We start from the raw sequence: 57,671 nt of genomic DNA on the forward strand, positions 1-57,671 counted from the left end.
CCGCAGATCAGCAGCAGGTTATTTTTCAGCGAAAGCTGGTTCGCCATTTTCTGGTTGAATGTCAAGCCATCCGGTGTTAAGAAAATGATCTCATCGTACTTCGTAACTTTCTGCAATGCTTCAATGGCATTCACCAGGGGTTCGATCATCATTACCATGCCGGCACCGCCGCCAAATGCATAATCATCTACCTGGGCCCGGGCATAGGTGGTATGATCCCGTAAATTAATTACGTTCACTTCCAGCAGGCCTTTATCCCTTGCCCTTTTTAAAATGGAATGGGCAAAGGGGCTGTCCAGTAAATCAGGAACAACGGAGATGATGTCGATCTTCATGCTGCAAAGTAAATCTAATATCGAACAAGGACAAGTGAATACTGAACAAGGAACAAGGAATTTTGAAGTAAGCACTCGATCCTCATTCAAAATTCCTTGTTCGATATTCATTCCTTTGTTCAATATTCAAGGGCCCATAAACTGGTCGAGGTCCCGTTTATCTTTTTTTGTCGGCCTTCCCTGTTTGCTCATCCGTTTACCGGTATGGAATGCTGCTGCCTGGAACTGTATCCGTTCTATTTCTTCCGCCGGTGTAACGTCTTCATAATGCCTGATGGCCTCGCTGTATTGAACCCGTTTGTATAACAGTGCGGTCACTTTTATCACCCACCGTTTATTTTCCGTCTTCACTTCATATTCATCACCCGCATTCACCGTACGGGATGCTTTGGCATTATCCCCGTTATGTTTTATCTTTCCCCTGTCGCAGGCATCTGCCGCCTGGCTCCGTGTCTTGAACAGCCGGATTGCCCACAGGTATTTATCCAGGCGTAACTTTTCCTTTTCCATTATCCAAAAATAAATCCTTTTGTCACAATGCAGGTTAAAGCCATGGTATTTCATTAATTTTATTCACTAAAACACAACGTATGAAATTCAGGAGTTTCAAAATTGTCATCCTGTTTGTTTGCCTCGCCCAGTTCAGCCTTGCTCAAAACAGGGGCCGCATAAACTGGACAGAAGATGGGAATGCCTATACCAAAGTAAAGGATGGCGGCATTGTAAAAGTAGACCCCAAGACCGAAGCAGAAGTGGTGCTGGTAAGAAAGGAACAACTCACTGTTCCCGGGGCAAAGGGGCCCCTTGTTCCTCAATCGTATACATTCAATAACAACAATACCAAACTGCTCATCTTTACCAACACGGCTAAGGTATGGCGTTACAACACCCGGGGCGATTACTGGGTACTGGATATCATTGCCAATAAATTAAAGCAACTGGGTAAAACGCTTCCCGCCCGGTCATTGATGTTTGCAAAATTTTCTCCCGATGGAAGAAGGGTTGCCTATGTGAGTGAACACAATATCTACGTGGAAGAGATCAGCACCGGTAATATTAACAAGCTTACCAAGGACGGCAGCAGGAAGCTGATAAACGGCACGTTCGACTGGGTGTATGAAGAAGAATTTGGCTGCCGCGACGGTTTCCGCTGGAGCCCAGATGGAAGCCGGATCGCTTTCTGGCAGGTGGATGCTACCAGGATACGTGACTATTATATGCTCAATACCACCGACAGTGTTTACTCGCAGGTGATACCGGTTGAATATCCCAAAGTGGGAGAAGCGCCGTCGCCGGTGAGGATCGGTGTGGTGAGTCTCGACAACGGTTATATCCGCTGGATGAATATTGAAGGCGATCCGCAGCAGAATTACCTGCCCCGTATGGAATGGGCCGGGTTGAATGAACTCATCGTTCAGCAACTCGACCGCAAGCAACAGGAAAGTAAATTAAAATACTGCAATGTTACCGATGGCAGCAGCCGCACCTTCTGGGCTGAGAATAATGATTCATGGGTTGACCTGAATGCAGATGACCCTGCCGGATGGAACTGGGTGAACAAGGGCCTGGATTTTTTATGGATAAGCGATAAGGATGGCTGGCGTCATATTTACAAGATAAGCAGGGACGGTAAGACTGAAACACTGCTCACGAAAGGCAATTATGACATTGGGGATATCAAGTGCATTGATGAGGCCAACAACCATATTTATTTCACCGCATCACCAAAGAATGCAACACAATTGTACCTCTACCGGGTGAATATCGAAAAGGGAAACATCATTCAGAAAGTGAAGAAGATCGTTTCCAAACCCAGGGCAGATCCGGAAATGATAAGCGACAGCACCCTGAAGGGCTCACACGATTATAACATCTCCCCCAATGGAAAATATGCCACGCATTCCTTCTCCAACCACCAAACACCCCGGGTGATGGAATGGATCACCCTGCCGGATAACAAACCGGTCAACCCGGCTAAAACCATTGCAGCGCTGAAGAAAACCGACAACAACGTCAATATAGAATACCTGCAGGTTACCACCGATGACAACATCACGCTGGATGCATGGATCAACAAGCCGAAGGATTTTGATCCATCCAGGAAATACCCCGTGGTATTTTATGTGTATGGTGAACCGGCATCTTCCACCGTGCTGGACCGCTACGGCAACCAGAACAATTTTTTATATAACGGCGACATACGCAAGGATGGTTATGTACAGGTGGCCATCGACAACCGCGGTACCCCCATGCTGAAAGGGGCTCCCTGGCGCAAATCGATCTACCGCAAGGTTGGCGACATAAACGTGCGTGACATGGCGATGGGTTTTAAGAAGCTGATGGAACAGAATGCCTATTTTGACAAGGACCGCATTGCCGTATGGGGATGGAGCGGGGGTGGTTCATCTACACTCAACCTGCTGTTCCGCTACCCGGAGATCTTCCAGACGGGCATTTCCATTGCTGCAGTTGCCAACCAGTTGTTCTATGATAATATTTACCAGGAACGCTACATGGGACTGCCCCAGGAGAATATGGAAGATTTCATAAACGGTTCACCTGTTACGTATGCAAAGAATTTAAAAGGAAATCTCCTGTACATACACGGAACGGGTGATGACAATGTGCATTTCAGCAATGCCGAATTGCTGGTGAACGAACTGATCAAACAGGGTAAACAGTTCCAGTACATGCCTTATCCAAACAGAACGCATAGCATTTCAGAAGGCGCCGGCACCTTTGAACACTTATCTACTTTATATACCACTTATTTGAAAGCGCATTGTCCGCCGGGAGCAAGATAAATCTGTGATTCAATGAAAAAATAAGAAAAGATTTAACACAAGGACTTTAGAAAACGCCAAGAAGCAAATCATTGCCTATATGTTTTCTATGTTTCCTATGTTCTATGTGGTTCAAAATATTTTAAAGTTTCTCCCCGTGCTGGCTCAGATCCAGCCCTTTCATTTCTTCTTCATCGCTCACCCGTAAGGGAGTGATGAGATCCGTGATCCTGAGCAGTACAAATGTTCCGGCAAAGACAAAAGCCGAAACAGCGAGCATGGTCACCAAATGAACAATGAACAGGTGCGATTCTCCAAACAACAATCCATTGCCGGTTGTATTGGCGCTGTTGACGGCCTGGTTCGCAAAAACAGCTGTTAATAAAAAGCCCACCATACCACCCACGCCATGACAGGGAAAGACATCCAGCGTATCATCAATGGAGGTTCTTGTACGCCATTCCACCATCATGTTGCTTACAATGCTGCTTACAATACCCACCGTTAATGAATGGGCAATACTGATGTAACCGGCTGCCGGGGTGATGGCCACCAGGCCGACCACGGCGCCGATACAGGTTCCCATGGCCGAGGGTTTGCGTCCACGCAGTGCATCAAAGATTATCCAGGTAAATGCAGCAGCAGCCGAAGCGGTGGTGGTGGTGGCAAGCGCTGTTACCGCCAGTGAGTTTGCTCCAAATGCCGAACCGGCATTGAAACCAAACCAACCAAACCAAAGTAACCCGGTGCCTAATAAAACATACGTGATCCTTGCCGGTGTATGCGCTTCTTCGTTTCTTTTCTTCAGGTAAATGGCGCTGGCCAGTGCTGCCCACCCGGCGCTCATATGTACCACCGTGCCGCCGGCAAAATCGAGTACGCCATATTTATATAAGATCCCTTCCGGGTGCCAGGTGGCATGTGCCAGCGGGCAATAAATGAAAATGCAGAACAGGCAGATGAATAAAATGTAGGAAGTGAATTTTATCCTTTCTGCAAAAGCACCGGTGATCAATGCCGGGGTGATGATGGCGAACTTCAGCTGGTAAAAGGCAAACAGCATGAGCGGGATAGTAGGGGCCAGGATCCATGGCTTACCGTTCAGCAATCCCTTCATCATAAAAAAAGTACCGGGATTGCCAATGATACCGCCGATGGAATCGCCGAAGGCCAGGCTGAAACCGATCATCACCCAAAGTACGGTGATGACGGCCATGCTGATAAAACTCTGCAGCATGGTGCTAATGACATTCTTCTTGCTTACCATGCCCCCGTAAAAGAAGGCAAGCCCGGGTGTCATCAATAATACAAGCGCAGCAGCCGTAAGCATCCAGGCCGTATCAGCATTGTTGATGTTTGCCACTTCGGTAACGGCCGTTTTTGTTACAGCAGGAAAGAGAACAGACAGGGCCACAATTACCAGCAGCAGCAGGAAAGGAATGAGTGCTTTTTTTCGGTTCATGTTTATACAAATAAGAATTAAAGAGTTACTTGTATAGCAGGCAATTGTTACAAGTAAAAATAAGAAACGAATGCTGAAGCGGCTGGTTGCTTTATCAACATACTATCAATACAGCAAACTCCTGGAAAATGAACGGACCAAACCTTCCGTAACGCCTTACTCTACGTTTTAAGGATCTCAGTGAACCTGTACCATCCCGGTAACTATCGGGAGGTGATAGAAACAAAGAGAACCACATGGACTTCGGTGTAAAGTCCGGTGTTTTCTATCTTTTAAATGCTTCAGGTGCTATGCCGTTTAACAGCTGGTTCAAAACTTAATTTTCAGTTTTCAGCGGATTATCCGCAAATTTGCTGCAACAAAACCTTTATATGAGAAAACTACTGTTAATGCTTAGCCTTGTGCTGACCTCCTCCTTGCTGTTTGCACAAAAGTCATTCACCATCCGGGTGGTTGATTCAAAAACAGGAAACCCCATACCAAATGCCTCGGTAAAGATCAAATCTTCCAACAAGGGAGGGTTCACCGCTGCCGATGGCACCATCAGCCTCCAGGCTTCTGCCGATGATGTGATAGAGATCACCAACATCGGGTATAATTTCCAGTCGGTAAAATTAGGCAACCAGTCATCTGTAACTGTCAGCCTTGAAACAGCGCTGGTTGATATGGGCGATGTGGTGGTGGTAGGTACCCGTGGTGCTCCAAGGGCTAAACTTGAAACAGCCGTTCCGGTGGATGTGATCCGCATTAACCAGGTAGGACTTCCTACGGCAAAAATGGACCTGACCTCTGCACTGAACATGGCAGCTCCTTCTTTCAATTACAACAAACAAAGCGGCGCCGATGGTGCCGACCATATTGACCTGGGTACCCTGCGTGGACTTGGTCCTGATCAAACACTTGTCCTGATCAACGGCAAGCGCCGCCACCAGACCGCATTTGTAGCCCTGTTTGGAACAAGGGGCCGTGGCAATTCCGGCGCCGACCTGAATGCATTCCCGCAGTCGGCGGTTGACCGCATTGAAATATTACGTGACGGCGCTTCGGCACAATACGGTTCCGATGCGATGGCAGGCGTAATGAACATCATTCTGAAAAGGGATATCAACCACTGGTCGATCAATGCAGGATGGGCCGGTTATTACGATACAAAGTTCAACGCCCGGAAATTCAACGACGGCAACCAATATTATTCAGGAAATACGATCGACGGGGGAACAGTTACGGTTTCTGCAAACAACGGATTTAAACTGGGAAAGAACGGTGGATTTGTAAATATCTCCCTCGATTTTTTGACCCAGGGAAAGACCTATCGCCAGGCAGATACCGTAAACTGGCAGACCGATAAGAATGCATTGCCTTATATAAATCCCTACCGCCGTGCATTTGGCGATGGGTCGGTAACAACGTACGGCGCAATGTACAACATGGAAATTCCCGCCGGTGCAGGTAAGAAAACAACTTTTTATTCTTTTGGAGGATATAATGTAAAATCATCCGACGCCTTTGCCTATACCCGTAACTGGAGTGCCAGGCCGCAGCGTTTCCCCGTGGATGCAAATGGTGACCTGATCTACAACAGCGATATCATGCGTACTGCAAATGACGGGGAGATCTATTATAACCCGCATATCCAGACAAAGATCAAGGACGCTTCCATTGCCGTTGGCTTAAAAGGGATCTGTCATAAATGGAACTGGGACCTGAGCAATACCCTGGGCAATAATGATTTTCATTATTATGGAGATAAAACATTCAATGCTTCCATGTTCATGACACCGGGTACCCCGTTGCCTACTCATTTTGATGATGGGGGATTCCGGTTTTTGCAGAATACACTGAACTTCGACGTAAGCAGGTCTTTTAGCACCGTGGCCGAAGGGCTTAACCTGGGTTTGGGTGCTGAGTACCTGTACGAACATTACTCCATTTTTGCCGGCGAAGAAGGTTCGTATAAAAATTATCACCCGGCAGATATCTTTTACCCCAATGTAGGGGAGTTCCGTACGCCTGCTTCCGGTTCACAGGGTTTTCCCGGCTTCACGCCTTCGGATGCCATCAAGGCACAGCGTTCCAATATCAGTTTGTACGTGGATGCAGAACTGAATGCCACCAGGGCCTGGCTGCTGGACGGGGCTGTTCGTTTTGAGAACTATTCCGACTTCGGGTCGGTGGCTACCTTCAAATTGGCAACACGTTATAAAGTGGCCCGTAATTTCAACCTGCGGGGTTCGGTAAGCACGGGCTTCCGGGCGCCGTCATTGCAGCAGATCAATTTCAGCAATACGCTTACTTCTTTCAGCGGCGGCGTGCTGGTGAATGCACTCATTGCCCGCAACGGAAGTTCTATTACAAAAGCAGCCGGTATTCCCGACCTGAAGGAAGAAACCTCGGTGAACGGAAGCATCGGATTTTCCTGGAAACCCATCAGCGGGTTAACATTTACCATGGACGGGTACATTGTTAAAGTAAAAGACCGTATCGTATTATCCGGGCTGTTCAGCGCTTCTGATCCTACCTTGCCGCCCTCCTTTACTTCGCAGATACCGGCCGACGTAGCAACGGTCCAGTTCTTTGCCAATGCGGTCAATACAACCAACTACGGGCTGGATATTGTTGCTGACTATTCAAAAAAATGGGGCAGGAACGGGATCAGGGTCTTGCTGGCGGGTAATTTCCAGCGCATGAAAGTGGATGACATCAATGTACCCGCTGCGCTGAACGGAACAGTGCTGAACCAGAAGACCTTCTTCAGCGACCGGGAAGAATCCTTCCTGCTGGCATCGGCGCCCAATACCAAATTGAATTTGAACCTGGAATACAACTTCAGGAAATTTGCCGTGGGTACCAACCTTACCTGCTTTGGTAAAATAAAACTGCTGGGCTTTGGTGACGCAACAGCCGATAACCCGAACCAGACCGGTATCAACCCGCAGGTGCCCACCGATGCAGATCCGAATGTATACGTGCCCGAAGAGTTCAACTTCAAGTCAAAGCTGGTGGCCGACCTGTATGCATCGTATAAACTCTGTAAACGCATCACGTTGTTTGTGGGGGCAGACAATGTATTTAATGTGCATCCCAACCTGGGCGTGAACCCACAGGCGAAAGGCTGGTTTGGTGATAACGAATCCGGCGGACCATGGGACAGTGTGCAGATGGGTTTCAACGGAAGAAAATTATTCGGAAAGGTTTCTTTCAATTTTTAGAACCTCGTTAAAATAAAATAATTTTAAAGGCATTCACACGAATGCCTTTATTCATTTCAAAGCAGGGTTATGAAAAAATATACAACACTCCTTCTCTCTTTTTTTATCCTGGCTTTCATCAAATGCTTATCAGCCCAGAACAAGATCGTTGTCTTCCAGTCTGATTTCGGGTTGAAGGACGGCGCCGTATCTGCCATGAAGGGGGTGGCTATGGGCGTTTCACCGGATCTGAAATTATATGACATTACGCATGAGATCCCGGCATACAATGTATGGGAAGCAGCATACCGGCTTGAGCAAACCGTTCCTTACTGGCCCGCAGGTACGGTGTTCGTTTCGGTGGTCGATCCCGGGGTGGGAACAGACCGCAGGTCCGTTGTACTGAAAACAAACTCGGGGCATTTCATTGTCACACCCGATAATGGCACCCTGACCTTAATTGCTGAAACCCTCGGTATTGCTGAGATAAGAGAGATCGATGAAGCGGTGAACCGCCGGAAGAATTCAGAGAGGTCCTATACATTTCACGGGCGGGATGTGTATGCATACACAGCTGCACGATTAGCAGCGGGAAGCATCCGCTTTGAGCAGGTGGGCCCGGCATTGCAGAAAGAGGTGGTGAAGATCCCCTTTCAAAAAGCGGAGCTGACCGGCAACAGGATCAAAGGCACCATTGCCATCCTGGATGTGCAGTATGGGAATATCTGGACAAATATCCCGGCGGAGCTTTTCAATAAATTGAATGTGAAGGTTGGCGATAAGCTGCGGGTACTGATCTACCGGAACAATATAAAGAGATACGAAGGGATCATGCCTTACAGCGAGACCTTTGGCGGCGTGGCTAAAGGAAAGCCATTGATCTACCTGAACAGTTTATTGCAGGTTTCCTTTGCGCTGAACATGGGAAATTTTTCTGAAGTGCATAAAGTGTATAGCGGGAGTGAGTGGAGGGTGGAGATACGAAAATAATGAACAAGAAACAAGGTATGATGAACAATGAATCTTTTTCTCATTAGTAAATCTTCAAATCACCAAATCATCAAATCGTCCTCCCCGGATACTCCTCCAGCGCCTTCTCCAAACAATCCATTGCTGCATTGATAGCCGTTACATTGATCACATAGGCCAGCCGTACTTCCTGCTTGCCCAATCCGGGTGTGCTGTAAAAGCCGGTGGCAGGTGCCAGCATCACGGTCTGGTTGTTGTAGTTAAAGGATTCCAGCAGCCATTGGCAGAATTTATCCGAATCATCAATGGGCAATTTGGCCATGGCATAAAAAGCGCCGCCGGGGTTAGGACAAAAGACACCGGGTATCTTATTTAATCTCGTTACAATGGTATCACGGCGCAGTTTGTATTCTGCCTTGGCGGTATCAAAATAATTATCAGGAAGGTCAACCGCCGCTTCGCCCAGTATCTGTGCAAATGACGGGGGGCTTAACCTTGCCTGTGCAAATTTCATCGTGGTATCCAGCAGCGCTTTGTTCCTGGTGACAAAGGCCCCAATGCGTCCGCCGCAGGCGCTGTAGCGTTTGCTGATGGTGTCCATCAGCACCACATGATCATCAACACCCGTTAAATGCATGGCGCTGGTATGTTTTCCTTCATAGCAGAATTCACGATAGGCTTCATCGGCAAATAAATACAGGTTGTGTTTGATGATGAGCTGCTTCAGCACTTCCATCTCTGCAGCACTGTATAAATAACCGGTGGGGTTATTGGGATTACAGATAACAATGGCCTTCGTCTTCGGCGTGATCACTTTTTCAAAATCAGCAATGGGTGGTAATGCAAAACCTGTTTCAATGGAAGACGTAATAGGTTTTACAACCACATCGGCTTCCACGGCAAAGCCATTGTAGTTGGCATAAAAAGGTTCGGGAATGATCACTTCATCCCCGGCATCCATACAGGCCATAAAGCCAAAGATGATGGCTTCACTGCCACCGGTGGTAATGATGATCTGTTCATGTGTAACGTCGATGCCCACTTTCTTATAATATTGCACTAATTTTTTGCGGTAGCTTTCATTGCCGGCGCTGTGACTGTATTCCAGCACCTTAAAATCAGAATGGCGTACGGCATCCAGCACCATTTTTGGTGTTTCAATATCCGGCTGGCCAATGTTGAGGTGGTATACTTTTGTGCCCTTGCGCTTTGCGGCTTCGGCATACGGAACCAATTTTCGGATGGGGGAAGCAGGCATCTGCATTCCGCGGTTACTTACTGTTAGCATGGTGCAAATATAAGATGAAAGCCGATACAGGAAGCAGGATGCCGGATGCCGGAAACCGGATACCAGATACCGGATACCAGATACCGGATACTGGTAACTGGTCATTGAGCTCTTCAAACCACAAACCACAAACTTCAAACCTCAAATTCTTACTTTTGCACATGCCCAGTTTCATAACCCCCAGCCGCATTATCGTTACCTGCAGTAACCGTCTTTCTTCTTACCTGCAAATGGAAGTAGCGGAGCTTGGATACAAACCCGAACGGGTCTTTAAGACCGGGGTGGAATTAAAGGGCACACTGGTTGACTGTATCCGGCTGAACCTGAACCTGCGTTGTGCCAGCCAGGTATTGTTTTCCTTAAAAGAATTCCGGGCCGATAATGCAGATGACCTGTATAAGGCATTGCTCGATTTTCCATGGGAAGATATCCTGGAACGGGATGGATATTTTTCCATCAGTAGCAATGTAAGCAATGATACCATCAACAATTCCTTATTCGCCAATGTAAAAGTGAAGGATGCGATCGTAGACAGGTTCCGGAATAAGACCGGCGAACGCCCTAACTCAGGACCCGAGCTGGATAAAACGGTCATTCATTTGTACTGGAAGGAATCGCTGGCAGAGATTTTCATAGATACATCCGGGGAAACATTATCCAAGCACGGTTACCGAAAGATCCCCGGCAAGGCGCCCATGCTGGAATCATTGGCAGCAGCAACCTTGCTGGCAACCAAATGGGACAGGCATTCCGTTTTTGTAAATCCCATGTGTGGTTCCGGTACGGTGGCCATTGAAGCAGCTCTGCTTGCCACCAACCGTAAACCGGGTCTGCTTCGTTTTAATTATGCATTCATGCACCTGGCAGGGTATAATGAAAGGATCTATGATGCTGCATTTAAAGAACTGGAGCAGCAGGTTACAGAAGTGCCGGGATTAAAGATCATTGCCACGGATATCAGCGAAGACGCGGTGAATATTTCGAAGATCAATGCGGGCATAGCAGGTGTGGAGGAATATATTGAATTTGCTGTTTGTGATTTTGAAGAGACAAATGTACCTGAAGAAGGGAAAGGTGTTGTTTATTTCAACCCTGAATATGGCGACCGCCTGGGTGTGGAAGCTGAACTGGAGATCACATATAAACGCATTGGTGATTTTTTAAAGAAGAAATGCAAGGGTTACTTCGGTTATATTTTTACCGGCAATTTAGAACTGGCAAAAAAGATCGGCCTCAAGCCAAACCGGCGTATTGAATTCTATACAAGTAAAATTGATTGCCGGTTGTTCGAATACGAATTGTACAGCGGTACAAAGCGATCAGATAAATAATGCGCTTATTTATTTAACTTTATTTATCAATTCCCATTTCAAAATCATATCTCATGAAGAAGATAACTATAATGGTTGCCATAACCTTATTGTGCAACAATGATTCCAATGCACAATCATTGGCCGTGAATACCGATGGAAGTACGGCCCATGGAAGCGCCCTGCTGGATGTAAAAAGTACTACCAGGGGCCTGCTCATTCCACGGATGACGAAGACAGAGAAAATTGCGATCGGTTCACCCGCCACAGGGTTGTTGATCTTTCAAACAGCGCCTGATAGTGTTGGTTTCCATTATTACAGTGGCAGCAACTGGGCGTGGTTGGCCAACAGTGTTACCCCGGAGGAATGGCTGATCACCGGCAACAGCAATGCCACGGCCTCCAGCTATCTGGGTACCAATAACGGCACCGATCTCCGTTTTGCGGCAAACAGTTTTGAATTTGGACGCATCAGTTCCAACTCGGGTTTTTGGGGTTACGGCGAGATCAATCCGCAATACAATATGGATATCGCACTGGGTACCGCTGCTGTAAATCCCTGTACACGCAATGGTATACGCCTTAAGCCGCCCGGTTTCAGCAATGGCTGCGATAATGGTTTTTTTATGGGACTTGATAATAATCTTTCCATTGCGGATGCTTCCATCTGGAATTATGGAAACAATTTATCGGGTGCACAAAATCTTAAACTGGGACTTAACAATACCGAAATAGTCCGGTTTACCACTGCCGCCTTCCAGGGATTGGGTGAAACAGACCCGCAATACAATTTAGACATGCGGCTGGGTATAGCAGCTGTTTTTCCATGCATCCGGAACGGGATACGGTTGAATACCCCTGCAAACAGCAATGCTTGCGAACGGGGGCTGTTTGTAGGGTATGATAACAATACGGTTTTAAGTACGGCTTCTTTCTGGAATTTTGGTGATGGCTCCTCATTTCCGCCCGGCTATTCTTTGCGTTTTGGCCTGGGAGGCGATTTTACGCTTGGCGAAAAAATGCGGATCACCGGTGACGGAGTCGGGATAGGCTCTACCAGTCCCATTGCAAAATTGCATATCATCGACAGAACGGGCGCTCTTCTTCCGGGTGTAATGGTCACCAATACTTCGCTGCCTTCGTCCTCCAACGGATTTTATACCGGCTTAAAAGATAACGGCATTGGCAACACAGGAAGGGTATGGAATTACCAGAATGCCGACATTGAATTTGGCGCCAACGATATTCTGCGGATGATCATTGCTTCTTCCGGGGAAGTAGGCATTGCCACTTCGTTGCCGCCTACAAGTACGTTACAGGTGGATGGAACGCTTGCAGTAGGGGTTTCTTCAAATATTACTGGTGGTACGATCGGTTCACCAACTGTGATCAGTACGCAAAAATCATTTTTATCACTAAGCCCTTCCGGGGGGGATCATTATCAATTGCCAAATCCTTTAAATTGTGCCGGCCGCATCTATTATATACGGAATACCGATAATACTGTTGCGGCACAGCTTGGAAGTGTGGCTGGTTTGATCTGCCCGGGCAGTGGTGCCTGTCTTGCCCCCGGTGCTTACTATTCAATGGCTGGTGCCGCATCAGGCAAAACGGTTATTGCTATTTCCGATGGAACGAACTGGACCGTAGGAAAGATCGATTGATGATTACCGGGTTCAAAAATAGAAGGACCAATTGAAAATCAGGAATTGATTATTGAACATTTCTTAGCCCAATGAATATTCAAAGTACAACAATCCATGTTCAACTGATCATCCGGAACACCGTCCATTTTTGTGATGCAGGAACAATATAGGGGGCTATGGCATCGCTGTATTGTTTGAACTGCGGCTGCCCCATTTCGCTCAATGCTTTTTCAAAATCAGCCAGGGATTCGAAAAGATATTCGTCTACGATATGTGAAGGTGATTCGCCGATATGCCCCACACTCAACCGGTTCACTGAATTTTTAAAATGTGATGATCTGAATTTTTCGGCGCCCCAGGCTTTGATGATGTCGAGCGCTTCTTTTTGTTTACCGAAAACAATGTCGATGGTCCATACACAGTTGTACATGGTGATTTTATTTAGAAGGTTAAGATGCGGGATACGAGATGCAGGATGCCGGATACAAGATGCTGCATAGGAAAGAACAACTCTACGATCCCGAATAAACTTATCTGGCATCTTGAATCCTGGATTTATGATCTTACCCTGTTCCGTATATACACCAGCTTTATCCCTGCTTTGTCCGTTTCTTTCTTATCGATCTCGATCTGGGGGATTGATTTAATGAGGGGTGTTAGTTTCTGAAACCCGTAATTCCGGGGATCAAAATTGGGCTGTTTTTTCAGCAGCAGGTTGCCCACATCACCCAGGAACGCCCATCCGTTCTCATCGGCCAGGTCATCAATGCTGGCAGCGATCAATTTGATTGTCTCCTTACTGAGCTTATCAACCGAAGCCCTGGGAGCAGGTTTACTGGTCTTCGTTTTTACTGTATTTTTTTCTTCTGCTTCAAAGGCCGGGATGATCTCCATGTAAATGAATTTGTCGCAGGCCACGATGAACGGGTTGGGCGTCTTCTTCTGCCCGATGCCATAAACTTTCATACCGGCTTCTCTCAATCGCAGTGCCAGGCGGGTGAAATCACTGTCGCTGCTGATGATACAGAACCCGTCCACTTTGCCGGAATAGAGAATGTCCATGGCATCAATGATGAGGGCGCTGTCGCTGGAATTCTTCCCGCTGGTATAACTGTATTGCTGGATGGGGGTGATGGCATTTTCCAGCAGCACATTCTTCCAGCCCGAGACGGTGGGCCTTGTCCAGTCTCCATAGATCCTTTTAAACGTGGGGGTGCCGTACTTGGCAATTTCTTCCATCACGCCCTTTACATTGCTGTAAGGCACATTGTCGGCGTCTATCAGGACCGCAAGCCGTATATCTTTTTGTATTTCCATAAAATGATTATACACAATATAACTCTTTTTTCCGCAACCTGCCGGAGTGAGGCCTGTAAAGGCAACTCATCTCACCGAACCACAGTTCATCCGTAAAAATTAACCATTTGGTTAAATTTAATTTGGATTTTAAGAAAACCGGGTTAGTTTTGCATAATTAACCAAATGGTTAAAAAATGAAAAAGAAAGACAAGAATACGGAACAGGTGATCCTGCAGACAGCCCGGAAGATATTCATACAGAAGGGGCTGACGGGAGCCCGGATGCAGGATATTGCTGACCAGGCCGGCTTTAACAAGGCGCTGGTGCATTATTATTTTACTTCGAAGGATAACCTGTTCAACCTGGTGTTTGAACAGGAATTCAGTAACCTGTTCTCCAGCCTGGCTACCATCGTTGCTTCCGACCTGCCCCTGTTTGAAAAAATTGAAAGTATTGTATCGCTCGACATTGAGCGCCTGAGCCAGTTCCCCGGCCTGCCCAATTTTGTATTGAATGAGATGAGCCGGAACCCGGATGTGTTATTGAAGCGGCTTAAAAGAATACCGGTGGAGAAAGTGCTGATCGTTTTTCAAAAACAGATCAATTCCGAAATAAAAAAAGGAACAATCCGGAAGATAACGGCCGAGCAGCTTTTCATCAATATTCAGTCCATGTGCATCTTCCCCTTCATCGCCCGGCCCATGATCAAGGCGCTGATGCAGATGGATGAAAAAACATACATGACCATGATCCAGAGGCGAAAAACAGAGGTAGCCCAATTCATCATCAGCGCCATTAAAGCATGATCTTTTTAAATCAATAAAGACATTTTATGAAGATAAAACACATAATTATTTCCTGTTTGTTGTTTGCTGCTGACCGGCTGATGGCCCAGGATAAACCAGTACTCACGCTGGAGCAGTGTTATACACTGGCATCCACCGTTTCTCCGCTGGCCGAGCAAAAGGCACTTACCATCCGTGCCGGAAATATGGCCGAGAAGAACCAGAACCTCAAATGGCTGCCGCAGGTTGACCTGAATGCACAGGCAACTTATCAATCGGCTGTTACATCTTTCCCGGCAAAGTTGCCCAATGTAACCGTTGAAGAATTGAGTAAAGACCAATACAAAGGAACGCTTGATATTCTGCAGCCGGTTTACGACGGAGGTGTCATCAGCACACAGAAAAAACTGCAGCATGCAACCACCAATGTGGAAAGCCAGCGGGTGGAAGTAGACCTGTTCCAGCTTAGATCAAAAGTGAACGGGTATTTCTTTACCGCTATATTGATGGAAGAGAATATCCGGGTGATGAACCTGGTAAAGGACGACCTGGATAATAACATCAAAAAGCTAACTGCACAGGCAGCAAATGGTATTGCTACAAACAGTAACGTAGACGTATTGAAGGCAGAACTGTTGAAAACATCGCAAAAGATCATTGAATACAACGCTGCCCGGAAAGCCGCCATACAAATGCTGGAAATACTTACCGGTACAGCGATCGCTGAAAGTACATCGTTTGTAAAACCAGCTGGCGCTGCCAATACAGATGAGGCAGTTTCAGATCGCCCCGAATTGAAATTATTCGACTTTCAAAAGCAGCAGTTTCAGTTGCAATCGAAACTGATCGGTGCAAGGTCAAATCCCAGGTTCTCATTCTTTGCAAATGGAGGATACGGGAAACCAGGCCTGAACATGCTGAAGAACGAATTCCAGTGGTTCTATACCGGCGGCGTGAGGTTGAGCATTCCTATTACCGGACAATTCACGAAGCAGCGTGATCAACGGGTCATTAAGATACAGGAACAGATCGTTGAGAGGCAGAAAGAAAATTTTCTGAACAACAACCGGCAATTGCTTGTTCAGCAAAAAAATGAGGTGGAAAAATACAAGCAACTGGTGGCAACGGATGCAGAGATCGTTGCCCTGCGGACAAAGATAAAAGAGAATGCTTCCTTCCGCCTGGCCAACGGCATTATCACTTCCAGCGATTACATCACCGAACTGAATGCCGAGAGCCAGGCCATGCTTACGCAGAAGCTGCATGAGATACAATGGCTGCAGTCGCAATACAATTACAAACTCATTCTTGGTAAATAAAATACGTCAAATACAATTTTATGAAATCAATTTTTAAAAAACTGCTCACACCGCTTGCCATCATGAGCTTTGTTTCCTGTAACAACGGGAACGGCAATTACGATGCTTCCGGAACTTTTGAAGCGGATGAAGTGATCGTTTCGGCAGAGGCCACCGGGAAGATCCTGCAATTGAATATTGAGGAAGGAGCCAGCCTGGCAAAGGACTCGGTTGTTGGAAAGATAGACCCAACCGCCATTGAATTGCAAAAGGAACAGGCCTCCTCTTCTGTAGAAGCATTGCAGCAACGAACCAATGATGCTGAGCCGCAGGTTAACATACTGGAGTCGCAGATGTTGCTGCAGACAAAACAAATTGCCGTAGATGAAGAGCAGTTACGGGTGTTGCAAAAAGAACAGCAGCGTTTTCAGAAACTGGTTGCTGCCGATGCAGTGCCTGCCAAACAACTGGATGATATCAACGGGCAGGTAAATGTGCTGAAAGAAAAGATCGTAGCGGGCAAAACACAGTTGCATGTGCTGCAAAGCCAGGTCAGTTCGCAACGCCGTTCCGTGGCCATTCAGAACAGGGGGATATTGAGTGAGAAGATCCCTATGGAAAAAAGGGTTGCCCAGATACAGGACCAGCTTGACAAGACAACGATCAGGAACCCGGTTGCAGGTACAGTGCTTACCAAATACGCCCGGCAAAATGAATTTACCGTCACCGGCAAAGCCCTGTACAGGATCGCTGACCTGTCCACGATGAAACTGCGTGCCTACATCACCGGCGATCAGCTGGCGCAGGTTAAACTGAACCAGCCCGTAAAAGTAAAAGTGGATGACGGGAAGGGAAAATACAGGGAACTGCCCGGTACCATTTCCTGGATATCAGATAAGGCGGAATTCACACCAAAAACCATTCAAACAAAAGAAGAACGTGCCAACCTGGTGTATGCGGTTAAGATAAATGTGAAGAATGATGGCTACCTGAAGATCGGGATGTATGGCGAAGTGGTTTTTTAAAAATGAGATAATGAATGCAGTTACGGTAAATAATATTGTAAAGACCTATGGCTCAAAAAAAGAAACAGTAAAAGCGCTTGATGAAGTTTCTTTTACGGTTGAAAAAGGAGAGCTGTTTGGTATCATCGGCCCGGATGGGGCCGGTAAGACCTCCCTGTTCCGGATATTGACCACCTTGTTGCCCGCCGACAGTGGTACTGCAGGCGTTGATGGATCTGATTTGGTAAAGGAATACAAAGAGATCCGCCACCGGGTTGGGTATATGCCCGGAAAATTTTCGCTGTACCAGGACCTGACCGTGGAAGAGAACCTGGAATTCTTTGCCAGTATTTTTAATACCAGCATCGCGGCAAATTATGAACTGGTGAAGAATATTTATGTGCAGATAGAACCGTTCAAAGACCGGCGTACCGGAAAATTATCCGGTGGTATGAAGCAGAAGCTGGCCCTGTGCTGTGCCCTCATTCACAAACCTTCTGTTTTATTCCTGGATGAACCTACCACGGGTGTGGATGCTGTTTCGAGAAAAGAATTCTGGGAAATGTTGAAAGACCTGAAGAAGCAGGGCATCACCATCCTGGTTTCCACACCCTATATGGATGAAGCAGCGATGTGCGACCGGGTGGCATTGATGCAGATGGGAAGGATCATGAGTATTGATACCCCGGGAAATATCATCAGTAAATTCAGTAAACCGCTCTGGGCTGTACGTTCGCAGGAAATGTACCGCCTGCTGAATGACCTGAAACGCTATGAGAGCACAGAAAGCTGCAACAGTTTCGGCGAATACCATCACCTGGTCTTAAAAAATGATGACAGTAATGAAAATGAAATTCTGAGTTACCTGCGTGAACATCAGCATAAGAATATCGATATTAAAAGAACACAGCCAAATATTGAGGATTGCTTTATGCAGTTGATGCAGCAATAATTAAAACTATCATGAAGGAGACCGTTATAAAAGTTGATAAGCTCACAAAAAAATTTGGTGACTTTATTGCCACCAACCAGGTCTCCTTTGAGGTGGAGAAGGGAGAGATATTTGGATTCCTGGGTGCCAATGGTGCCGGTAAAACCACTGCCATGCGCATGCTTTGCGGGTTACTGCTTCCTTCTTCCGGTTCAGCCAGCGTAGCCGGGTTTGATGTGTACAGGCAGACGGAACACATCAAACAGAACATTGGCTACATGAGTCAGAAATTCTCTTTATACGAGGACCTGACCGTTAAAGAGAATATCCGTTTTTATGCTGGCATTTACGGAATAAGCAGGCCGGTCATAAAACAGAAGATGGGCTTGCTGCTGGAAAAATTGCAGATGACCCACGAAGAGAACAGCCTGGTAAGATCCCTGCCGCTTGGCTGGAAACAGAAGCTGGCATTCTCAGTAGCCATCCTTCATGAACCAAAGATCGTTTTCCTGGATGAACCCACCGGCGGTGTGGACCCGGTGACAAGGCGTGAATTCTGGAACCTGATCTACGAGGCCGCTGAAAAAGGCATCACCGTTTTTGTGACCACCCATTATATGGATGAAGCGGAGTATTGCAACCGGGTCTCCATCATGGTGGATGGGAAGATCGAGGCACTGGATACACCCCGTAACCTGAAAACAACATTCAAAGCAGCATCCATGGATGAAGTATTCCTGCAACTGGCAAGGGGAGCAAAACGCACAGCAGATTAAAAAAGATGAAACAATTTATCATATTCGTAAAGAAAGAATTCCGTCACATTTTCCGCGACCGGAAATCGCTGCTCATCATCGTCATGATGCCCATTGTTCAGATCATCCTGTTTGGATTTGCCCTTACCAATGAGATCAAGAACAGCCATATTGCCGTGCTGGATAACGCAAAGGATGAATCAAGCCGCACCATCATCCAGCGGCTGGATGCAAGCCGGTATTTTAATGTTGCCATGTATCTGAACACAAGGCAGGATATTGAAACGGCGTTTAAGACCGGTAAGATAAGACTGGTGGTTGTTTTCCAGCCCGGGTTCCGGGGATCGTTGCTGCATACCAACCATGCGCAGGTTCAACTGATCGCCGATGCATCTGATCCGAACACGGCCACCACGGTAACAAACTATGCATCCAATGTGATCGGCGATTACCAGAAAGAACTGAATACACAGGTACAGGTCCCGTACATGATCAGGCCCGAGATCAGGATGCTGTATAACCCGCAGCTGAAGGGCGCTTATAATTTTGTACCGGGTGTGATGGCGATGATACTGATACTCATTGCTGCCATGATGACCTCGGTGGCCATCGTACGGGAAAAGGAGATCAATACGATGGAGGTATTATTGGTATCACCCTTGAAGCCGCTGTTGTTCATTTTAAGCAAGGCCATTCCTTATATATTCCTGTCGCTGGTAAATGTTTCAACGATCCTGCTGGTGAGTGTAACCCTCCTGGAAGTACCCATCAACGGCAGCCTGTTCTTATTAATGGCCGAATCGTTGTTGTTCATCATTACCGCTGTTTCACTGGGACTGATGATATCTACCCTGACCAAGACACAGCAGGAGGCACAGATGTTCTCCCTTATGGCCCTGTTGTTGCCAACGCTGTTGCTGGGAGGATTCATGTTCCCGATCGAAAGTATGCCCTTGCCGTTGCGGATCATTTCCAATATCGTACCCTCCAAATGGTTCTTTCATATCGTGAAGGATGTGATGATAAAAGGACTTGGATTCTCAGTCGTATGGAAGGAATCGCTGGTACTGGTGGGCATGACCTTATTGCTCCTGGGCATCAGCTTTAAAAAATTTAAAACACGCCTGGCATGAAAAGACTGCTGGTCATACTGGAAAAAGAATTCCGCCAGGTATTCCGGAACCCCGCCATCCTGCGCATGGTGCTGGTGATGCCCGTGGTGCAGTTGCTGGTATTTCCCTTTGCCGCCAATTACGAAGTGAAGAATGTGTTGTTGTCGGTAGTGGATCATGATCATTCATCCTATTCGCAGAAATTCATCAATAAGATAACCGGGTCGGGTTATTTTAAACTTACTGACTATTCTCCTTCTTACGATAAAGCTATGGAGTCGGTTGAACAGGATAAGGCAGATCTTATTATAGAGATCCTGCCGGTTTTGAAAAGGACCTGGTTAAAGAGAGTAAAGCCAGCATGCTGATAGCGGTAAATGCGGTGAACGGTACCAAGGCAAACCTGGGCGGTGCCTATGCGGCCAACATCATCCGGGAGTTTAATTCGGAAGTGCAGATGCAGTGGATAAATTTCCCCCGCTTCAATGCACAACCAGCCATTGAGATCACATCGGGCAACTGGTATAATCCCACCATGAATTACAAATTCTTCATGGTGCCGGGCATACTCGTGACCCTGCTTACACTGATCGGCAGCATTATGGCAGCCCTGAACATAGTTCATGAAAAAGAGATCGGGACCATTGAACAGATCAATGTTTCTCCCATAACCAGATTGGAGTTTATTTTAGGAAAACTCATCCCGTTTTGGATCCTGGGCCTTGTGACCCTTACGCTGGGTTTACTGGTATCCTGGTTATTTTACGGAATCATTCCTGTTGGCAGCATTGCCTTGATATATCTTTTTGGAATGGTATTCCTCTTTACCCTGCTGGGAGTGGGTTTACTGATATCCACGTATGCCGAAACACAGACGCAGGCAACTTTTGTAAGTTTTTTTGTAATGATGCTGTTCATGCTGCTGGGCGGTTTATATACCCCTATTGAAAGCATGCCTGAGTGGGCAAAATGGATCACCAAAATAAATCCCGTTGCCTATTTTATTGAAGTAGCCCGGATGATCATCCTGAAGGGCAGCAGTTTTGCTGATGTGAAGCTGCAGTTCTTTTCTGTGCTGGGACTGGGTATCTTCTTCAATACCTGGGCGGTTATGAACTACCGGAAAAGATCGTAACACGGGATTTTCCCTATCCATTGATATAAAGCTCCTCCACTTTCTTCCGTGCCCAGGGTGTTTTGCGCAAGAACTTCAGGCTGGATCTTATACCGGGGTTATTCTTAAAGCAATTAATGGGAATGATCTTTCCCAGTTCCTCCCAGCCATACATCTGCACCAAATGCGTGACGATCATTTCCAGTGTTTTGCCGTGAAGCGGATCATTTGATAGCGGCTGGCTCATCTGTTTTATTGGTTTCTTTTCCTTTTTTCGACATCATTATTCCCAGCATCATGATCACAGCGGATAAGATGACCAGTTGCAATACCAGGGATTTATTCACCAGCGGCATTTGCTGCAACGGAACAATGGATAAAAAAAGCAGTACATTGATCAGCCCCCTGGGTATGATGAACAACATGGGAAAGAGGGCAATGCCCGAAAGTCTGAACTGAACAGCACGAATGAGCAGGGCAGAAGCCATTATCCCTGTGGCCCAAAACAATGTTTCCGTATTCAGTATCTCGTTTGTTTCAATCAGGTAGCCAAACAATAGGAAGAAGACGGTACGTACCAGGAACGTGGCTTCCGTTATCAGGTCTTTGAACTTATGAACTTCGGTATTGAGCTCATCGGGTTTCAGCCTTGCCACCCATTTGAACCGCTTTAGTTCATCCAGGTTTCCCAGGAATAAACCCAGGATGAGTATGAAAATAAGTGATGGCAGGTGATACAGTTTGGCAATGGCATAGATCAGCAGCACCAGTAAAATGATGGGTATGTATTTAATATGGTGGTCTATCTTTCCCAGCAAAAATGCAAGCAACACCGTGGCTATAAAGGAAACAAGGATCATGATGAGCAGTTGCAGGCCTGCCTCAAGCATGCTGTGCGACTGGCCCAGCTCATTCAGCGCTACAAAGTTGAAGAAGACAACGCCAAAGATATCCGACAGGCTGCTTTCGTACGTAATGAATTCCCTGTTAAATGAACTTAGGTATTTCACGCTGGGTATGGCAATGGAACTGCTGATCACACAAAGCGGAACAGCATTGGTCAATGCATCCCGGAAAGAAATGCTCGGCTGAAACAACTGAAAAGCATAGGCCAGCAAAAATGCCAGAACGAGCATGGGAAGCAGCGCTGCCAGCACTGATTTTTTGATGACCGGTGTTTTGGAACGGTTCAGTTCCAGTTCCAGTGAACCCTCCAGTACGATCAGGATCAGGCCCACGGTTCCAAAAAGGGGCAGCAGGCCCCTCAGGTCAGGGATCGTTATGTGTACTGCTGTTGATACCTGGCGCACTGCCCAGCCCAGCAATAACAAAAGGATCACCGAAGGTATCCTGGTTTTGGAAGAAGTGAGGTCAAAGATATAAGCGATGAGTAACAGAATGCAAAGCGTAATAATGATGGTGGAGGTCATGCTTAAAGATAAACAAAACCGCCCTGCTTGAAACAGGACGGTTCAATATTGCTGAACTTAATGAAATCATAATCCCATCTTCTTTTTCAGGTTTGCATCGATCGCATCCAGAAACTCTTCCGTGTACAAATAATGTTCACCATGGTTCACTTTATTGCCATGGATACAAACCGCCAGGTCCTTGGTCATCTTGCCGCTTTCAACGGTCTCAATACAAACGGCTTCCAGGGCATTGCAGAAATCGATCAGTGGCTGGTTGTTATCTAATTTACCACGAAAGGCAAGTCCTCTTGTCCATGCAAAGATGGATGCAATGGGATTGGTGGAAGTGGGTTTACCGGCCTGGTGTTCCCGGTAGTGGCGGGTTACCGTACCGTGGGCTGCTTCTGCTTCCATGGTCTTGCCGTCGGGGGTGACCAGCACCGAGGTCATTAATCCCAATGAACCGAATCCCTGTGCAACGGTATCGCTCTGTACGTCGCCGTCATAATTCTTACAGGCCCATACAAAGTTGCCGTTCCATTTCAACGCACTGGCAACCATGTCATCGATCAGGCGGTGTTCGTAAACTATTTTAGCTGCGTCAAAAGCTTTCTTGAATTCTTTTTGATACACTTCTTCAAAAATATCCTTGAAACGTCCGTCGTATTTTTTGAGGATGGTGTTCTTTGTAGAAAGGTAGAGCGGCCATTTTTTGCTGAGCGCCATATTGAAACAGCTTCTTGCAAAGCCATAGATGCTTTCATCGGTATTGTACATACACAGGGCAACGCCATCTCCTTTATAATTATATACCTCAAATGTTTGTGGCTCGCCACCGCTTTCCGGTGTGAAGGTCATGGTCAGTTTGCCTTTTCCTTTGATCACTGTATCGGTAGCACGGTACTGGTCGCCGAATGCATGACGGCCAACGATGATGGGAGCCGTCCAGTTGGTAACCAGCCTGGGTACATTCTGCATCACGATCGGTTCCCGGAAAACAGTACCATCTAAGATGTTACGAATGGTCCCGTTGGGGCTCTTCCACATCTGTTTCAGGTTGAACTCCTTCACCCTTGCTTCATCGGGGGTGATGGTGGCGCATTTGATGCCCACGCCGCAGGCCTTGATGGCATTGGCGGCATCAATGGTAACCTGGTCGTCGGTCTGGTCACGGTATTCCATGCCCAGGTCGTAATACTGGATGGGAACATCGAGGTAAGGGAGAATAAGCTTGTCTTTGATGAATTTCCAGATGATACGGGTCATTTCATCGCCGTCCAGTTCAACTACGGGATTTGCTACTTTTATTTTTGCCATTTTTTGGTTTTATTTTTTGCGAAAGTATTTATTTTTTGACTGTCATTCTGATCCGCCGGTTGGCGGAGAAGAATCTTTTATTCAGGGTAAGATGCTTCGTACCTCAGCATGACAGTCCAATATTGAATTCTGGTATTTTTAAAATACCGCCTACGCCTATAGCCCCGTCGACTTCTTCAACTGGAAATCTGCAATTACTGCACCCAGGTCAGCAATGATTTCTTCTCCAAACTCACTGGTCTTTAAAAGGGTGGCATTACTCATCAGGTTATAGAAATCGATGGTAACCCGTTTGCGCATGATAGCGGCCTGCAGTGCAGAAGTGATCAGTTCAGCTGCTTCTTTCCAGCCCATATAGTCCAGCATCATGCAGCCGCTGAGGATCACGGAAGATGGGTTCATGCTGTCGGTGCCGGCAAATTTGGGGGCGGTACCATGCGTGGCTTCAAAAACAGCATAACCGGTCTTATAATTTATGTTCGCTCCCGGTGCAATGCCGATGCCGCCCACTTCGGCAGCCAGTGCATCCGAAATATAATCGCCGTTCAGGTTCAGGGTGGCCACTACCGAAAAATCTTTCGGGGCGATCAGTATCTGCTGCAGGAAATTATCGGCAATGATGTCTTTCACCAGCAGTTTCCCGTCGTGCAGGGCCTTTCGCTGTACTTCGTTGGCATGCGCTTCACCGTGTTCTTTTTTCAGCTGGTCCCATTCGTCCCAGGTAAAGGTTTTGTCGCCGTATTCCTGGCGGGCCACTTCATATCCCCAGTTCTTAAAACCGCCTTCGGTGAATTTCATGATATTGCCCTTGTGTACAAGGGTTACGGAAGGGAGGTCATTTTCCAGTGCATAGTTGATGGCAGCCCTCACCAGGCGTTTGCTGCCTTCGGATGAGACCGGTTTTACGCCGTAACTGGAGTCGCCGGGGAAACGGACGCTTTTTACGCCCATTTCTTCCAATAAGAATTTTTCAAATTTCTTTGCTTCCGGTGAACCGGCCATCCATTCAATGCCTGCATAGATGTCTTCTGTATTCTCCCGGAAGATGGTCATGTTCACCTGTTCGGGATGAACAACGGGAGAGGGCACACCTTTGAACCATTTGACCGGCCTCACACAGGCGAACAGGTCCAGGTCCTGCCGCATGGCCACGTTCAGCGAGCGGATGCCGCCGCCGATGGGTGTGGTGAGCGGGCCTTTGATGGAAATGATGTAATCTTTGGCGGTTTGCAGGGTCTCTGCGGGCAGCCATTCACCGGTCTGTTTGAATGCTTTTTCACCGGCCAGCATTTCTTTCCATTCGATTTTTCTTTCGCCGTTGTAGGCTTTGGCCACAGCGGTATCAAATACTTTCTGTGCCACTTTCCATATTTCCGGGCCAATGCCGTCGCCTTCAATGAAGGGGATGATGGGGTTATTGGGTACGTTCAGTTTGCCGCTGGGGGCCATGGTGATCTTTTCAGCCATAATTTTTCACTTGGTCTGACGCCCTCGTCTGACCAATCGTTTAAGTTTTCGTAATTAAAATGAAATGATCAGACGAGGACGTCAGATCATTTTATGTGGCGCAAAGGTACGGTCAATCATTAAAAGTTGATACTACAATTCAGCCAACCACCATCAATATGCACATCCGGGTACTTTTTATAAAAATTTATAGCAGGCTCATTCCAGTCCAGTACCTGCCAGGCCATGCCGCTGTATTTTTTTTCTTTGCATTCTTCGATCAGTTTGTCGAATAATAATTTGCCAATTCCATGCCCCCTCATTTTTTCGGATACGAGGAAATCTTCCAGGTACAGGCGCTGTCCCTTCCAGGTGCTGTAGCGGATATACCAAAGGGCGAATCCAACGACCTCACCCTTCGCTTCGTTCTTCGCCTCACCCTCTCCTTTTGGAGAGGGAAGGGGTGAGGTAGCAACAAAAGCATACCAAACCGGGTTGGGGCCAAAACCACTTTCTACAAAATGATCAAAACTAACCGTTACCGCATCTGGTTCTTTTTCATACACGGCCAGTTCATGAACCAGTTCCATCATTCTTTTGCAATCTTCTTTTACGGCTCTTCTTATTACAACCTCCCCCAAACCCCCTCCGAAGGAGGGGGCTTTTGAAGACTCCGATGAGTTAAAATCCTTTTCTGAGTTTGTAGAGTTATTCTCTGTCATAAATAAAAATTCTTTAAATAATTGTCCTGTTTAAGCCCCTCCTTTGGTCCCGACAGCTATCGGGAGGGGAGGCTGTTGTCCAGGTCCATCAGTATATCCTGCACATTCTCGATCCCCACACTCATCCGTATCAATCCATCGGTGATGCCATACTGTTCTCTTTTTTCTTTGGGTACTCCATGATGCGTCATGCTTGCCGGGTGACAAAGCAGGGTATCGCAGGTGCCGAGTGATACCGCACGGATACACATCTGCAGTTTATCAATGAACTGTTTAGCTGCCTCCAGCCCGTCCTTCATTTCAAAACTCAGCATGGCACCGGCATGGCGCATTTGTTTTGATGCCGTGTGATAGTCGGGATGGGATATAAGACCCAAATAGTTCACCTTGCTTACAGCAGGATGATCCTCTAAATAAGCGGCCACTTCCATGGCATTGTGGCAATGCCGTTGCATGCGTACCTCGAGCGTCTTCATTCCCTGCGTTAATAAAAAAGCATCAAAGGAATTACTGTTGCCACCCAGCAGCCGGTGCACCTTGGTGATGTGGCCGTTCATTAATTCAATATCCTTCCCGATCAATACGCCGCCAATGGCCGTACCATGCCCGTTTAAGAATTTGGTGGTGCTGTGAAATACAAAATCCACCCCATATAGAAATGGCTGTTGCAGAAAAGGCGTGGCAAAGGTATTGTCAACCGCCACGACCAGGGCATTCTCCTTTCCCAATGCGGCCAGTTCTTCCAGGTCAACACACTGGATGGTTGGATTGGCCGGTGTTTCCAGGTAAAGCATCTTTATTTTATCATCCGCAAGGATCGCCTGCTGTGCTTTGTCCAGGTCCCTCAGGTCGGTGATGATGACCTCAATACCCAGTGCCGGAAGGATCTTTTCAAGCAACTCCTGCGTGCCACCATACAGGGAGTAGTGTGATAATATCTTATCGCCTGCTTTCAGCGTTCCGATCATCAGGGTACTCAATGCAGCCATGCCGCTGGAATGTAAAATGGCTTTCAGCATCAGCGGTTCGCCTGTTTCACTGGCGAGGCCAAAACTTTCCAGCGCTGCGATCTTCTGTTCTGCTTCGGTGATGGTGGGGTTTCCCCAGCGGCTGTAGATATAACCTTTCTCCTCGCCGCTGAACCTCCGCATGCCCTGTTCGGCTTCATCAAACACGTAGGTGCTGCTGGCATAAATGGGGGTAAGGTGTGCGTAGTTGGGATCCGGTTCATGACCACCATGTATGGCCACCGAACTGAAACCGGTATAAGGAAAATTTTTAGCTGGCATTGTTGATAATTATTGAAGAGTGATGTGAACGGAATACCTACTTTCGAAAAGTAAAATTAAGAAAAACCATGAAGCAACTCCTGCAGCAATGTGCAGCGTATACCGCCTGGGCCAATCAAAAGATATTTGACTGCATCAGCAACTTACCGGAAGAACAGGTTGACAAAGAAATTGTAAGCAGTTTTCCATCCATCCGCAAAACGGTGATCCATATGTGGGATGCTGAAGCAGCCTGGTGGCAACGGGTACGGCTTGCCGAAAAAGTGGAGATACCCAGCGAAGGTTTTACCGGCGGTTTCTCAGAACTGCTGGCAAGGGTCAGCCAGCAATCACAGGTATGGAAAGACTGGGTGGATAATGCCACCGAAGCGCAATTGCAGCATGTGTTTGCTTACCGCAATAACAAGAAGGAAGAATTCAAACAGCCGGTATATGAAGTACTGCTGCATGTTTTTAATCACGGCACGTATCACCGGGGACAACTGGTTACCATGCTGCGGCAACTGGGAGCAGATAAGATCCCCCAAACGGATTTCGTTGTTTTTTGCAGGAAGAAATAGAAGTAGTGAGCAGTTGGCAGTTGGCAATTTGCAAGAATCCGGCATCTGGTATCCGGCATCCGGTATCCCGTATCAATTATGATCTATCATCGTCATCTTAACACCATATCCCTGCCTGTATCCGCCACGACCGGGAGTAGGGGGCTGGTATTCTACGTGCAGGAAATTGCGGTAAACAAGCCCGAGGCCCTTTGCATACCTTTCGGCACCCTGGTTTATTTCGCTGTATGAATTGGGGTCATTGGGATTCCCGATCACTTCATCCCGCTGGTCAACTTTCAGCGTACTGTCAACCGTAAGTGCAGCAAGGCTGATCGTTGTATTCAGGCTGTCGTAGGTATAATCCCAATCGTCCAGATATTTTACATCCGAGTTTAAAGAATAGGTATCAATATAACTGTTGCCCTTCCAGCTGAACCCGTTCCGTACGGGCGCTTTCATTTTAATGAAGCGCATGTTGTTCTCAATGAATTCAACAGAAAATTCGGTGGGCACTGCCATAAAGGTATTATCCGGTACCCAGGGGTTGGCGGCTGTTTTGCGTATGTAACGGATGATGCGGTAGGCAGGCCTTCCAAGGTTATCGGTAATGAGTGCATCCACCTGGTGTTTTACCTGGTAGTTGATGACCGTATCCTTTGTACCGAAGTTGATGAAAACGGTTGAGTCTAAACTGTAGCTGATGTACTTGCCAACAGCCAGCGGGTAATAATCACTCACAGGAGGGGTTTGAAAATCTTCGGTGCTTTTTTTACAGGCACTGAAAATGACCACTGTAATTATGGTTGCAAGAAGAAAAAACTTTCTCATAAGTTTCTATGGGTTACCAATAAAGATACGATTATAGCGCAAAAGGCTGCTCTCTTCTCTGGATAATTCCCCCGCCGATCACGTCATTACCTTCATAAAAAACGGCACTCTGGCCTGGGGCAATGCCCTTTACGTCTTCATAAAAACGAACATTTATGCCGTTTTCGTATGTGTAGAGGTTGCTGAGTGCCCCTTTATCTTTATACCGGATCTTGGTAAGGGCTTCCATTCCATCGGTAATGCCATCGTATTTGATCCAGTTCAGCCTGGTAACTTTCATTTCGCTGCGGTTCAGGTCATCTTCTTCCCCCAGCACTACGGTATTGGTCTCGGGCAGTATTTCGGTCACAAAAACGGGTTTGCCCAGGGCAATATCCAGCCCTTTCCGTTGTCCAACGGTGTAAAAAGGGTAGCCTTTGTGTTTTCCAAGCACTTTCCCGGTCTTGTCGATAAAATTGCCGCCACTTACTTTTTCTTCCAGGCCTTCCACTTTTCTTTTCAAAAAACCGCGGTAGTCGTTATCGGGCACAAAACAGATCTCGTAACTTTCGTTCTTTTTGGCCAGTTCAGGATAACCAAAATCATGGGCCATCTGGCGGATATCTTTTTTATGATAGGTACCCAGGGGCAACAGGGTACGGCTCAGCAGGTCCTGCTGCAATCCCCACAGGGCATAGCTCTGGTCTTTTGTGTCATCAATTCCTTTCCGGATAAAATACCTTCCGTTGGTATGCTGATGCACCTGGGCATAATGGCCGGTGGCGATGAAATCACAGTTCAGCGCATCAGCCCTTTTCATAAGTGCCCGCCATTTGATATGGGTATTGCACATCACACAGGGATTGGGGGTGCGGCCGGCCATGTATTCTTCCACAAAATTATCGATCACAAAATCGCCGAATTCTTCCCGTATGTCGAGGATGAAATGCGGAAAACCATGCTGTACGGCTGCCTGCCGGGCATCGTTGAAACTGTCCAGGTTGCAGCAGCCGGTCTCCTTTTTCCCGGTGGTACCCACGCTGGTTGCATAGTCCCATGTTTTCATGGTGATGCCCACTACTTCATAACCTTCTTTATGAAGCATCAAAGCGGCCACGGTACTGTCGATACCGCCGCTCATGGCCATCAAAACCTTTCCTTTTTTGCTCATTTTTTCTCATTCGTTAAGGACCGGCAAAGATACGAAATCAGTTTGTGGTTTGAGGTTTGCAGTTTATGGTTTCGGGAATTTCTTAAATACTAAGAGCCCTTGATAACTTTCAACTTTCAACTTTCAACTTTTCACTTACTTTGCAGCCATGCAGCAGTACCTGAAACTTATAAAACATATTATTGAAACCGGCGCCGATAGAAGCGACCGAACCGGCACAGGAACAAGAAGTGTTTTTGGCTACCAGATGCGGTTTGACCTTCGTGAAGGGTTCCCGTTGGTTACCACAAAAAAGACCCACCTGAAGAGCATCATTCACGAACTGCTCTGGTTCCTGCAGGGCGACACGAATATTGGTTACCTGAAAGAACACAATGTAAGGATCTGGGATGAGTGGGCTGATGAGAACGGCAACCTTGGCCCGGTGTATGGAAAGCAATGGCGTAGCTGGGAAGGGGCCGATGGCGTGGTGGTTGACCAGGTGAAGGACCTGATCCATCAAATAAAAAATAATCCCGACAGCCGGCGTATGATCATCAGTGCATGGAATGTGGCCGACCTGCCGAAGATGAAACTGATGCCCTGTCATTGTTTATTTCAGTTTTATACCTCACCCCCAACCCCTCTCCATCCTTCGGCAAGCTCAGGAGAGAGGGGCGTGAAAGGCAGTCTCTCCTGTCAACTTTATCAGCGTTCTGCCGATGTGTTTTTGGGTGTGCCTTTCAATATCGCATCGTATGCTTTACTCACCATGATGATCGCCCAGGTTTGCGACCTGGAGCCGGGCGAATTTGTTCATTCATTCGGCGATGTTCACCTGTACAGCAACCATTTTGAACAGGCCAATCTGCAGTTGACAAGAACGCCGTTTCCTTTGCCACAGATGAAGATAAACCCGGCAGTAAAAGATATTTTCGGTTTCAGCTTTGAGGATTTTGAACTGCTGAATTACCAATCTCACCCGGCTATTAAGGCGCCGGTGGCTGTTTAACCCTGGTCTGACGCCCCCGTCTGACCAATAAAACATATCCTGTTGGTCAGACGGGGGCGTCAGACCAGGAAAAGGCACATTTTTCTGTTCCCCTGCATATTAATCCTTCCGCTTTTTCGTTTTATGACGAGGAAGGATATCTTATGAAAAAAACTGTTACACTCTGCTTTTTTACTGTTTCCGTTTTAATGACCGTTGCACAGCCTGCAAGGGATACCACGTTAAAAGAACAGAAGGAAAATGTTATTAAGGAAACCACCATCATCCAGGTAGAGAACCTGGGCGCCGATATCAACACGGATAACCCCGAGATGCGGCCAACCATTTCTGCAGATGGAAACCTCTTGTTCTTCATCCGCCAGAACGACCCGGCCAATATTCAGTATGCCACGGTGCCCAACTCGCAGGATATCTGGTATTCCATGCGGGACAGTACGGGCAAATGGTCGCCGGCAAAACATTTAAGCGCCCGGGTCAATGCATCCCATTACAATGCGGTGTTCTGGATATCGCCCGACCTGAATAAGATATTGCTGAAGGGGTCATTCATCGACGGGCAGTATTATGGCATGGGAGTAAGCATGATCCACAAGCGCAGCGATAACAGCTGGACGGATGCTCAAATGCTCCGCATCCGGAATTTTGAGAAATTCAGGGAAACAGCACAGTTCGGCGCTTCCATGGGGCAGGATGGCAAGACCCTGTTGTTTTACATGACGGATAAAAAGGGAAGCTATGAGAATGACCTCTATGTTTCCTTCCTGGAAGGGGATAATATCTGGACAGCTCCTAAAAGTCTTGGAAAAAAGATCAATCTTCCTGACTATAACGAGATGAGTCCCTTCATTGCTTCGGATGGCAAAACGCTTTATTTCAGCAGCGACCGGCCGGGAGGGATCGGCGAGAACGATATCTGGATGAGCAAACGCCTGGATGACAGCTGGACCAAATGGAGCGACCCGGTGAACCTGGGAAGGCCCATCAACACGGAACTTTCGGAAGCATTTTTTACGCTGGATGCCGGGGGGGAATATGCATACCTGACATCGAGCGACGGCGCTTTCGGAGGCAGTGATATTGTACGGGTGAAATTACTGGAAAGGGAAAAACCAAACCCGGTGGTGCTGGTAAGCGGCAATGTATATAATGCAAAAACAAAAGAACCCCTGGCGGCATCGCTGATCTATGAAACATTGCCCGATGGTACCGAAGTGGGCAATGGGGTTTCGAGCCCGATAGACGGGTCGTTCAAAATGGTTTTGCCCTACGATAAGAACTACAGTATCCGGGCCTCGGCCGATAAATTCTTTGCCATTTCTGAAAACCTCAACTTAGATTCCCTGGTCAAAGCAGGGTACAAAGAAATTCATAAAGACCTTTACCTGGCGCCGATCGAGATCGGGCAGGTGTTCCGGCTGAACAATGTGTTCTTTGACTTTGATAAGTATACCCTGCGACCGGAATCATTTGTTGAATTAGACAGGGTGGTGGGTTTCCTGAATGAATACCCCAATATTGAGATTGAAATGAGCGCTCATACCGACAATAAAGGTTCGGATGAATACAATATGAAATTGAGCGATAACAGGGCCAGGTCTGTGCGGGAATATATCCTGTCGAAAGGAATTGCAGCCACAAGGATTATCTCGCAGGGTTATGGCGAAACAAAACCTGTGGCAGATAATAACAATGATGATGGTACCGATAACCCCGAAGGGCGCCAGTTGAACAGGAGGGTGGAGTTTAAGATATTGAAGAATTAGATGGTCATTGGTCATTAAGTCATTAGGTCATTAGGTCATTAGGTCATTAGGTAAAAATGCGGGAAGTGTACAAGTTCCGTATTTTTACTTTTTAATTTTGGCTTTATGGTCTCTCTCATCGTCGCAGCTGCAGAAAACAACAGCATTGGTAAAAACAACCAGTTGCTCTGGCATTTGCCCAACGACCTGAAATTTTTCAAGAACAGCACCTGGGGCATGCCCGTGATCATGGGGCGTAAAACATTTGAATCGGTGAACAAGCCCCTTCCCGGAAGATTTAATATTGTCATTACCCGGCAGCCCGGCTGGAATGCGGAGGGCGTAATTGTTGCGGCGGATCTGAATGATGCGCTGAAGAAAGCAGCTGAAACAAACTGCAAAGAAGCATTCATCATTGGCGGCGGGGAGATATATACGCAGGGTTTTGAGATCGCCGGTAAGATCTATCTTACCCGGGTTCATGCGGTACTGGACGGAGATACCTTCTTTCCTGTCATCAATGAGGCTGAATGGGAATTGACCAGCAACCAGGAATTTGCTGCGGATGATAAACATTCTTTTGCCTATTCATTTCAAACCTGGATGAAGAAATAATTTTTAACCCGCCTGCCGGAGGGCAGGTTCTTAATTCTTAATTCTTAATTCTTAATTCTTAATTGTTCAACCGTTATCAATCAGCAAAAAAATACCTCCGGTATTACCTCACTGCTTCCAACGGTAAAGGGCATGGCATTCATTCACCTTTCGTATTCGATTTCATTCAGCATGTTTTAAATGATAGAAAGGAGTATCCCTGTTATTCAATGATCGAAGCAAAAAGAAAAGAATTGCTCAGGAATGAGACCGTGATCGAAGTACAGGACTTTGGTGCCGGCTCATCCGTGATCAAAACAAAGCAAAGAGTAGTAAAAGATATTGCTGCTTCATCGCTCAAGCCAAAAAAATATGCGCAACTATTGTTCCGGATGGCACAATATTATAAGTCCAAAACCATTCTTGAACTGGGTACATCTTTTGGTATCAGCAGTGCTTACCTGGCTTCTGCCAATGGTATGGCCGATGTGTATACCTGTGAGGGTGCTTCTTCAATAGCCGCTATTGCAAAACAGAATTTTAATGAACTTGGTTTAGGGAATATTCACCTTGCAGAAGGAAATTTTGCCGAAACGCTGACTGCTGTTTTATCCCGGGCCGGTAAGATCGACCTGGCATTTATAGACGGCAACCACCGGAAAGAACCTACCTTAAACTATTTTCAACTACTGTTAAACCATTCAACAAATTCTTCCATTTTCATATTCGACGACATCCACTGGAGTGCCGGTATGGAAGCGGCCTGGGAGGAAATAAAACAACACCCGGCGGTCACATTAACGATCGACCTGTTTTTCATAGGCATCGTCATATTCAGCCGTGATATTAATCATAAACAACACTTCTCAATCCGATTTTAATTTTTCTTACATTTGTCCCAATTAACTGACTATGATAATTGGTGTTTTAAAAGAGCCTTCTCCCGAAACCAGAGTATCCCTGCTTCCAGAACACATCGCAATACTGAAAAAATGGAATGTAGAGGTATGTATAGAGAACGGGGCAGGAGTAAATGCTTTTGCCAATGATGAAAAGTATGCGGAGGCCGGTGCAAAACCGGTGAGCCGTGCAGAACTGCTTGATACTGCCAGGATCATCCTTTCCCTGAATAACCCCGGGGCAGATACGTTATCGGCATTGAAACCGGGTACTGTTCTGTTGGGTGTTTATCAACCCCTGTTCAACCCGGGCCTGATGAAAGAACTGGCCGAAAAAGGATTGACCGTTTTCAGTATGGACATGCTGCCCCGTACTACCCGTGCACAAAGCATGGATGTACTGAGCAGCCAGGCTAACATAGCCGGGTACAAAGCCGTGTTGCATGCAGCCGGCCTGTTCCCAAAATATTTTCCCATGTTCATGACGGCAGCGGGAAGCATTCCGCCGGCCAAACTGCTGATACTGGGTGCCGGGGTTGCCGGTCTGCAGGCCATTGCTACCGGCAGAAGACTGGGTGCCGTGGTGGAGGTTTTTGATACCCGGCCTGCGGTAAAGGAAGAAGTGATGAGCCTGGGTGCCAAATTTGTTGAAGTGGAAGGAGCAGCCGATGCCAGCAAGGCAGGAGGATATGCCGTGGAGCAGACAGAAGATTTTATGAAGCGGCAGAAGGCAAAGATCGCAGAGAGTGTTGCCAAGGCAGATATCATTATAACAACCGCACAGATACCCGGCAGGAAAGCACCCATATTGATCACCACAGAAATGCTGGGTGCCATGAAAAGCGGCTCGGTGATCATTGACCTGGCTGCTGCAACCGGCGGCAATACCGAACTGACAAAGAATAACGAAACAGTGATGCACAACGGCATCCGCATTGTCGGCAATTCGTTTTTGCCCGCAACCATGCCCAGCGACGCCAGCAAACTGTATGGCAAGAACATCCTGAATTTTTTACAGCTGATGATCACCAAAGAGGGAGAACTGAATCTGAATTTTGAGGACGACCTGGTCTTAGGTACCTGCATTACAGATAATCAGCAGATCGTGCACGACCGGATAAGAGAAATGATAAATTAATTGCTATGGAAAATATTTTAAACTGGATCTCGGAAAATCAGCAGATCATCTACATTGTCATCCTGATGATCTTTGTAGGGATAGAAGTGATCGGCCGTGTACCCAGCGTGTTGCACACTCCTTTAATGAGCGGTGCCAATGCCATACACGGCGTGGTCATCATCGGGGCCATCATTGTTATGGGCAAGGCAGAACCCGATAATTACCTGGCATTGATACTCGGTTTTTTAGCGGTGATACTCGGTACGTTGAATGTGGTAGGTGGATTTGTGGTTACTGACCGGATGCTGGAAATGTTCAAGAAGAAAAAGTAGTTACACGAATTAACCAATTAACGGATTAACAGATAAAATGGAACTGAACCTGCTTACGATATGCTACCTGATCGCCAGCGTGACATTTATCCTTGGCCTTAAAATGCTGAGCAATCCTGCCTCCGCACGAAAAGGAAATTTAGTTGCCGCCGCAGGCATGACCATTGCCATCATCGGCACTATTTTTTTATACGAAAGCGGGGGCCAGCGGCTGCACAACTACGGATGGATATTCGGGGGGTTACTTGTGGGCGGCATCATTGGAACACTGGCTGCAAAAAAAGTGAAGATGACGGCCATGCCCGAAATGGTGAGCCTGTTCAACGGAATGGGCGGCGCCTGTGCGGCATTGATCTCTGCTGCTGAGTTCTATCATATTTATAAAGTACACCAGGATTCTCCCGGCACTGCTTTTTCAGATATTGTTTCTGTTGGTACCTATATCACCATTGTTGCAGGCGCCATCATCGGAACAATATCCTATACCGGAAGTATCATTGCCTGGGGCAAACTGAACGGTCGGGTAAAGGATTTTTCTTTTAAAGGCCAGCATATTGTGAACATGATCGTACTGCTGCTTACGTTGGTAGCGGCAGTATTTGCCTACCGTTCAAACATCGGTGATATCTATATTCCCTTTATACTGATCGGCCTGTTTGCATTCATCTACGGGATCTTATTTGTGATGCCGATCGGGGGCGCCGATATGCCGGTTGTGATCTCCCTGCTCAACTCATTCACCGGTGTGGCAGCAGCCTGCGGCGGGTTCCTGTACGACAATAAAGCCATGCTTACCGGTGGTATACTGGTGGGCGCAGCAGGAACCTTGCTTACCATACTCATGTGCAAGGCCATGAACCGTTCACTTACCAATGTATTGATCGGTTCGTTTGGAGGCGGTAATAAAGCTACCGGGACAGCAACAGGCAAGACCCAGGGCAACCATAAAGAAATAAGCCTGGCCGATGCTGCCATGCTGATGGCTTATGCTAACAAAGTGATGGTAGTTCCCGGGTATGGCCTTGCCGTGGCACAGGCACAGCATACCTGTCATGAACTGGAAAAGATACTGGAAGAAAAAGGGGTTGAATTCAAATACGCCATTCACCCGGTGGCGGGCCGCATGCCCGGTCACATGAATGTGTTGCTGGCAGAAGCCGATGTGCCTTATGAAAAACTACTGGAGATGGAACAGGCCAATGACGAATTCAAGACCTGCGATGTGGTGCTGATACTGGGCGCCAATGACGTGGTGAACCCGGCTGCAAAGAGCGATCCTGCTTCCCCCATCTACGGCATGCCCATTTTAGAAGTGGAGCAGGCCAAAACGGTCATTGTAAACAAACGAAGCATGAAACCCGGTTATGCCGGTATTGAAAATGATCTTTTCTTCCGGCCCAAAACAAGCATGTTGTTTGGCGATGCGAAAAAGGTATTGCAGGATCTTTGTGCGGAAGTGAAGATGGTTTAATTCTGGGTGAAAAATTATTATTTTACCTCTCCCTGCCGTTCAATAATAAACTGCATAATCGTCTCCGGTTCCACACCTGCCCGTTGCATAGCATCCACGATCTCATCCCGGTTCACGTTGGCAGCAAAGGCTTTTTCCTTGAAACGTTTCTTAATGCCTTTCAGTTCCATGCCGGCATATCCTTCGGGCCGCATTAAACTATAGGCATGGGTCAGACCACTCAGTTCATCGAAAGCAAAAAGCATTTTGTCCATTTTGGTTTCAGGCTCCACGCCAAAATGATTGGGCCCATGACTGGCAATCGCTCTTATGATCTCCGGGTCAATATTCCGGGCTTCCAGTTCTTCAATGATCTTTTTGCAATGCAGGTCGGGCCATTGGTCCCAGTCGGCATCATGCAGCAGGCCAGCCATTTCCCAGCGCCATTGGCCTGCTTCATCCAGGCCTTCTTTTTCAGCAGCCCAGCATTTCATTAAATAAGCCACCTGCTTCATGTGCAGTTGAAGCCGTTCATTCTTTACCCAGTCGGCAAATAACCGGTATGCCTCTTCCCGGCTTAAAACATTGCCGGCATTTACAGGGTTTCCAAAAACAGTGCGGTTTAACAATAATGACATGGTGCGTTGGTTGAATAAGTGTCTGCGAAAATAAAAATTATCAGCTAACTTCAGCCGCATATTAAAATTATCATCGTTGAACAGCCTACCAGCAGAATTGATCCGGTCGTTGCGTAACCTGGAAAGCTTTAATGAAGAAGCTTTTATATCGGTACATCAGCAGGGTGGTCAGATCACTTCAGTGAGAATGAATCCAAACAAATCCTGGATCCCGGATCCTGGATCCGGGATCCGGGATCCAGTTCCATGGTGCTCAAACGGTTTCTATTTAACCGAACGTCCTTCTTTCACACTTGACCCGCTCTTTCATGCAGGCGCCTATTATGTGCAGGAAGCAAGCAGTATGTTCCTGGAAGAAGTGTTGAAACAAACGGTAGATCTTGCCCAGCCTGTAAAAGTATTAGATCTCTGTGCAGCGCCGGGTGGTAAATCAACATTGATACAGTCCGTTATCTCAAAGGACAGTTTACTGGTAAGTAATGAAGTGATCAGGGCAAGGGTGAACATCCTGTCGGAGAATATGACCAAATGGGGGGCAGCCAATGTGATCGTTACCAATAATGACCCCAGGGATTTCCAGCGGCTGGAGAATTATTTTGATGTGATCGTGGTGGATGCTCCCTGCAGCGGGAGTGGTTTATTTCGTAAAGACCCGGATGCTATTTCGGAATGGAGCGAGAACAATGTACAGCTTTGTGCCCAGCGCCAGCAACGGATACTGGCGGATGTGATGCCGGCGTTGAAAGAAGAAGGGATCCTTATTTATTCTACCTGTTCTTATTCACAGGATGAAGATGAAGAAATAGCAGATTGGCTGGTGGAGGAGTTTGCAGCGGACAGTTTGCAATTGACAGTTCGGGAGAACCAGGGGATCGTTGAAACCGTTTCAGCAAAATACAATTCGTTCGGATACCGTTTTTATCCGGAGAAGGTGAAGGGAGAGGGATTTTTCATTGCAGCATTTAAAAAAGGCCGGGTAAATGAGGAGGAGAATGAGGTCAAAAAACATCCTTCGGCTCCGCTCAGGACAAAAGCAAAAAAGCCGGTTGATGGAGTTACAGCCAGGGAGAGAGAGGTTATAAAACGATCCTTGAATGATGCAGATGATCTTGTATTCATCAAACAGCAGGAGGAGGTGCTGGCCATCCCGGCAACCATGGAAGATGCCCTTGCTTTGATGCGATCAGCACTCTATATAAAAAAAGCAGGCATAAAAATTGGTGCCATCATCCGGGAAGAACTGGTGCCGGCGCATGAACTGGCGGTGAGTACGCTCATCGGTCCATCAGTTGCCCGGTTTGAAGTAGACAAAGAAACCGCCCTGCAATACCTGCGGCGTGATGAAATAAAGATCGAAACGGAATATAAAGGCTGGGCATTGGTCACGTTCCGGGCTTTACCCATTGGCTGGGTAAAAGTCCTGGCAAACCGCATCAATAACCATTACCCGGCTCCATGGCGTATTCTTAACAGGTGATTGTCGGAATAAACCAACTAATTTTTGCATATTTGCAGACACAACTCCTTTGAAAGATGAAAAAAATTCTGTTCGTACTTTTTTTGCTGCCTTTTTTTGCTGCTGCACAAAAGGGTATCGAAATAAAACCGGTGAAGATGCATACGGTGGGCCCGAAAGAAAACCTCAGCAGCATTGGCCGCCTGTATGAAGTGAACGGCAGGGTGCTTGCCAATTACAACAGCATTGATTATGATAAAGGCCTTACCATCGGGCAGGTATTAAAGATCCCGCCAAAAGGCACCACGCTTGACCAGGTAGCACCGCCAGTAAAACAGGTAACGGAACCTGTAAAAAAGGAGGAAACCCTGATCCAACCCCCGGCAGTAAAGTCGGAAACCAAAGCAGAGACCAACGAAGAGACCGGAACCCCCGTCTACCATAAAGTAGGTAAGAAAGAAACCTTGTATCACATCAGCACCCTGTACCCGGGAGTAACCATAGATGATCTTAAAAAATGGAATAACCTTACCGGCGATGCTGTGAATGAAGGAGCGAACCTGGTTGTTGGCTATAAAAAAGCAACAGCAGATCTCAAAAAAACAGCCATTGAAAAAACAGAAAAAGCAAAACCGGTTGTTGCCGAAACGGTAAAGAAAGAACCGGCGAATGTAGTAAAGGGGACAGAAAAAACAGATCCGGCAATAACAGATGTAGCCGGAAAAAATAGTAAGGGGGGTGCTTTTAAGGCATTGTTTGAATCACAAAGCAGCAATTGGAATGTGGTCAATGAACAGGGGTCGTTCGGTGTATTTAAGAGCACCAGCGGCTGGAATGATGGAAAGTATTACTGCCTTTATAATAACGCAAGCCCGGGTACCATCATCAAAATAGCTTCCACTTCCACCGGTAAGATCGTATACGCAAAAGTGCTGGATATAATGCCGGACCTGAAGCAGAATGACGGCCTGCTCATCCTCATCAGCAATGCTGCTGCCAATGAACTGGGAGTTGCTGAAAATAATTATGGCTGCAATATCAGTTATTCAAAATAAGTATGGACCCGGGTATGTTTTATGGAAAATGATATCCCCGGAGAAAATCCCCCATGTTCATTTTTTTCTTTCCCTCCAGTTGCAGTTCTTTCACCTGTACATAGCCATCGGCACAGGCAAATTTTAAGAAGGTCTTTTTATCGGTCTCAAAATTGCCGGGCGATGAGCTGGTGGTACCCGGCTCTTTTTCGGTCCGGTATATCTTGAGTGTTTTGCCGTTGAAACTGGTGAACGCACCTGGAAAGGGAGAGAGGCCACGGATGAGATCATGCACTTCGGCTGTTTTTTTGTAAAAATCTATCCGGCAGGTTTCTGTGGATAGCTTCGGGGCGTGACGGATTTTTTGGTCCCGGATCCCGGGTCCCGGATCCTGCGGTAACTCCTGTATTGTTCCTTCTGCCAATCCCCTGATCGTTTTTACCAATAGTTGTGCGCCGATATCTTTCATCTTATCGTGCACTTCACCGGAGGTTTCGTTCTCAGCAATTGGAAAGCGTTGTTGTAAGAGGATATCGCCGGTGTCAATCTCGTGTTTCAGTCTGAAGGTGGTCACACCGGTCTCTTTCTCGCCATTGATGACCGCCCAGTTGATGGGGGCGGCGCCGCGGTATTGCGGCAGTAAGGAGCCATGCAGGTTTACCGAACCCATGGGTGGCATATTCCAGACCGCTTCGGGTAACATCCGGAATGCAACAACTATTTGCAGATCGGCTTTCAAAGATCTCAGTTCTTCTAAAAATTCAGGGTTCTTTAATTTTTCGGGTTGAAGAATGTGCAGGTTATTTTCTACCGCATATTTTTTTACAGCGCTTTGCTGTATTTCCATTCCCCGGCCGGCAGGTTTATCCGGCGCTGTGATTACACCCACAATAGTACATCCTGCTTTTACCAATGCATCAAGTGATGCAACAGCAAATTCAGGCGTGCCCATAAACACTATACGTAAGTCTGTAAACTTACCCGGATCGTTTGTTGTCATCAAATGCTATTCAAAATCTTCGTACAGTAAATATTTTTTCCGGATCGCCTTAAAAACCTTCAGTTCCACTTCCCAGCTTCTTCTTATATCTTTCTCGGTGGCCCCGTGTTTTACCTGCTGCATCAAAATATCGTTGCCGGCCAGTTTGTTGAAGAAATTATTTTTCAGGAAGAAAGTATCCTTGCCGGGAAATAAGCGGTATGCTTCTATCAGGTATTTCAACTGGATCTGTCCATGGAGGTTCTTTAATACTTCTTCATTGGTTCCGCTTAAATTCCACCCATAGCATCGCTGGAAAAAACATTTGCTGTTTTTGGCACCGGCATTTGGTTTTGGTGTAAAGGCGTATAAGGTATTTGGTAAAGAAGGGTGCCCAAAGATCTGGAACGGCTTATCCGTTCCCCTGCCTTCACTCAACACCGTGCCTTCAAAGAAACAGGTGGAGGGATACAGGTAAATGCTTTGCATCTCTTTTAAATTGGGGGAGGGCATTACCGGAAGTATGTACCGGGTCTTGTGGTCGTAATTTTTGCATTTGATCACCTGCACATGAAAGGGCGTATCGGGGGTAGGCTCCGTAGTTATATTATAGGCATTGATGGCATTTGCTTTTGCCGATAACCAGTTTTCCCCGGTAAGCATCAGTGCATATTCCCCGATGGTCATGCCATATACAATGGGAATGGGTTGCATGCCGACAAAACTTTTAAAGCTGGTATCCAGTACCGGGCCATCCACATAAAATCCATTGGGGTTGGGGCGGTCAAGTATCAGCAACGGCTTATGATTTTCCAGGGCGGCTTCTAAATAATATTGTAGGGAAGAAATGAAAGTATAGAACCGCACCCCTACATCCTGTATGTCGAATATCAGCACATCCACGTCTTTCAGATCGTCTGGGGTCGGTTTTTTGTGACTCCCATACAAACTGATCACCGGCAGCCCGGTTTTTGTATCCCTGGCATCACTCACTTTTTCCCCGGCATCGGCATCACCCCGGAAGCCATGCTCCGGCCCGAATATCTTCACCACATTGATGCCGCTTTTTATCAGTGTATCCACCAGGTGGGTACCGTTTACCAGGCTGGTCTGGTTGGCAAAAACGGCTACAGCCTTCCCCTTCAGCATGGGAAGATAGACATGCATCCGGTCGGCGCCGGTTATAACTGATTGGTTATTTGCCTCTTGTCCGGAAACGGCAAAATGACCGGAAAGCAAGACGATCAGGGCAGGCAATATTCTTTTCATGAAGTAAAGTTGCTTAAAATATTTTTAATAGCTGCTTCCGTTTATATATTAATTTGCACACTATTTATAATCTTTCCCCCCGCTTGCAGCGGGGGATCAAAACAAAATTTTATGCAACAGGTTAAAGAAGGAGATGTAGTGAAAGTACACTACACGGGTAAATTAGTAAGCGGTGAGCAGTTTGATTCCTCGGCCGGCAGGGAGCCGCTGGAATTTACAGTAGGCGCCGGGCAAATGATAAAAGGGTTTGATGCAGCCATGCCCGGAATGAGTTTGGGCGAAAAGAAAACGATCAATATTTCACCCGAAGAAGGGTATGGCCCCCGGCTGGAAGAAGCCATCATTAATTTTCCAAAAGAGAATGTACCTGCGGATATGCAACTGGAACCGGGTATGCAGCTTACGTTGAGCAACCAGGCTGGTCAGCCTTTCCCGGTGATCGTTACAGAGATCAGGGAAGACGTGATCGTACTGGATGCCAATCATTTTCTGGCCGGGCAGGAGTTGGTATTTGATATTGAGTTGGTGGAGATAGGGTAAGTAATAAGTTGTAAGTACTAAGTAATAATTAAGGCGGCCTGCAATTGCAGGCCGCCTTTTTTTGTAGCGTATTCTCTAATTTTACTTTTAACTTATACCTTACAACTTTTAACTTATTACTTTTAAGCTATGATACAGATAAGCCCGGATAGTATTGCCGACCGTTTTATGCGCTATGTACAGATTGATACACAGAGTGATCCGGCCAGTACTGCACATCCTACTACCGAAAAACAAAAGGACCTGAGTAAACTCCTGCTGAAAGAACTGTTCGGCATGGGCATCACCGATGCTTCCACCGATGCGTTTGGATATGTGTATGCAACCATTCCTTCCAACAGCGGCAAAAAGAATATTCCGGCCATTTGCTTTTGCGCACACGTGGATACTGCGCCCGACTGCAGCGGTACCAATGTGAAACCGGTCCTTCACCGCTATTATGATGGCAGGGATATTGTTCTGCCGGATGACCCGGCGCAGGTTCTGCGGATGAGTGATTCGCCCTATTTAAAGAATCATCTCAACAGCGGCGTCATTACCGCCAGCGGCAACAGCTTGCTGGGGGCCGATGACAAAAGCGGTGTGGCAGCCATTATGGAAGCAGCATTATTCTTTGTACAGAACCCGGCCGTAAAACACGGCGATATAAAGATCTTATTTACCCCCGACGAGGAAGTGGGACAGGGTACTGCCAGGGTGGACATGCAGAAGTTGGGTGCACAGTTTGGGTATACGCTGGATGGCGGCGAGGCAGGAAGCCTGGAAGATGAAACATTCAGTGCAGATGGGGCTGTCATCACCATACATGGCGTGATCGTTCACCCGGGTTATGCAAAAGATAAAATGGTGAATGCGCTGAAAGTGGCAGGCGCCATACTGGATGCATTACCGAAACAGGAATGGAGCCCGGAAACAACGGAAAAAAGACAGGGTTTTGTGCATCCTACCACCCTTAACGGCATTGCAGAAAAAACAAGCCTGCAATTTATTGTACGGGATTTTACCGTAGCGGGTTTACTGCAGCACCATGAAAGACTGAAGAAAATAGCAGCAGATACCGTTGCTGAATTTCCCGGGGCCGTAATGGAATATACGGTGCAGGAGCAATACCGGAATATGAAGGAAGTACTTGACAAACACCCGCAGGTGGTTGCTTATGCAGAAGAAGCCATACAACGGGCCGGGTTGAACATAAAAAAAGAAAGCATCCGTGGTGGCACCGATGGCAGCCGCTTCAGTTATATTGGTATGCCCTGCCCGAATATTTTCACCGGCATGCAGAACATTCACAGCAAACTGGAATGGATCGGGACAAAGGATATGGCCAAGGCAGCCGAGACCATCGTGCACCTGGCGATGATCTGGGAAGAACGGAGTAAGGAATATTGAGCAAGGAACAAGGAATACTGAATGATGAATGGGCAGACTCCGTGATATTCAAAATTTCTTGTTCTATTCTCCACGTAATTGCAGGTAGAACAACGCAGCTGCAGCAACCGTCATGATGATCAATGCGGCAAAGCCAAGAATGTTTGATGTTCTTCCGTTCACATTTTCGCCCATTATCTTTTTGTTATTGGAAATATGAAGGATGATGGCGATCAGGACAGGAGAGGTCAAACCATAAAGTATGGCGGTATAGAGGAGTGCTTTGACCGGAGAGATGCCTATGTAATTCAAGGAGAGACCAAGGATCAGTGAAACGGCGATGATGACATAGAATGCTTTTGCTTCATGAAATTTTTTATCGAGGCCCTGTTCCCATCCAAAGGTCTCTGCAAAGATGTAGGAAAGGGAACCACATAATACCGGTATGGCGATAAGCCCGGTACCGATCACCCCGATCGCAAAAAGGAGATACGCAAGGTTCCCGGCCAACGGCTTCAGGGCCATCGCGGCCTGTTCAACGGTGTCGATCTGGTGAATGCCCCCTTTGAACAGCACGGTCCCGGTGGTAAGAATGATGAAGAACATGACAAGGCCCGAAAAAGACATCCCGAAATCCACATCCTGTTTCATTTCGTGGATGATCTTTTTGTCAACCATCAGGTGTTTTTTCTTATGCTTCATCTCTTCCACTTCCACCGATGCCTGCCAGAAGAAAAGATAGGGCGAGATGGTGGTGCCCAGTATGCCCACCAGTATGGCGATAAAATCCTTGTCAAATTTGATGGTTGGAATAAAAGTGGAGGTAAGGATCTCCAGCAGGTCCTGTTTGTAGAGGAACGGAACAATAAAATAAACCAGCATGACGATGCACATATATTTTAATGAAGCAGCAATTTTCTGGTAGGGCAGGTAGATGATAAGGCCCAGGAGTATGATGGTGAAAAGCACACTGAAATAAGTTGCATCAATGGAAGGGAACAGCAGGTTTCCTACCGCACCCATCCCTGCAATGTCGGCGCCGATATTCATTACGATGGCCGGGAAACTGAATAGCAGCATGAGGTACAAAACCGGCCTTGGATAATTTTTTTTCAGTGTTCCGGTCAATCCCTGGGAGGTGACCAACCCGATCTTTGCACACATCTGCTGGATGGATGCCATGAGCGGAAAAGCCACGATGGATGTCCAGAGCGTGGAAAGGCCGAATGCTGCACCGGCCTGTGAATAGGTTGCAATGCCCGATGGATCATCGTCGCTGGCGCCCGTTACCAACCCCGGACCCAGCAGTTTCCAGAAACGTGCGAATTTGTTCGGTCTTTTCTTTTCAGTACTCATGTTTGGATGACTTCTTTGTGCCGGGTAAGCAATCAGCCTGTAATTTAAGAAGATGAACCCAGAATGACTGCACTTATCAGGAATGTTTTGGCATTCAGAAAGGTTGCCGGGTTTCCGGAAATGAAGAACCCTGTTTAGATGAAGCAGGGCAAATATTTTCTTCCGGCTACCCAAAAAATTTCTACCTTCAGTTTAAATTTTACTACTATGGAATTATTAAGAGAGTATTGGTGGCTGATCGTACTGGTATTTGCTTTATTGGGTTGCTTTGTGACCATCAACCAGGGTTTTATCGGTGTGGTCACCATGTTTGGTAAATACCGCCGTATCCTTCGTCCCGGCCTGAATTTTAAGATACCTTTCCTGGAGCAGATATTCAAAAAAGTAAGTATCCAGAACCGCTCGGTGGAGCTGGAATTCCAGGCGGTTACCATTGACCAGGCGAATGTTTATTTTAAATCAATGCTCTTATATTCCGTGCAGAACGCCAATGATGAAACGATACAGAAAGTGGCTTTTAAATTCATCAGCGATAAGGACCTGATGCAGGCATTGGTTCGTACCATTGAAGGCAATATCAGGGCTTTTGTTGCCACCCGCCGCCAATCGGAGATACTTGGACTGAGAAGGGATATTGTGGAATTTGTGAAAGAACATGTGGATACATCGCTGGAAGAATGGGGCTACCATCTGCAGGACCTCCAGATCAATGACATTACGTTTGACCAGGCCATCATTGACAGTATGAGCAAGGTGGTGGCCAGTAATAACCTGAAAGCTGCTGCGGAAAATGAAGGCCAGGCATTGCTGATCACCAAAACAAAAGCTGCAGAGGCAGAAGGCAATTCCATCAAGATCGCTGCAGAAGCGGAAAGGCAGGCAGCACAGTTAAGAGGCCAGGGGGTGGCTTTATTCCGGGAAGAAGTGGCCAAGGGCATGAGCCAGGCAGCTGCCGAAATGAAGCAGGCCAACCTGGATACCAATGTAATCCTGTTCAGTATGTGGACAGAAGCCATCAAGAATTTTGCTGAATATGGAAAGGGCAATGTGATCTTTCTGGACGGCAGCAGCGACGGAATGGAAAAGACCATGCGGCAGATCATGGCCATGCAGCAGATGGAATCAAAAAAGTAAAAGAAGCCCGTTATAGCATTGAAGCCCCGGATATTCCGGGGCTTTTTATTTAAGCAGCCTGCCTGTAACCCGGTACAGACATGTGTTTAAGAAATCGTGTCTGCCAAAGACATGGAAGTGTTTATGTGCATTTCTATTGTTTTCTATGTGTCTATCCATGCCATTGGCGGGACAGGTTGTGGTTCAGGTATGCAGGATAAAATATAAGATTAACATTTTGTTATGCAGCTATTGTAACTTTGTTTCGTTTCATTGCAGAAATAAACAATTTTGGCATAATTATCGAAAGGAAACAAGCAACCATTAAAACCGGCATCCATGTTTAATATTTTGTTACAGGTTGATAGTGTGGCCCTCGGCACTTCAACGGCAGGAAAGGAATCTTTGTTCTCTCTATTGGTTAAAGGCGGCGTTTTGATGATCCCCCTGGCTATATTCTTCGCCCTGGCCATTTTTTTCTTCATTGAACGGCTGATCGCCATCCGCAAAGCAAGCAAGATCGAAGATAATTTCATGAGCATTATCCGGGATCATATCGTCACCGGTAATGTGACCGCTGCCCGCAGCCTGGCAAAGAATACCGGCCACCCGGTGGCGAAAATGATCGACAAGGGAATTCAGCGTATCGGCAAACCCATTGATGCCATTGAAAAAAGCATGGACAATGTAGGCAAGCTGGAAATATATAAAATGGAAAAGAACCTGCCGGTGCTTTCGGTGATCGCCCGTATAGCGCCCCTGTTTGGTTTTGTGGGTACCATCATCGGCCTGGTTATGCTGTTAAGGGATTTTGCAGCGGCAGCCAACCCGTCCATCAACGATATTGCCGATGCCATGTACGTGAAGATGATCACCTCGGCAACGGGCCTCATCATCGGTATCCTTTCCTTTTTGGGGTACAGCTACCTGAATACACAGATCGACAAAACAGTGAATAAAATGGAATCGGCCAGCGCTGATTTTATTGATATCCTGCAGGAACCGACACGATAAAACGTTGCAACGTTTAAACGTTTGTAACGTTGCCACGTTGTGAGCTCACAAGAATGAAATAGTATTATGAGTTTAAGAAAAGATTAAGAGACAGTCATAATGAAGTGGACGCCGGTCCGCTCAATGATGTGCTGTTCATACTGCTGATGTTCTTTTTGCTGATATCCACGCTGGCAAATCCAAACGTGGTGAAGGTTACCAACCCCCGGGGAAAGAGCGATACGCGGGTTAACCAGACCATTGTGGTTACGGTCACCAAAGATCAGCAGGTATACATTGGCACCCAACTGATCGACATGATCTATATCGATTCGTTGCTGAAGAAACAGGTGGAGCTGAGCAAAAAATACGTGGATACGCCAACCGTGATCCTGAATGTGGATACGGCCGCTTATTACGGCAAGGCATTCCGCATTATGGAAGCAGCTAAAAGGGCGAAGGCAAAACTGGCGGCCAATATCAAATAGTAATTAATACCATCCTTTCTTTCCCGTACATATCCTTTTTTATCATCACCGTTTGATAATCCTTCCTGAATAAGGCTGCAACATCATTGGCAAGGTCTTCATGTGTTTCCAGGTAGATCTTCCCGTTGGGCAGTAAGTTTGTTTTTCCGAAAGCGGCGATCTTCTCATAAAATATCAGCGGGGACCCATCCGGGACAAACAAGGCCAGGTGTGGTTCAAAGTCTGTAACATTCCTGTCTAATTTCTCTTTTTCATTAACCGGGATATAGGGCGGGTTGCTGATGATGATATCAAACAGGGGAAGGGCAGGCCAGTTCTTTTCATCTAAAAAATCCAGGTGAACAAAGTGGATATGGGCATTGTGCATAGCTGCATTTTCTTTTGCCAGGTCAATGGCCTGCCTGCTGATTTCCATGCTGGTGATGATGGCTGCGGGTAAGTATTTCTTTATGGCAATGGGTATGCAGCCGCTGCCGGTACCAATATCCAGTATGGCCGGGTCGGTAAGCCTCGACTTCCTGTCTTTGATGAGCTGTTCCACCAGTTCTTCTGTTTCGGGCCTGGGGATCAGTACGTGTTCATTCACTTTCAGTTTCATGTGGTAGAACCAGCCTTCACCCAATACGTATTGTACGGGCTTATGTGTCAGTAATTCCCCAAGCGCCTCCTGGATAAGCTTATCAGCAGCAGGAGTTATCCGTTTATTGGGATTCTTTATGATATCCGTCCGTTTCAGGGAAACTTTTTTTTCAAATACCCAGTCGGTTATGTTGGTGGCCTCGCCAAGGCTGTAAACCTTCTGCAACTGCAGTAAAAAATTCCGGTATAGTTCTTTTATCATCACCGGCGCAAACATAGTTTATTTTTGGTTGCTTATTTTTGTCCCTTGTCATCACACGAACAATATATGCAACGCTGCCTGCAACTGGCAGGATCGGGTGCAGGCCATACAGCACCCAACCCGATGGTAGGGGCTGTGCTTGTATACAAAGACAGTATCATCGGTGAAGGTTATCACCGGCAATATGGGGAGGCACATGCCGAAGTGAACTGCATAAATAGTGTATGCGCTGCCGACAAAGAGCTGATCGCACGAAGCATTTTGTATGTTTCGCTTGAACCCTGCGCTCATTTTGGTAAAACACCCCCTTGTACCGGTCTTATTATAGAAAATAAAATTCCCGCCGTGGTCATTGGCTGCCGCGACAGTTTTAATGAAGTGAATGGAAAGGGGATAGAAAAACTGGAAGCGGCCGGCATACAGGTTACCGTGGGCGTTTTGGAGAAAGAAAGCCTTGCACTGAACAGGCGCTTTTTTACTTTTCATGACCGGAAGCGGCCCTATATAATAGTAAAATGGGCGCAGAGCAGTGACGGGAAAATTGCCGGAGCCGGCACATCAAGAATACTGATCAGCAATGAATTCAGTAACCGGCTTGTCCATAAATGGAGGAGTGAGGAAGCCGCCATCCTGGTGGGAAAAAATACCGCTTTGAGGGATGATCCTTCCTTAACAACCAGGCACTGGCCAGGTAAGAGTCCTGTAAGATTGGTGATCGATAAGGAATTGAAATTGCCGGCTTATCTGAAACTTTTTGACGGTAGTGGGGACACGATCATATTCAATTACTTAAAAACGGGAGATGAGGGAAAGCTGCATTATCAGCAACTGGGCAGGAACGAAGATCTTCTGAAACAGTTGCTGTTGGTTCTATATGAAAGAAAGCTGCAATCGGTGATCGTGGAGGGAGGGACCAAACTTTTACAGTCGTTCATTGATGCAGGGTTGTGGGACGAAGCAAGGGTACTATGTAACCGGCATCTGACAATTGGCAACGGGCCTGAAGCGCCGGTTTTAAAAAATATGGTACTGTTGCGGGAAGAAAAAATGGATACGGATGTTATTTCTTATTTTACAAGGCAGGCAAACCCGGATAAGGAATGAGCGAAGACTTTTATTTTACCATTGAGAAACCATCCAGCGCTGAATTCAAGGACCGGGGAAGCAAATTCATTGCGTATGCATTTCCTATTGAATCGGCAGATGATTTCAAAACACAGCTGCAGCGTTTAAAGAAAGAACATCCCAAGGCGGTGCATCATTGTTTTGCTTACCGCATCGGAACCGATGGAAATAGTTTCCGTTCCGGCGATGACGGGGAACCATCCGGTACGGCAGGCAAACCCATACTGGGGCAGATCGACAGCAAGGGGATCACCAATGCAGCAGTGATCGTGGTGCGTTACTGGGGAGGTACTTTATTGGGTGTACCCGGCCTCATCAATGCGTATAAAACAGCCACGGCCCTGGCATTACAGGTAACACCGGTTATTCAAAAACAGGTTGAGGTGGTTCATACCATCGAGTTTGATTATACCCGGATGAATGAAGTGATGATGATCATAAAGCAGTACAACTGTACGGTTATTTCAAAGGAAATGCAGTTGTTCTGTGTCATGAAGGCCGGTATTCCAAAAAACCGGCTGGAGGAAGTGCTGTATAAGCTGAAAGACCTGCAGAACGTTGTCGTTAAAAAATGCGGATAATGAACCGGAATTTGTAATTTTCTGAAAAATAGATCCCCATGGCAGCAGAAAAAAAATATAAAAGCTTCTGGAGCTTTTATCCCTACTACCTCACTGAGCATGGGGATGTAAAAAACCGTACACTTCATTTTATCGGTACAGCTGGTTTGCTGGTTATACTGGTGGTTGCCATTGCAACACAAAAATGGTGGATGCTTGCCCTGGTACCTGTCTGTGGTTATGGTTTTGCCTGGGCAGGGCATTTTTTTATCGAGAAGAACAAGCCGGCCACATTTACCTATCCCCTGTTCAGCCTGGGTAGCGACTTCGTGATGTTCTGGCACATGCTCACCGGGCAGATCAGTAAGAAACTGGAAGAAGCAAGGAAAACGATCGGTTGATATATGAATATTGAATCCATCCGTGAATATGTTCTGCAAAAACCTTCTGTTACGGAAGGTTTTCCATTTGGCGAAGATACCCTTGTGTTTAAGGTAAATGGAAAACTTTTCTTATTAGCCGGGCTGGATAGTTCCCCATTACAGTTCAATGTAAAATGTGATCCTGAAAAAGCGATCCAGCTCAGAGAAGATCATCCGGATTCGGTTTTGCCCGGCTATCACATGAATAAAAAGCACTGGAATACCATTATGGTGGATGGCAGGTTGTCTGCAAAACAATTAATGGAGATGATAGACGATTCGTACAGCCTTGTTGCTAAAGCAAAGAAGTAAACTCATTTCCGTTCGTATTTCCAGTTCCTTCCTTTTCCTTCAGCGATCCATTCCAGGGCAGTGGCCATCCGTTTATTCCGGGTTTCTTCTGTTTTGGCTTCCGTGATCCATTGCAGGTATTCCTTTCTGTGGGAGTAGGCAAAATTGTCAAAAACCTGTTTTGCCTTTTTGTTTTTATTCAGCGCTTTTACAAAGTAATCCGGAACGACCAGTTCTTTCTTTTCAGCTGGTTTGGGCTTAGCGACTTTTATTCCCTGTTCGTTCAGTTTCATGGCCTCTTTTATCCAGGCGATCATCTTTTTATCGGAAGGAAGGTCTTTTACGGATGTAAGCCTGCCTAAATGTCCCATGGCAGTTTCGGATCTTGCATTTTCAACCAGGACCGGGTCCTTCATCAGTACTGCTTTCCAGAACCCGAATACGGCATGTTGTTTAAATGCAGCCATGCTGCACATCATTTCGCCTTTGTGATCAAAATGCGGAAAGCTCCATTTCATTTTTTCCTCCACCTCCGGGCAGGTCTTGTGTACCAGCTCGCGGATATGATTTAAAATGGGTTTTGCAAAATCAGCTGATTTGGCGACGTAGGCATCCAGTGCCTTCTCTTTTTTTGCCATCGTATAAGATTAATTAATTTTTTTCCTGGCAGTACACATCCAGTCCCAGGGATATGGATCTTTCAACCACCTGGGTGGTTTATGAAATTCGGTATTCCAGCCGTAATTTATTTTCTGGATGAGGTTTACTTGAAAACCCTCCAGGGTAAGCAGCAACTGCAGTTCTTCCCTTAGATAATGTTTGGTGGGTACATTGTCGATATCAGTAACCCCCTGGCGGATGTTGCTGATCTTTTGGGTGGCCTCCTTGCCCGCAGGAAGTACATCATTCTCTGCATCATCTACATTCCACCGGTCGGCAATGATGTTGGCATATAATTTTGATTCCAGTGAAGGGACCACCAGTACCAGTTCGCCGCCTGCATGCAGGCAAAGCGAGAGCGCCTGGAAGAAATTGATCCTTTTTTCCAGTGAACCGGTGAGGATGGCATTGATGCAGATTGCGGTATCACAGGGGGTAACGGTCAGGTCGTCGGCTGAAAAATCCATGCGGCTGTACTCGACATTGGTATATTCGGGGTATTTTTCCTTTGCGATCTGTAAATTTTTTGCCGAGATATCTGCAGCGATCACCGTTTTAAATTTAGGTGCCAGCACCGGAAGCCATTTTCCCACGGCACAACCAATGTCCATCACCGTTTTGTCGGGAGAAGCCATTTCTTCAATAGCGGCTACAATGCTCCCGGATGTATCATTGCGCAATACATCAAATATCTCCGTTTCGTATTTGGGAGCGATCGTTTCCCAGTATTTTCTATCCATATTCAATGCGTGGTTGGATAGTTAAGGTAGAAATTTATTTTTTTAGGTGAACGGCATGGTTGTTCTTTTTTTACACAAGATATACAAGAAAAAAAGTGCCGGTCATCTGACCGGCACTTTAAATTAGTTGAGCGAAAATACCTGCACCATTAATTTCTGAACCGCTCACTCACCACCAGTTCCTTGCTTCCTGCTGTGTAAACGTAAAATCCTTCCCCGCTTTTTGCACCCAGCCTGCCTGCCTGTACCATATTCACCAGCAAAGGGCAGGGGGCATATTTAGGATTGCCGAAACCATCATGCAATACATGTAAGATGCTGAGACAAACGTCGAGGCCAATGAAATCGGCTAACTGCAAAGGTCCCATCGGGTGAGCCATTCCCAGTTTCATTACCGTATCAATCTCTTCCACCCCGGCAACGCCTTCATACAAACTGTAAACGGCCTCATTGATCATGGGCATTAATATGCGGTTGGCAATGAAGCCCGGGTAATCGTTCACCGTGCAGGGGATCTTGCCTAACTGGTTACTTAATTCAACAATGGTGGCTGTAACTTCTTTTTTGGTTGCATAGCCGTTGATGATCTCCACCAGTTTCATTACCGGCACCGGGTTCATGAAATGCATGCCGATCACCATGCCCGGCCTTTTGGTTACCGCAGCAATTTTAGTAATAGAGATAGATGAGGTATTGCTTGCCAGGATACACCCGGCGGGTGCATGCGTATCGATCTGTTCAAAAATAGATAATTTCAGTTCTACGTTTTCAGTAGCCGCTTCCACCACCAGGTTTGCATCTTTTACACCTTCGGATATGACCGATGTAATAGAGATATTTGCCAGGGTGGATCTTTTCTGATCTTCCGTAATGGATCCTTTGGCAAGCTGCCTGTCGAGGTTTTTATGGATGGTATCCATAGCCCGCTGCAGTTGCGAGGGGTTCACATCTACCAGGCTCACGGTAAAACCTGATTGGGCAAATACATGGGCGATGCCGTTTCCCATGGTGCCGGCGCCGATGACACTTACATTCTTTATCATAACTTCTATTTTATTACACGAATTAAAACGAATTGCACCAATTAACGGATTTACGGATTAACCGATCAACTATTTAAACGCATTGATCCCCGTCACATCCATGCCTGTTATCAGCAGGTGAATATCGTGTGTTCCTTCGTACGTGATCACACTTTCCAGGTTCATCATGTGGCGCATGACAGAGTATTCGCCGGTGATGCCCATGCCGCCCAGCATCTGCCTTGCATTCCTGCAGATATTGGTGGCCACTTCACAGGCATTTCTTTTTGCCATGCTCACCTGTTGCGGGGTAACTTTTCCCTCGTTCATCAGTACGCCAAGCCGCCAGTTCAACAATTGGGCCTTGGTTATTTCGGTTACCATCTCCGCTAATTTTTTCTGTTGCAGTTGAAAACTTCCGATCGGTTTACCAAACTGGATCCTTTCTTTACTGTATTGCAGCGCCGTATCATAACAATCCATGGCAGCACCGATGGCCCCCCAGGCAATGCCATACCTTGCCTTGGTCAGGCAGCCCAACGGACCTTTCAATCCTTTAATATTTGGGAAGATATTCTCTTTGGGAACTTTCACGTTGTCAAAGACCAGTTCACCGGTTGCACTGGCACGCAGGCTCCATTTGCCATGTGTGGTTGGCGTACTGAAACCCTCCATTCCTCTCTCAAGGATCATACCCCTGATATCACCGGCTTCATCTTTCGCCCATACCACTGCCACCTGGCTGAAAGGCGCATTGCTGATCCACATTTTTGCACCATTCAATATCACATGATCGCCGGCATCTTTAATATTGCTTAGCATGCCGCTGGGGTCGCTGCCGTGATTGGGTTCGGTCAACCCAAAACAACCCAGCCATTCACCGCTTGCCAGCCTGGGTAAATACTTTTTACGCTGCTCTTCGCTTCCGTATTGATAAATGGGAAACATCACCAGGCTTCCCTGTACACTGGCGGTTGACCGTACACCGCTGTCGCCCCGTTCCAGTTCCTGCATCATCAGGCCGTAGCTTATGTAGTCCAGCCCGCCGCCGCCATATTGTTCCGGTATGGTTGGCCCGAAGCAACCCAGGTCGCCCATCTGCTTTACGATCTGTTGCGGAAACTCAGCCCGCTGGGCATAATCTTCTATGATAGGGGAGATCTCTTTCTTTACATAGTTGCGTACACTTTCCCGGATGTACTTATGCTCTTCGGTCAAAAGTTCATCTACATTAAAGTAATCGGGAGATTGAAAATTGTCTGTCTTGGCAGCCATCGTTATCGTTAATTGGTTAATTCGTAAATCCGTTAAATGGTTAATCCGTAAACCCGGCTAAGAGTAGATTAAAATCCGTTCAAACCGGGATAGATCCGTGTTATCATCGATTCTATCCCCGCAAATATAATTAGCTTAAATCAGAAGAAAATTTTTTGTTTTTTTAACTATCGACAGGGTTGTATCCCGATAGCCATTGGGACTGCCGGGGTTGGACGGAAAAAAAATAATCACCGGATGCAACATGAACGAAAAAGCCTTGTCTCTTTATTATAAACACTGAACTTTTGGAATTAGCTGTAATGCCACAACCTGCCTACCGGCAGGCAGGCGAAGATGAACTGATAGAACGCTGCCTGCGGGGAGACAGCCTGGCGTATAAGGAATTGTACCAGCGTTATTCCAAAGCCATGTTCAATACCTGCCTGCGTTTTCTCGGCAATGCGGCCGAAGCGGAGGATGTATTACAGGAAAGTTTTATGGAGGCATTTAAGAACCTGGGAAGGTTCGAGTACCGCACGAGTTTTGGCGGGTGGCTGAAGCAGATATGTGTGAACCGGTCCATCAGCCAGCTAAAAAAACGAAGGATCAACTGGGTGGATATGGAACAGGTTGCGGGTTACGACAGTGCGGAGGAACTGCCTTATGATGAAGCGGAGATGGAATACAGGGTGGAATCGGTGAAGAAAGCCATCCTACGTCTTCCGGACGGGTACCGGGCCGTTTTGAACCTGTACCTGCTGGAAGGATACGATCACGAAGAGATTGCGGAGATACTGAATGTGGCCGAATCAACCACCCGTTCGCAGTTCATCCGGGCAAAACAAAAATTACTTCAACTTTTAAAAGAAGGGATATGAGCAAAAAACTGAAACAATTTATTGACGACAACCGCAATGAATTCGACGACAGGGTTCCGTCTGCAAAAGTGTGGGAGAATATAGAAGATTCTTTTTCATCCAGGAAAGAGAAAAGACCGGTCATACGCCCGCTTTATAAATGGACGATGGCTGCGGCGGCCATGCTGGTCATTTCCACCGGGGTTTATTTTCTGGTGGGTGATAAAAAAGCGCCGGTAGAGACCGTGTCATCCGGCCCGGAAGGAACGGGTGCTGACGGACCAGAATCATTTACGCCCGAGATGAACCAGTTTGTGAAAATGATCGACATGAAGCAGGAAGAGCTGAAAACACTGGCAGCCGAGCAACCGGAACTTTACCGGAAGTTCACCAACGACCTTGACCAATTGGATAGTTCCTACAATACCTTGAAAAGTCAGCTGACTGCAGCCCCCAACCGGGAAATGCTGCTGGAAGCCATGATCCAGAACCTGCAGCTGCAGCTCAGTGTGCTGAATCAGCAATTAAACATCATTAATCAAATCAAACAATCAAAAAAGAACAGCCATGAAAAGATTGATCAAGCCATTTAAGCTCCTGGTGCCGCTGGTGCTGATGCTGCAGGCAAACCTGTTTGCACAGGAAAATGACAACGACAACAGGAACGAGAACAAGAAAAAGTACGAGTTCGTAAAGAAGAAAAGCGTAAACAAATCGTACAACGTTTCTTCTTCTGACAAACTCAACATCAAGAATGCCTTCGGCTCTGTAAAAGTAAATACCTGGAACCGCAACGAGATCAAGGTGGATGTGGATATTGAAGTTACCGCCAATACCGAGGCCCTGGCGCAGAAGATGATCGACCGGATCTCCGTTACCGATGCCCGGAGCGGAAAGGACATCTCGTTTGAAACAGAGACGAAAGACGTGAACAACAGCAAGGGCGAAAAGAGCAGTATGGAGATTAACTATACCATCTCAATGCCGGAGAACAACCCGTTGAAAGTACAGAATGATTTCGGGGGGATCATCATCCCGGATTTCAAAGGGGAAGTGGACCTGACCAGCAAATTCGGCTCACTCAAAGCAGGTAATTTGGCCAGTATTAAGAGTATTCATATTGAGTTTGGAGAAGCTAACCTGGTTAATATTAACAGTGCTCCCGTGACCATTAAGTTTTCAAAGGCTGTTACTATTTCTAAATTATCAGGAGATGTAAAGCTGAATCTTGAATTCTGCAATAATGTTCGATTGAGTCTTGACAATAACCTTACCAGCCTTGATCTGAAAACATCCTATTCAACCGTGAATCTTAAGCCACTGGGTAATTTAGCGGCTTCTTATACCATCTCTACCAGTTTTGGCTCTTTTAAAAATACCAGTAATGTGAAGTTTACAAGCGGCGAAGACAAGGATGAAGACAACAGGTATGGACCCAAATTCGACCATGAATATTCCGGTAAATCCGGGGGCGGTACAGTACCGGTTAAAGTAAAGAGCAGTTTTAGCAAGATCATCGTGGGCGAAGCCTCCGAGGAAGACATGAAGG

General features: G+C 46.8%; 56 protein-coding genes and 1 pseudogene (2 of these 57 running past the window's edge). 34 read left to right on the top strand and 23 right to left on the bottom strand.

The genetic code is table 11. From position 1 onward, the window contains the following. Both trmD and IPJ02_12435 read right to left on the bottom strand, forming a co-directional pair. Positions 1-335 carry the beginning of a tRNA (guanosine(37)-N1)-methyltransferase TrmD gene (trmD, locus tag IPJ02_12430; GenBank protein ID MBK7376328.1) on the bottom strand. 349 nt of this gene lie to the left of the window's left edge, so the window shows 335 of its 684 coding nt (coding positions 1-335); the start codon lies at positions 333-335; the stop codon falls past the left edge of the window. A 126-nt stretch (positions 336-461) separates the two neighbouring features. Next, on the bottom strand, positions 462-845 hold the full coding sequence (locus tag IPJ02_12435) for an RNA-binding S4 domain-containing protein (protein ID MBK7376329.1): 384 nt from the start codon (positions 843-845) through the stop codon (positions 462-464). An 80-nt stretch (positions 846-925) separates the two neighbouring features. On the opposite strand from IPJ02_12435, the gene IPJ02_12440 reads away from it, so the two are divergent. Continuing rightward, positions 926-3,139, top strand: a complete 2,214-nt coding sequence (locus IPJ02_12440; protein ID MBK7376330.1) for a DPP IV N-terminal domain-containing protein — start codon at positions 926-928, stop codon at positions 3,137-3,139. 121 nt (positions 3,140-3,260) lie between these two features. Here the strand turns inward: IPJ02_12440 and IPJ02_12445 are convergent, their stop codons facing one another. Continuing rightward, positions 3,261-4,580: an ammonium transporter gene (locus tag IPJ02_12445; GenBank protein ID MBK7376331.1), complete on the bottom strand. Its 1,320-nt coding sequence runs from the start codon at positions 4,578-4,580 to the stop codon at positions 3,261-3,263. Between the two features lie 371 nt (positions 4,581-4,951). Here IPJ02_12445 and IPJ02_12450 point away from each other — a divergent pair, with 371 nt between their 5' ends. Both IPJ02_12450 and IPJ02_12455 read left to right on the top strand, forming a co-directional pair. Next, the gene (locus tag IPJ02_12450; GenBank protein ID MBK7376332.1) at positions 4,952-7,789 is read left to right on the top strand and encodes a TonB-dependent receptor; all 2,838 of its coding nucleotides are present in this window, start codon (positions 4,952-4,954) and stop codon (positions 7,787-7,789) included. A gap of 69 nt (positions 7,790-7,858) precedes the next feature. Next, positions 7,859-8,758: an S-adenosyl-l-methionine hydroxide adenosyltransferase family protein gene (locus IPJ02_12455; GenBank protein ID MBK7376333.1), complete on the top strand. Its 900-nt coding sequence runs from the start codon at positions 7,859-7,861 to the stop codon at positions 8,756-8,758. Positions 8,759-8,828: 70 nt separating this feature from the next. On the opposite strand, the gene IPJ02_12460 is transcribed toward IPJ02_12455, so the two are convergent. Further along, positions 8,829-10,025 carry a pyridoxal phosphate-dependent aminotransferase gene (locus IPJ02_12460; protein ID MBK7376334.1) on the bottom strand — a complete coding sequence of 399 codons (1,197 nt, stop codon included), beginning with the start codon at positions 10,023-10,025 and terminating at the stop codon, positions 8,829-8,831. Positions 10,026-10,186: 161 nt separating this feature from the next. Here IPJ02_12460 and IPJ02_12465 point away from each other — a divergent pair, with 161 nt between their 5' ends. Beyond that, positions 10,187-11,356, top strand: a complete 1,170-nt coding sequence (locus IPJ02_12465) for a class I SAM-dependent RNA methyltransferase (protein MBK7376335.1) — start codon at positions 10,187-10,189, stop codon at positions 11,354-11,356. A 53-nt stretch (positions 11,357-11,409) separates the two neighbouring features. Further along, positions 11,410-12,999: a hypothetical protein gene (locus IPJ02_12470; GenBank protein MBK7376336.1), complete on the top strand. Its 1,590-nt coding sequence runs from the start codon at positions 11,410-11,412 to the stop codon at positions 12,997-12,999. A 100-nt stretch (positions 13,000-13,099) separates the two neighbouring features. On the opposite strand, the gene IPJ02_12475 is transcribed toward IPJ02_12470, so the two are convergent. Together IPJ02_12475 and IPJ02_12480 are read right to left on the bottom strand one after the other, a co-directional pair. Then, the gene (locus tag IPJ02_12475) at positions 13,100-13,411 is read right to left on the bottom strand and encodes a hypothetical protein (protein ID MBK7376337.1); all 312 of its coding nucleotides are present in this window, start codon (positions 13,409-13,411) and stop codon (positions 13,100-13,102) included. Between the two features lie 125 nt (positions 13,412-13,536). Beyond that, on the bottom strand, positions 13,537-14,298 hold the full coding sequence (locus IPJ02_12480) for an NYN domain-containing protein (protein MBK7376338.1): 762 nt from the start codon (positions 14,296-14,298) through the stop codon (positions 13,537-13,539). 176 nt (positions 14,299-14,474) lie between these two features. Here IPJ02_12480 and IPJ02_12485 point away from each other — a divergent pair, with 176 nt between their 5' ends. The 7 genes and pseudogenes from IPJ02_12485 (at position 14,475) to IPJ02_12515 (ending at position 21,300) form a co-directional block, all read left to right on the top strand. After that, on the top strand, positions 14,475-15,086 hold the full coding sequence (locus tag IPJ02_12485) for a TetR/AcrR family transcriptional regulator (protein MBK7376339.1): 612 nt from the start codon (positions 14,475-14,477) through the stop codon (positions 15,084-15,086). 26 nt (positions 15,087-15,112) lie between these two features. Then, positions 15,113-16,384: a TolC family protein gene (locus IPJ02_12490; GenBank protein ID MBK7376340.1), complete on the top strand. Its 1,272-nt coding sequence runs from the start codon at positions 15,113-15,115 to the stop codon at positions 16,382-16,384. A 20-nt stretch (positions 16,385-16,404) separates the two neighbouring features. After that, on the top strand, positions 16,405-17,388 hold the full coding sequence (locus IPJ02_12495; GenBank protein MBK7376341.1) for an HlyD family efflux transporter periplasmic adaptor subunit: 984 nt from the start codon (positions 16,405-16,407) through the stop codon (positions 17,386-17,388). A 10-nt stretch (positions 17,389-17,398) separates the two neighbouring features. After that, positions 17,399-18,319 (top strand): ABC transporter ATP-binding protein, encoded by a 921-nt coding sequence (locus IPJ02_12500; protein MBK7376342.1) that lies wholly within the window; start codon positions 17,399-17,401, stop codon positions 18,317-18,319. An 11-nt stretch (positions 18,320-18,330) separates the two neighbouring features. Beyond that, positions 18,331-19,074, top strand: a complete 744-nt coding sequence (locus IPJ02_12505) for an ABC transporter ATP-binding protein (protein MBK7376343.1) — start codon at positions 18,331-18,333, stop codon at positions 19,072-19,074. Between the two features lie 5 nt (positions 19,075-19,079). After that, complete coding sequence (locus IPJ02_12510; GenBank protein MBK7376344.1) at positions 19,080-20,186, top strand: ABC transporter permease; 1,107 nt, start codon at positions 19,080-19,082, stop codon at positions 20,184-20,186. Next, a pseudogene (locus IPJ02_12515) lies at positions 20,183-21,300 on the top strand (ABC transporter permease). The gene IPJ02_12510 and the pseudogene IPJ02_12515 overlap by 4 nt, the downstream one beginning before the upstream one ends. 13 nt (positions 21,301-21,313) lie before the next feature. Here the strand turns inward: IPJ02_12515 and IPJ02_12520 are convergent. The 6 genes from IPJ02_12520 to IPJ02_12545 all read right to left on the bottom strand — a co-directional run bounded on the left by IPJ02_12520 (position 21,314) and on the right by IPJ02_12545 (position 27,465). Further along, the gene (locus IPJ02_12520; GenBank protein ID MBK7376345.1) at positions 21,314-21,526 is read right to left on the bottom strand and encodes a DUF2132 domain-containing protein; all 213 of its coding nucleotides are present in this window, start codon (positions 21,524-21,526) and stop codon (positions 21,314-21,316) included. Next, positions 21,504-22,709, bottom strand: a complete 1,206-nt coding sequence (locus IPJ02_12525) for a sodium:proton antiporter (protein ID MBK7376346.1) — start codon at positions 22,707-22,709, stop codon at positions 21,504-21,506. Before IPJ02_12525 ends, IPJ02_12520 begins: the two co-directional genes overlap by 23 nt. A gap of 66 nt (positions 22,710-22,775) precedes the next feature. Then, positions 22,776-24,008, bottom strand: a complete 1,233-nt coding sequence (locus IPJ02_12530) for an isocitrate dehydrogenase (NADP(+)) (GenBank protein MBK7376347.1) — start codon at positions 24,006-24,008, stop codon at positions 22,776-22,778. A 156-nt stretch (positions 24,009-24,164) separates the two neighbouring features. Then, positions 24,165-25,475: an NADP-dependent isocitrate dehydrogenase gene (gene icd, locus IPJ02_12535; protein MBK7376348.1), complete on the bottom strand. Its 1,311-nt coding sequence runs from the start codon at positions 25,473-25,475 to the stop codon at positions 24,165-24,167. 119 nt (positions 25,476-25,594) lie between these two features. Beyond that, a complete protein-coding gene (locus IPJ02_12540; GenBank protein ID MBK7376349.1) occupies positions 25,595-26,176 on the bottom strand; it encodes a GNAT family N-acetyltransferase in 582 nt (193 codons plus the stop codon). 56 nt (positions 26,177-26,232) lie between these two features. After that, complete coding sequence (locus IPJ02_12545; GenBank protein MBK7376350.1) at positions 26,233-27,465, bottom strand: PLP-dependent transferase; 1,233 nt, start codon at positions 27,463-27,465, stop codon at positions 26,233-26,235. Positions 27,466-27,533: 68 nt separating this feature from the next. Between IPJ02_12545 and IPJ02_12550 the strand changes: the two genes are divergently transcribed. After that, on the top strand, positions 27,534-28,025 hold the full coding sequence (locus IPJ02_12550; protein MBK7376351.1) for a DinB family protein: 492 nt from the start codon (positions 27,534-27,536) through the stop codon (positions 28,023-28,025). Between the two features lie 72 nt (positions 28,026-28,097). Here IPJ02_12550 and IPJ02_12555 read toward each other — a convergent pair whose 3' ends face one another. Together IPJ02_12555 and mnmA are read right to left on the bottom strand one after the other, a co-directional pair. After that, entirely contained in the window at positions 28,098-28,835 is a 738-nt protein-coding gene (locus tag IPJ02_12555) for a hypothetical protein (protein ID MBK7376352.1), read from the bottom strand. 31 nt (positions 28,836-28,866) lie between these two features. Continuing rightward, on the bottom strand, positions 28,867-29,985 hold the full coding sequence (gene mnmA / locus IPJ02_12560) for a tRNA 2-thiouridine(34) synthase MnmA (GenBank protein MBK7376353.1): 1,119 nt from the start codon (positions 29,983-29,985) through the stop codon (positions 28,867-28,869). Between the two features lie 148 nt (positions 29,986-30,133). On the opposite strand from mnmA, the gene IPJ02_12565 reads away from it, so the two are divergent. The 7 genes from IPJ02_12565 (at position 30,134) to IPJ02_12595 (ending at position 37,134) form a co-directional block, all read left to right on the top strand. After that, complete coding sequence (locus tag IPJ02_12565; GenBank protein MBK7376354.1) at positions 30,134-30,976, top strand: thymidylate synthase; 843 nt, start codon at positions 30,134-30,136, stop codon at positions 30,974-30,976. A gap of 143 nt (positions 30,977-31,119) precedes the next feature. After that, positions 31,120-32,739, top strand: coding sequence for an OmpA family protein (locus tag IPJ02_12570; GenBank protein ID MBK7376355.1), 1,620 nt, complete (start codon positions 31,120-31,122; stop codon positions 32,737-32,739). A gap of 105 nt (positions 32,740-32,844) precedes the next feature. Then, positions 32,845-33,333: a dihydrofolate reductase gene (locus IPJ02_12575; GenBank protein MBK7376356.1), complete on the top strand. Its 489-nt coding sequence runs from the start codon at positions 32,845-32,847 to the stop codon at positions 33,331-33,333. A gap of 62 nt (positions 33,334-33,395) precedes the next feature. Beyond that, on the top strand, positions 33,396-34,193 hold the full coding sequence (locus IPJ02_12580) for a class I SAM-dependent methyltransferase (GenBank protein MBK7376357.1): 798 nt from the start codon (positions 33,396-33,398) through the stop codon (positions 34,191-34,193). Between the two features lie 31 nt (positions 34,194-34,224). Next, positions 34,225-35,349, top strand: coding sequence for a Re/Si-specific NAD(P)(+) transhydrogenase subunit alpha (locus tag IPJ02_12585; protein ID MBK7376358.1), 1,125 nt, complete (start codon positions 34,225-34,227; stop codon positions 35,347-35,349). A 5-nt stretch (positions 35,350-35,354) separates the two neighbouring features. After that, entirely contained in the window at positions 35,355-35,663 is a 309-nt protein-coding gene (locus IPJ02_12590) for an NAD(P) transhydrogenase subunit alpha (protein MBK7376359.1), read from the top strand. Between the two features lie 37 nt (positions 35,664-35,700). Continuing rightward, complete coding sequence (locus tag IPJ02_12595; GenBank protein ID MBK7376360.1) at positions 35,701-37,134, top strand: NAD(P)(+) transhydrogenase (Re/Si-specific) subunit beta; 1,434 nt, start codon at positions 35,701-35,703, stop codon at positions 37,132-37,134. A gap of 17 nt (positions 37,135-37,151) precedes the next feature. On the opposite strand, the gene IPJ02_12600 is transcribed toward IPJ02_12595, so the two are convergent. Beyond that, on the bottom strand, positions 37,152-37,751 hold the full coding sequence (locus IPJ02_12600) for a hydrolase (GenBank protein MBK7376361.1): 600 nt from the start codon (positions 37,749-37,751) through the stop codon (positions 37,152-37,154). Positions 37,752-37,827: 76 nt separating this feature from the next. Here IPJ02_12600 and IPJ02_12605 point away from each other — a divergent pair, with 76 nt between their 5' ends. Continuing rightward, the gene (locus tag IPJ02_12605; GenBank protein MBK7376362.1) at positions 37,828-39,228 is read left to right on the top strand and encodes an RNA methyltransferase; all 1,401 of its coding nucleotides are present in this window, start codon (positions 37,828-37,830) and stop codon (positions 39,226-39,228) included. Between the two features lie 56 nt (positions 39,229-39,284). Further along, positions 39,285-40,262, top strand: coding sequence for a LysM peptidoglycan-binding domain-containing protein (locus IPJ02_12610; protein ID MBK7376363.1), 978 nt, complete (start codon positions 39,285-39,287; stop codon positions 40,260-40,262). 19 nt (positions 40,263-40,281) lie between these two features. On the opposite strand, the gene IPJ02_12615 is transcribed toward IPJ02_12610, so the two are convergent. Continuing rightward, on the bottom strand, positions 40,282-41,193 hold the full coding sequence (locus IPJ02_12615; protein MBK7376364.1) for a methionyl-tRNA formyltransferase: 912 nt from the start codon (positions 41,191-41,193) through the stop codon (positions 40,282-40,284). 54 nt (positions 41,194-41,247) lie between these two features. After that, positions 41,248-42,489, bottom strand: a complete 1,242-nt coding sequence (locus tag IPJ02_12620; GenBank protein ID MBK7376365.1) for a DUF1343 domain-containing protein — start codon at positions 42,487-42,489, stop codon at positions 41,248-41,250. A gap of 111 nt (positions 42,490-42,600) precedes the next feature. Here IPJ02_12620 and IPJ02_12625 point away from each other — a divergent pair, with 111 nt between their 5' ends. Beyond that, on the top strand, positions 42,601-43,029 hold the full coding sequence (locus IPJ02_12625; protein ID MBK7376366.1) for a peptidylprolyl isomerase: 429 nt from the start codon (positions 42,601-42,603) through the stop codon (positions 43,027-43,029). A 129-nt stretch (positions 43,030-43,158) separates the two neighbouring features. Continuing rightward, positions 43,159-44,418, top strand: coding sequence for a peptidase T (gene pepT / locus IPJ02_12630; protein ID MBK7376367.1), 1,260 nt, complete (start codon positions 43,159-43,161; stop codon positions 44,416-44,418). Positions 44,419-44,481: 63 nt separating this feature from the next. Here pepT and IPJ02_12635 read toward each other — a convergent pair whose 3' ends face one another. Beyond that, positions 44,482-45,753 carry a divalent metal cation transporter gene (locus tag IPJ02_12635; GenBank protein ID MBK7376368.1) on the bottom strand — a complete coding sequence of 424 codons (1,272 nt, stop codon included), beginning with the start codon at positions 45,751-45,753 and terminating at the stop codon, positions 44,482-44,484. 207 nt (positions 45,754-45,960) lie between these two features. Here IPJ02_12635 and IPJ02_12640 point away from each other — a divergent pair, with 207 nt between their 5' ends. The 3 genes from IPJ02_12640 to IPJ02_12650 all read left to right on the top strand — a co-directional run bounded on the left by IPJ02_12640 (position 45,961) and on the right by IPJ02_12650 (position 48,347). Continuing rightward, complete coding sequence (locus tag IPJ02_12640) at positions 45,961-46,887, top strand: SPFH domain-containing protein (protein MBK7376369.1); 927 nt, start codon at positions 45,961-45,963, stop codon at positions 46,885-46,887. Between the two features lie 318 nt (positions 46,888-47,205). After that, complete coding sequence (locus tag IPJ02_12645; protein MBK7376370.1) at positions 47,206-47,880, top strand: MotA/TolQ/ExbB proton channel family protein; 675 nt, start codon at positions 47,206-47,208, stop codon at positions 47,878-47,880. Positions 47,881-47,984: 104 nt separating this feature from the next. Continuing rightward, positions 47,985-48,347: a biopolymer transporter ExbD gene (locus IPJ02_12650; protein MBK7376371.1), complete on the top strand. Its 363-nt coding sequence runs from the start codon at positions 47,985-47,987 to the stop codon at positions 48,345-48,347. Here the strand turns inward: IPJ02_12650 and prmC are convergent. Beyond that, complete coding sequence (prmC, locus tag IPJ02_12655) at positions 48,340-49,188, bottom strand: peptide chain release factor N(5)-glutamine methyltransferase (GenBank protein ID MBK7376372.1); 849 nt, start codon at positions 49,186-49,188, stop codon at positions 48,340-48,342. The two genes, IPJ02_12650 and prmC, sit on opposite strands and share 8 nt — an antisense overlap. A 66-nt stretch (positions 49,189-49,254) precedes the next feature. Between prmC and ribD the strand changes: the two genes are divergently transcribed. From ribD to IPJ02_12675, 4 genes are read left to right on the top strand one after another with little or no spacing between them, the layout of a single operon-like run. Then, positions 49,255-50,292 (top strand): bifunctional diaminohydroxyphosphoribosylaminopyrimidine deaminase/5-amino-6-(5-phosphoribosylamino)uracil reductase RibD, encoded by a 1,038-nt coding sequence (gene ribD, locus IPJ02_12660; GenBank protein ID MBK7376373.1) that lies wholly within the window; start codon positions 49,255-49,257, stop codon positions 50,290-50,292. Then, positions 50,289-50,894: a YigZ family protein gene (locus IPJ02_12665; GenBank protein MBK7376374.1), complete on the top strand. Its 606-nt coding sequence runs from the start codon at positions 50,289-50,291 to the stop codon at positions 50,892-50,894. The genes ribD and IPJ02_12665 overlap by 4 nt, the downstream gene beginning before the upstream one ends. Positions 50,895-50,932: 38 nt before the next feature. Then, the gene (locus IPJ02_12670; protein MBK7376375.1) at positions 50,933-51,274 is read left to right on the top strand and encodes a DUF962 domain-containing protein; all 342 of its coding nucleotides are present in this window, start codon (positions 50,933-50,935) and stop codon (positions 51,272-51,274) included. A 3-nt stretch (positions 51,275-51,277) separates the two neighbouring features. Beyond that, positions 51,278-51,607, top strand: coding sequence for an MmcQ/YjbR family DNA-binding protein (locus IPJ02_12675; GenBank protein ID MBK7376376.1), 330 nt, complete (start codon positions 51,278-51,280; stop codon positions 51,605-51,607). A gap of 2 nt (positions 51,608-51,609) precedes the next feature. Here the strand turns inward: IPJ02_12675 and IPJ02_12680 are convergent, their stop codons facing one another. The 4 genes from IPJ02_12680 to IPJ02_12695 all read right to left on the bottom strand — a co-directional run bounded on the left by IPJ02_12680 (position 51,610) and on the right by IPJ02_12695 (position 55,283). Continuing rightward, positions 51,610-52,224: a YdeI/OmpD-associated family protein gene (locus tag IPJ02_12680; protein ID MBK7376377.1), complete on the bottom strand. Its 615-nt coding sequence runs from the start codon at positions 52,222-52,224 to the stop codon at positions 51,610-51,612. 9 nt (positions 52,225-52,233) lie between these two features. Beyond that, positions 52,234-52,986 carry a class I SAM-dependent methyltransferase gene (locus tag IPJ02_12685; protein MBK7376378.1) on the bottom strand — a complete coding sequence of 251 codons (753 nt, stop codon included), beginning with the start codon at positions 52,984-52,986 and terminating at the stop codon, positions 52,234-52,236. Positions 52,987-53,135: 149 nt separating this feature from the next. Next, entirely contained in the window at positions 53,136-54,029 is an 894-nt protein-coding gene (locus IPJ02_12690) for a 3-hydroxybutyryl-CoA dehydrogenase (protein MBK7376379.1), read from the bottom strand. A gap of 69 nt (positions 54,030-54,098) precedes the next feature. After that, the gene (locus tag IPJ02_12695) at positions 54,099-55,283 is read right to left on the bottom strand and encodes an acyl-CoA dehydrogenase family protein (protein ID MBK7376380.1); all 1,185 of its coding nucleotides are present in this window, start codon (positions 55,281-55,283) and stop codon (positions 54,099-54,101) included. 302 nt (positions 55,284-55,585) lie between these two features. Between IPJ02_12695 and IPJ02_12700 the strand changes: the two genes are divergently transcribed. The 3 genes in view from IPJ02_12700 to IPJ02_12710 are tightly spaced (each overlapping or abutting the next) and all read left to right on the top strand, a layout consistent with a single transcriptional unit that may run on beyond the window. Continuing rightward, positions 55,586-56,143, top strand: a complete 558-nt coding sequence (locus IPJ02_12700; protein MBK7376381.1) for an RNA polymerase sigma factor — start codon at positions 55,586-55,588, stop codon at positions 56,141-56,143. Then, positions 56,140-56,715 carry a hypothetical protein gene (locus IPJ02_12705; GenBank protein MBK7376382.1) on the top strand — a complete coding sequence of 192 codons (576 nt, stop codon included), beginning with the start codon at positions 56,140-56,142 and terminating at the stop codon, positions 56,713-56,715. The genes IPJ02_12700 and IPJ02_12705 overlap by 4 nt, the downstream gene beginning before the upstream one ends. Continuing rightward, on the top strand, positions 56,690-57,671 hold the 5' portion of the coding sequence (locus tag IPJ02_12710) for a hypothetical protein (protein MBK7376383.1). 41 nt of this gene lie beyond the right edge of the window; the window shows 982 of its 1,023 coding nt (coding positions 1-982); its start codon is at positions 56,690-56,692; its stop codon lies off the right edge, out of view. Before IPJ02_12705 ends, IPJ02_12710 begins: the two co-directional genes overlap by 26 nt.

This window comes from Chitinophagaceae bacterium, assembly GCA_016710165.1.
Lineage (GTDB): Bacteria > Bacteroidota > Bacteroidia > Chitinophagales > Chitinophagaceae > Ferruginibacter.

Coding starts and splice junctions, on each gene's coding strand:
- IPJ02_12435 (MBK7376329.1), bottom strand. CDS start 845: ATGGAAAAGGAAAAGTTACGCCTGGATAAATACCTGTGGGCAATCCGG.
- IPJ02_12440 (MBK7376330.1), top strand. CDS start 926: ATGAAATTCAGGAGTTTCAAAATTGTCATCCTGTTTGTTTGCCTCGCC.
- IPJ02_12445 (MBK7376331.1), bottom strand. CDS start 4,580: ATGAACCGAAAAAAAGCACTCATTCCTTTCCTGCTGCTGCTGGTAATT.
- IPJ02_12450 (MBK7376332.1), top strand. CDS start 4,952: ATGAGAAAACTACTGTTAATGCTTAGCCTTGTGCTGACCTCCTCCTTG.
- IPJ02_12455 (MBK7376333.1), top strand. CDS start 7,859: ATGAAAAAATATACAACACTCCTTCTCTCTTTTTTTATCCTGGCTTTC.
- IPJ02_12460 (MBK7376334.1), bottom strand. CDS start 10,025: ATGCTAACAGTAAGTAACCGCGGAATGCAGATGCCTGCTTCCCCCATC.
- IPJ02_12465 (MBK7376335.1), top strand. CDS start 10,187: ATGCCCAGTTTCATAACCCCCAGCCGCATTATCGTTACCTGCAGTAAC.
- IPJ02_12470 (MBK7376336.1), top strand. CDS start 11,410: ATGAAGAAGATAACTATAATGGTTGCCATAACCTTATTGTGCAACAAT.
- IPJ02_12475 (MBK7376337.1), bottom strand. CDS start 13,411: ATGTACAACTGTGTATGGACCATCGACATTGTTTTCGGTAAACAAAAA.
- IPJ02_12480 (MBK7376338.1), bottom strand. CDS start 14,298: ATGGAAATACAAAAAGATATACGGCTTGCGGTCCTGATAGACGCCGAC.
- IPJ02_12485 (MBK7376339.1), top strand. CDS start 14,475: ATGAAAAAGAAAGACAAGAATACGGAACAGGTGATCCTGCAGACAGCC.
- IPJ02_12490 (MBK7376340.1), top strand. CDS start 15,113: ATGAAGATAAAACACATAATTATTTCCTGTTTGTTGTTTGCTGCTGAC.
- IPJ02_12495 (MBK7376341.1), top strand. CDS start 16,405: ATGAAATCAATTTTTAAAAAACTGCTCACACCGCTTGCCATCATGAGC.
- IPJ02_12500 (MBK7376342.1), top strand. CDS start 17,399: ATGAATGCAGTTACGGTAAATAATATTGTAAAGACCTATGGCTCAAAA.
- IPJ02_12505 (MBK7376343.1), top strand. CDS start 18,331: ATGAAGGAGACCGTTATAAAAGTTGATAAGCTCACAAAAAAATTTGGT.
- IPJ02_12510 (MBK7376344.1), top strand. CDS start 19,080: ATGAAACAATTTATCATATTCGTAAAGAAAGAATTCCGTCACATTTTC.
- IPJ02_12520 (MBK7376345.1), bottom strand. CDS start 21,526: ATGAGCCAGCCGCTATCAAATGATCCGCTTCACGGCAAAACACTGGAA.
- IPJ02_12525 (MBK7376346.1), bottom strand. CDS start 22,709: ATGACCTCCACCATCATTATTACGCTTTGCATTCTGTTACTCATCGCT.
- IPJ02_12530 (MBK7376347.1), bottom strand. CDS start 24,008: ATGGCAAAAATAAAAGTAGCAAATCCCGTAGTTGAACTGGACGGCGAT.
- icd (MBK7376348.1), bottom strand. CDS start 25,475: ATGGCTGAAAAGATCACCATGGCCCCCAGCGGCAAACTGAACGTACCC.
- IPJ02_12540 (MBK7376349.1), bottom strand. CDS start 26,176: ATGACAGAGAATAACTCTACAAACTCAGAAAAGGATTTTAACTCATCG.
- IPJ02_12545 (MBK7376350.1), bottom strand. CDS start 27,465: ATGCCAGCTAAAAATTTTCCTTATACCGGTTTCAGTTCGGTGGCCATA.
- IPJ02_12550 (MBK7376351.1), top strand. CDS start 27,534: ATGAAGCAACTCCTGCAGCAATGTGCAGCGTATACCGCCTGGGCCAAT.
- IPJ02_12555 (MBK7376352.1), bottom strand. CDS start 28,835: ATGAGAAAGTTTTTTCTTCTTGCAACCATAATTACAGTGGTCATTTTC.
- mnmA (MBK7376353.1), bottom strand. CDS start 29,985: ATGAGCAAAAAAGGAAAGGTTTTGATGGCCATGAGCGGCGGTATCGAC.
- IPJ02_12565 (MBK7376354.1), top strand. CDS start 30,134: ATGCAGCAGTACCTGAAACTTATAAAACATATTATTGAAACCGGCGCC.
- IPJ02_12570 (MBK7376355.1), top strand. CDS start 31,120: ATGAAAAAAACTGTTACACTCTGCTTTTTTACTGTTTCCGTTTTAATG.
- IPJ02_12575 (MBK7376356.1), top strand. CDS start 32,845: ATGGTCTCTCTCATCGTCGCAGCTGCAGAAAACAACAGCATTGGTAAA.
- IPJ02_12585 (MBK7376358.1), top strand. CDS start 34,225: ATGATAATTGGTGTTTTAAAAGAGCCTTCTCCCGAAACCAGAGTATCC.
- IPJ02_12590 (MBK7376359.1), top strand. CDS start 35,355: ATGGAAAATATTTTAAACTGGATCTCGGAAAATCAGCAGATCATCTAC.
- IPJ02_12595 (MBK7376360.1), top strand. CDS start 35,701: ATGGAACTGAACCTGCTTACGATATGCTACCTGATCGCCAGCGTGACA.
- IPJ02_12600 (MBK7376361.1), bottom strand. CDS start 37,751: ATGTCATTATTGTTAAACCGCACTGTTTTTGGAAACCCTGTAAATGCC.
- IPJ02_12610 (MBK7376363.1), top strand. CDS start 39,285: ATGAAAAAAATTCTGTTCGTACTTTTTTTGCTGCCTTTTTTTGCTGCT.
- IPJ02_12615 (MBK7376364.1), bottom strand. CDS start 41,193: ATGGGCACGCCTGAATTTGCTGTTGCATCACTTGATGCATTGGTAAAA.
- IPJ02_12620 (MBK7376365.1), bottom strand. CDS start 42,489: ATGAAAAGAATATTGCCTGCCCTGATCGTCTTGCTTTCCGGTCATTTT.
- IPJ02_12625 (MBK7376366.1), top strand. CDS start 42,601: ATGCAACAGGTTAAAGAAGGAGATGTAGTGAAAGTACACTACACGGGT.
- pepT (MBK7376367.1), top strand. CDS start 43,159: ATGATACAGATAAGCCCGGATAGTATTGCCGACCGTTTTATGCGCTAT.
- IPJ02_12635 (MBK7376368.1), bottom strand. CDS start 45,753: ATGAGTACTGAAAAGAAAAGACCGAACAAATTCGCACGTTTCTGGAAA.
- IPJ02_12640 (MBK7376369.1), top strand. CDS start 45,961: ATGGAATTATTAAGAGAGTATTGGTGGCTGATCGTACTGGTATTTGCT.
- IPJ02_12645 (MBK7376370.1), top strand. CDS start 47,206: ATGTTTAATATTTTGTTACAGGTTGATAGTGTGGCCCTCGGCACTTCA.
- prmC (MBK7376372.1), bottom strand. CDS start 49,188: ATGATAAAAGAACTATACCGGAATTTTTTACTGCAGTTGCAGAAGGTT.
- ribD (MBK7376373.1), top strand. CDS start 49,255: ATGCAACGCTGCCTGCAACTGGCAGGATCGGGTGCAGGCCATACAGCA.
- IPJ02_12665 (MBK7376374.1), top strand. CDS start 50,289: ATGAGCGAAGACTTTTATTTTACCATTGAGAAACCATCCAGCGCTGAA.
- IPJ02_12670 (MBK7376375.1), top strand. CDS start 50,933: ATGGCAGCAGAAAAAAAATATAAAAGCTTCTGGAGCTTTTATCCCTAC.
- IPJ02_12675 (MBK7376376.1), top strand. CDS start 51,278: ATGAATATTGAATCCATCCGTGAATATGTTCTGCAAAAACCTTCTGTT.
- IPJ02_12680 (MBK7376377.1), bottom strand. CDS start 52,224: ATGGCAAAAAAAGAGAAGGCACTGGATGCCTACGTCGCCAAATCAGCT.
- IPJ02_12685 (MBK7376378.1), bottom strand. CDS start 52,986: ATGGATAGAAAATACTGGGAAACGATCGCTCCCAAATACGAAACGGAG.
- IPJ02_12690 (MBK7376379.1), bottom strand. CDS start 54,029: ATGATAAAGAATGTAAGTGTCATCGGCGCCGGCACCATGGGAAACGGC.
- IPJ02_12695 (MBK7376380.1), bottom strand. CDS start 55,283: ATGGCTGCCAAGACAGACAATTTTCAATCTCCCGATTACTTTAATGTA.
- IPJ02_12700 (MBK7376381.1), top strand. CDS start 55,586: ATGCCACAACCTGCCTACCGGCAGGCAGGCGAAGATGAACTGATAGAA.
- IPJ02_12705 (MBK7376382.1), top strand. CDS start 56,140: ATGAGCAAAAAACTGAAACAATTTATTGACGACAACCGCAATGAATTC.